The sequence below is a fragment of the Aquabacterium sp. genome, from assembly GCF_050725395.1.
GTDB lineage: Bacteria > Pseudomonadota > Gammaproteobacteria > Burkholderiales > Burkholderiaceae_C > Aquabacterium.
The window spans coordinates 57,672-102,965 of record NZ_JBOHHL010000015.1 but is presented as its reverse complement, the minus strand read 5'-3'; the positions used below and the strand labels follow the sequence as shown (position 1 = coordinate 102,965).

Here is a 45,294-nt window from a genome sequence, read left to right as displayed (position 1 = left end):
GCCGGCTTGACGGGCCCGCCGCGAAGAAGGCTTCAGCCGGCCTGGCGCTCAGTACCGGTCATCACGTCGACCATGTAGACCTCGGGCGCGCCGTCCAGCAGCGACAGGCCGGTCATGCCCAGCGCAGATGGGCCTGGAACATGTCATCGATCCAACTGGCCGGCAGGGTCGTGTCCAACGCTAGGTGCGCCATCACCGCACCGGGGGCTTGCTGTTCGAACCTCTCACCGACTTTTTGCCAGGGGTCGTCTCAGAAAACGGAAAATAAAGCGCGGCAGCTTGTTGTTGTCGGGTTTCACTGGGAACGATCATGACCACACCACATGCCGGATTTGATCTGGAGCGCTTTGTCCGAGCACAAGTGCCCATTTACGTTACCGCGCTCGCCGAACTCAAGCGTGGAAGGAAGCAGTCTCACTGGATGTGGTTCATCCTGCCGCAACTGCGGGGACTCGGGCAAAGTGAGATGGCGCGGACATACGGGTTGCAAGGCTTGGCGGAAGCCCAGGCCTACCAAGCCCATGCCCTGCTGGCCCCTCGACTGAACGAATGCGTCGAGGCCATGCTTGCCCACGCCGGCACACCGGCCCACGCCATTTTGGGTGGGGTCGACGCTCTCAAGTTCCGCTCGTGCCTGACCTTGTTCGACAAGGCCGCGCCCGATGTGCCGATCTTCTCTGAAGCCCTGGCTGTGTTCTTCGAGGGGCAGCCAGACCTCGAAACGCTGCGCCTGTTGCAAGAGAACGAAGCAGGCCACAGGAGCGAATCATCATGACACCCCAACCCCTGATCGTTGTACATGACGTGCCCGCCACCAGCCGCTGGTACCAGGCCACACTGGGTCTGCAAAGCGGCCATGGCGGCCTTGAATACGAAATGCTGATGGACGGTGAACGCATGGTGATGCAGCTTCACCATTGGGACGCACACCACCACCCGCACTTGGGCCAGCCAGCGCAACAGCCTTACGGCAATGGCGTGCTGCTGTGGTTCAAGACCGACCACTTCGACGAAGCGCTGGCCCGCATTGGGCAGAGCGGCGCCACTGTGCTCGAGGGGCCGCTCGTCAATCAAAACGCGCAACACCGCGAGGTGTGGCTGCAAGATCCCAACGGCTACAAGGTAGTGGTGGCCGGCGCCCACGGTGATCTCGGGGGCTGAACTCAAGAAGCTCGCGACATGAGTGACAGCTACGAAGCGATTGCGGTCTAACAGCTGTCAGTCCGCAAGGGGCTGCTGTCGCTGCACACCTGCCGTCCGGCGGTGCAATGTCAACAAAAGGCTGCGCCTCAGTCCATCTCTACGGCCGAAATAACTGCAATCCGCCGCATCACACTCTTGTGTGAACTGGATCCGTGCACCGAAACGGATGAGGCAACCACTTAAAGAGCGCAACTGAGAGGGTGGCTGAAGAGCGCGAAGGACACTTCACGAGCGCAAGTCTGAGCGTTTTTGAGGCATCGAGAGGCCGCTAGTCAGCAAGCTATGATGAACAATATTGGAGTAGCAAATGAAGACCCTCGCCAATAGGCTCCGCCCTACTAGATAGGGCGTAATTTCAGGGCTTGGGTAGGGATGGTCATGCTTAACAAAATTATCACGCTGGACAATCTGGGTGTGTTTCGCCACGGCACACCTAAGGCTGCCGAGTTCGGCCGTGTGACCTTGCTATACGCCGAGAACGGCCGAGGCAAGTCTACGATTTCCGCCGCCTTGGCCTCGTTGAGTTCCGGCGACGTTGGCCCGTTGGCTGCGCGTCGCACCTTTGGTGGCGGAGCCCAAAAAATTGCGGTGAGGTGTACCGTCAGCGGTACCTCTGTCAATGCTCAGTTCGACGGTGCGAAGTGGTCAGTTGCTGTGCCCGACATCGTCGTGTTCGACCAGCACTTTATCGAGCGGAACGTCTACGCTGGATCAGAGGTACAGACAGCCCATCACGAAGCGCTGCTGGAGTTTGCTCTGGGCACAGCAGCTGTGAAGAAAAAGCAGGAGGTGGATACGGCAGGCGAGGACCAGACTGCGGCCACCAAGCGTCGGACCACCGCTGAAGACCAGCTCAAGGGATACATGGGGACGACGCTGTTTGCCGTGTTCCATAAGCTTGTCCAAGACGGAAAGGTCGACGAAACCATCGCGAACCTGGAGAACCGCATTGCGGCTGCGAAGGATGCCGGCGCTATTGCTGCTAGGGCTTCCTTGTCGTCTCTGGCAGTTCCGAGCTTCGACTTCAGCAAGTTTAAAGCCATCTTGTCACGGTCGCTGCAAGATGTGCATGCTGAGGCGGAGCGGGCGGTAAAGGCGCATGTTGCCCATCTTGAGAGCGTCCCAGAAACCGAACCAGAAGGTTGGTTGGCTACGGGCCTTCGATTGATGTCCGATCGCAACTGCCCGTTCTGTAGTCAGCCCGCGGAAGGCGTCCCGTTGATTGCGGCGTATCAGACCTACTTCAACCAAGCATACGTTGAGTTGACGGCGGAGGTTCGAGACCTGGCGCTGACGGCGAGTGCGGCCGTATCCCTGGCTGGCCTGACCTCATACGAAGGGGTCGACGCTACTAATCGCGAGCGCATCAACGGTTGGGGCGGCCAGCTGAAGCTACTGTTGACGGCATTGGATATTGAGCGGGCCCGCCAGACTGTGGCCTCTGCCATGAAGAAGGTTGATGCTCTGGTCCAGCAGAAGAAGCAGGCCCCGTTGCAGGCGGCTGACTCTGCCATCTTGATCGATGCGGAAGCAGAGCTGAATGCTGCTTTTCAAGTTGTCACAGCCTACAACGCCGAAGTGGTCACGGCCAACGACACAATCGCAGCCTACAAGGCTGGCTTAGCCGCAGAAAAGTTGGACTTGCTGCAATCACAGCTCGCATCCGCAAAGTTGAACAAGACTCGGTTTACTCCCGAGGTCGTGGCGCTAGTCGACGAAAGACAGCAGGCAGACGCCGACAGACGCAAAGCTGAAGCAACCAAGAAGACCGCTCGCGAAGAGTTGGACGCGCTCATGGCGAGCGTGCTCGACAAATTTCAGAAAAGCATCAACAACTGGCTAGCGAAGTTCGGCGCTGACTTCACTGTCGTCAAGTTGAAGCCCACCTACGTTGGCAGTACCGGAACGCCTCGTACGGAGTATGGGCTGTCGGTTCGCGGACAGACGATTCCGGCTGGGAAGAAGGCGAACATCCCTTGCTTTCAGACCGCGTTGAGCGATGGCGACAAGAGAACCTTGGCATTGGCCTTCTTCTTGGCCAAGCTGTTCGACGACCCAGACCATGGAAACAAAGTCATTGTGGTCGACGACCTGTTCACAAGCCTTGACAAGCATCGCCGCGCACAAACGGTTGACGCGATAACGCAATTGGCTCGCAGCGTTGAACAGCTGATTGTTCTGGCACACGATGCTTTCTTTCTGCGGGACGTGTTCCGGCGGCTCACGGGGAAGGTCATCTGCACCCCTGTCCTGCTTGAGGCTGTGCGCGCTGTCGATGGCTACTCAGAGCTGAAGAATGGGTTCGACATGGACGAGGCATGCGCAACCGATTTCTACAAGCACTACCGTGCGCTAGATGACTTCCTTATTGCGAAGCCTTCGGAGAAGCCGCTGGCAGTCGCCCAAGGGCTGCGGCCTCTTTTGGAGGGGCACCTGCACCGACGCTTTCCCGGTCGTATTGCTGAGGGGGTTACCGTGGGCAGCGTTCTACAGGTCATCAAAGATGCGCCGGCCGATAGCCCTCTGGCGTTGCTCCAGGGAAGCCTTGCCGGGCTTCACGAGCTGAATGACTTCGCAGGTGCTTTCCATCACGACACAAGTGGCGCAGTACCCCGAACTGAGGTAACTGATGCCGAACTGAAAGCCTACGGAGACCGGACGATGCAGCTTTTGCACACTGGGTATCTGTAGCTAGGGCGGTGCGATATCGACGAAAATGGAGAGCGCAATGAGCGACTGGGATTTTTTGCATGAGATGCACGATCGAGGCTGCAGCGCCGACGACATCGCTTGCAGCTGGCGTCGGCTATGCGCCATGGGAAGAGGCTTACCTCAGTAGGCAGTGGGTTGACGAAGAACTGAAAGGCCAGTCGCCGGACCCCGCCAAATCGCTGAAGCTGCGGGAGCCGTTCAAGAGCCGGGATGGCTTCCCGTTCTCGGTCGTCGAACAGGCCGAAATCTTCGAGGTTCTGGTCGACTGCGCTGAGCGTCACTTCACGAACACGGGTAGGTACCTGCAAGTGTGGGGCGAACTCGGTGAGATTTACGCGGAGATCAAGTTTGGCTTGCGCCGCCATGGATCCCACCAGGCCGGATCCGACGGCACCATCGACGGTAAGCTCGTCGAGGTGAAGACCATCTCTCCCGAGAAAACCGGTGACCAGGTGATCGTCAAGAGTCAAGGCGACTTCGAGCAATTGCTGATCGTTCGTATCGACCAGAACTTCGAGTTCACCGGCAAGCTCATCGATCGGAGTGACTTGGCGGATAGGCGGGGAAGGTTTCTCAAAGCGCGCATGCAAGATGCTGATGACTCTCGATAAGTCTACAGGATCAAATCAAAAGGACCAGGGGAGGCGATCCTCCTTGTCCGATGCCAGGCTGGCGGCTTACTCCGTTGCGCTGAGAAGCCCCCTCGCAGCGATAGCCGTCCTTCAGCTAGAGCGACGCGAATGACAGCAGGTCGGCGTGCACCGGGCTCAATAATCGATCCGATCATAAAGAACCTTACGTCGATACGAAGGGAGGTAAGTTGAACCATATCGTTCAATCGCCTCAATTTCCAGTGGAAGCACCCTATTGCGCAGTGAATCTTTAATCCGATCCAAATGGTCGAAGTTGCTGCGAGTCGCTTCATCGTCTCCAACTCGCTCTGGATCAATGGTCCGAGCGCCAAGCACTGCATCCCGCAGTCTTACCAACCTGTCGCGAGCCGGGGTGTGTGTGCTCGGGCGTACGGGAGGAGCTATGAAATCCCTCACCGTCTGCCAAAGTTCGAGTCCGAAGAAAAAATACGAGACTGCACCAAGTCTAATGGCTAGCTGACCGTCTGAAAGATCCGGATCGAGAAGTGCCGCCCGATCCGCCTCGAACTCTTGTTGCTGACTACGCGAATACACCTGCTCGCTTGATCCAAGCTTTCCTGGAAAAACTTCATGCGCCAAAGTCACATGCTGTCGTGCACCCATATGCCCCAAGGTATGGTGCGCGTACTCGTGTCCGATGACGAACTGAAGTTGCTCGCGCACCATCGCCCTACAGTGCGAGTTCAAAGGCTCTGGAGGATCCCCCCGAGGATCCAAGTCAAAGTCAGGAGACTCTGTACTCATCATTGTCCTGATAGCGATAAAGAGTGCGGCAGAAGTGTCTTCAGGTGGAATGGATTGGCCCTGCGTCATGAGGAACAGATTCATGAAGAAGAGATATTCGCCCAACGTCTCCGAGACTACGATGATGTCGCCATGAGGTGATCGAATACATGCTGCGTTTGGATCTAGCAAGAATGCGAAGCCGGCTTCCACTCGCTTGCATTGCGCTCTCAGAGCGTCCGGGAGACTGAAGAGGTACTCTTCAAACGAGTGCGTATCGAAGTGCGATGTCAACGACCAGGCAGCTCCAACTTTTTCTCGCCGCCGCAGGAACAAGCGATTTAGCCGAGTGCTCTCCGAAATTTCCTCTGCTCGTATTTTCAGTAGGTGATGTGCGGCACTTGTTGGCCTTTCGATGCTAGCAATTTCTTCGAGTGTGCAAATGGGATAGTAGAAGGCGGAATGTGCACTCAACCCCGCAACTTCACTGCGAGGGTAGGCAGTTTCCAGGAAGACTGCTAAGTTTGGTCCAAAGAACGTGCGCTTGCGAATCGATGTTTCATCAATCCGCCCCTGTAAACTCGCCTCAAATTCAGCCCGGAGCTGGTCATACACTTCTGGGTCGTTGGAGCGATACAGGACTTCGGTCCCTATGACCATGTCCACGGGATCGAGTTCGAACACTTCTCTTATCACGCGATTGATCTCGTCGGTCTGCGGCAAGGTAAAGATGTTGGTCATCGGATAGTTGTTTTCTGCAGTTCTGAGTCGTGACGTTTAAGAAGGCATTCAGCTTCTCGAGGCGACCGATACCACACTGGCCACCTCGAGGTTAAGCGTCCTCACCATACGACTGTTCGGCCACCAGGGGGAAGTTAGGACGGCTGCCCTGGTGGTGCCGACAAGGCCGCAACTATCGGGCATGAGTCGGCATCGTGCCCGCGCTCGGTTCCTTTAAACCTTCAGTTGCCAGTCGAAGCCTGGCGCTCCCTGGATCGATTCCGACAGCCCGATCCAGTTAAAGACGATCTCGTGCGGATCGGACAAAAGCTTCCCCTTCTCCTCGTCGTAGCGGAAGGTTGCCCGTCCGTTAACTCTGCTGTGCATTTTTGACAGCTGAGGTGCCGACCATTAAATGACCGTAGTTCATGAAAGCTGTCGTTCGGACGCCGGCGCTGGAATGACTCAAATCGGCCTGATGCTGAAGTCCGCCGGGGTTCGGCCGCTCATACCTTGGCGAGGAAGGCCGCCGCATCACCCGCTTCACACTTCCAGTCTGCGAAGACCCCGACGAGATTGCATTCCACGCAGTGGCAAGCGATGTAGTACCAGCGCACGTCATGTGTGCCCTCGTACACGGAGACGCCGGACATCAGCTCGAACACCTCGTTCTCGCACACACACTCGTGCGCCTCGGGCACGGCTTCTTCGACGTAGTCCGCGCTGTCGCCCATCAGGTGTTCCTGCCCACAATCGGTGCAGGTGCGGATTGCCACGCCGGCTTCTTCATCGGTTTGCAGCGCGAAGGTCCGGCACCCGCAATCGCATTTGGACGCGGCAAACCGGACGGCTTCATGGCGATTCGCAGCGCTGTAGCTGCGCAACTCGGCTTGGGTGTCGCCAGACGTCGTCCCGTACCAGAACTCCCCCTTCTTCGTCAGTGCCATTGATGCTGCTCCATTCTTCAAGGTGGGCTTTCCGGCATGCCTGACGCCAAGCTCGCCCCTATCATCTGTATTTTGCCTGGAGGCCCGGCGAATCGTCGTAAAGGGCCCGGATCAGGGTGGTCGCCGACAAGGGCTGCAGACATCCTTAAATGCCGAGTCTTGGAGATTGCAACCATCCGGCGGCCTCTGATTCGAATGGCTCACATTAGCCTGGAGCCGAGACGCATTGGAGACAGGCAGGTGTGCAGCGGAAGCGGACCATTTCGCCGCAGAACTTGGCGACCGAGACATGCCAGAAGCAGACATACTCCATGAGATGGAGCTTCCCGAGTCCACGGCCGCAATCTTGTCCGGGTATCAGCGCGATGCAGTCGCACTGATCGCGCGCTACGAGGCGGTTTCCCCCGCCGACAAGTACCGGGCCGTCGCCGACCTCATTCCCAGGTGGCAGTGCAATGTCGTCGACATCGGCGCGGGCTCTGGCGTCGACGCGGCTTGGCTCGCTGCGAAGGGGCACCGAGTCCTTGCGATCGAACCTGTCGAGCCACTGCGGCGCGCGGGTGAGCGACTGCATCCGTCCGACCGCATCGAATGGCTGAACGACATCCTGCCCTCGCTGGCACGGGCAAGAGCGAAGGCAAGGCAGTTCGACTTGGTCCTTCTATCGGCCGTATGGCAGCACTTGCGCGACGACTTGCACGAAGAAGCGTTGTCGAACATCTCCCGGATGTTGAAGCCCAGTGCCAGGGTGATCATTTCCGTCCGGAACGGCCCAGGTGACCCGAGTCGACCAACCTTTGCGGTATCAGTGGAACGCACGATAGCGATAGCTGCGCTACTTGGCTTACACACTATTCGTCACGCGAGAGCCGAATCATTGCAGCAGCGCAACCGCGACGCGGGCGTGTCCTGGGACTGGCTCGCCATGGAATTCACTGGCAATCCGCGCGGCGACCGCTGATTGGCTGCTTCGGGTCGAGAGCAGCTCGCAGACGGGGGCAGCTTGAACGGCCGCTCACAGCCTTAACCTGACATCGCTCGCAATCGCGCGAAGAGTTTTGACCGGTACAGCCGATCATTCTTCCAGCTCGGCCAACAATTGTTCAAGAAAGTTGCCCCTTATGTTCTTGGCAGCTGCATCCATTGCGCCATAAGGGATCCTGAATACCGAATCCAAGCGCCAGCGATGTCGGCTTCATTTACACGTCGCCCTATGTTTAGCATCCTGGCTATCCCTTGGGAAATTCACCGGAGGAATGCATCGGTGACCCTGACTGCATCTCGCGTTGACCAAGTCGAAGCTTCGCCCAGGCGCCATCCCGCTTCGCCTCCTCTCGAAGACTGTCGACTTCACAGGACGTAAGCTGCTTGACCTGGCCCGCTGGTGGTCCACGTTTCTCGGGGGTTTCCTTTTTCGGTAGCGTCATGCTTGATACCCGTCAGAACCGGTCCTGAGGAGCATTAAGGACTTAGCTGATCATCAATGAACTTAACGGTTTTGGGGAGAGCTTGTTTGAACGTCTCATCTTCATGCGGCGCAAGCTCGATGGTGCCATCCGCAAGGGCCTTACTGACATTCGCTTTGTAGAACCTTACAAAGGCATCCCGAGCGGCAATGGAGGAACCATCTCGCAGAGAAAATATCTCCTGCAATACTCCTCTCATGGCATTCATACACACGACCGCACGGTTGTGCTGCCACATACCCTCGCGCGTTCGTCCAGTCATCCGCTGAAGATCTTGCTCGCAGTGGGCTAGCCGAGCTTTGAGCGCCGCCATCGACTCTGCCTGGTGCTTGACGAGCTGGCGAAGGTGAGCGTTTTCCTGTGCCACCGTTTGGCTCGTCAAGAACTGTTCTCGGAGCAGGCGATTGCCTTCTGCTGCAGCTCGTCCCCAGCCTTCGCTGAAACCGGCCTGGTAGCCTTCATCCTGCCCAAGCGCCCGACCTTCGGCAATGCCTTCCGCAAGACCCTGGTTACGACCAACGTGCAAGTTGGCCAGGGCATGGTCGAGCGACCCCATGTAGCCACCATCCAAGCTCATGATGGTGGCCCCGCTCGTCCGTTAGCTACATGGCTCGCGAGATTTCCGACAGCGAGCTGCATGTCGGCAATAGACGCCTCAAGTTGCTTGATGCGGGCGCCCTGCCAAACGACCTCCTGCCGCTCCTTGGTCAGCAGCGCCCGAATGTGTTCTTTTTCTTGGATGTGCTGTCGTGTGCGGGCCACTTGCTCCTCAATGCGCAAGTTGGAGAGCTCAACAGCTCGATTCCAGCCGACCACCTGCCCCTCATCGAAGCCTTGGCGGTAGCTCTCTGCGATGCATTCCGAGAGTTCCACTCGCCCTGCTTCCTGGCCGGCGTTTACTTTCGCAAGTGATTCGATGCTACCCGCGCCCAAAATCGTGCCTCCAGCGTCACTAACCTCTATGGGTGACAATCTTACAGTCGGCCGGCTGCATTTGTCACTCATAGAGAGTGAACTTATATAGCGTGCACTTATAAAGCGTAGCCTGTTAGGACGTGTACTCCTAGGATCGCAACCCTTTTAGAGGGGCGCGATGTCACTGGATCCACGTAAGCAATTTGGAATGCGCCTGAGCGAGTTGCGCAAAGCCAAGGGCTGGTCCCAGGAACGACTTGCGCTGGAAAGCGGGGTCGCTCGAAGCTACCTCGGCGGTGTTGAGAGAGGGCAACGCAACATCGCCCTTCTGAACATAGTCAGGCTAGCTGAAACGCTTGGAGTGGCACCGTCAGCACTATTGGAGAAACCTTCCGCCACAGGGTCAGCGGGTGCTGACGATCTGACGCAAGTAGCTTAGACAACGGGCAAATAATGGGCGCTGAGCTCTTTGCCATCTGGCCGAATTTTTCAGTAGCCAGCACCCGCACGCAATTGACCATCTAGCACCGCCGGTTCGTCCATGAAAGCATTGAGCGCGCGATGGGCCTGAGGCGCATTGAGCGATGCAAGCCGTTGATCAAAGCGCTCGGTCAACTCAGTCAGGTGCTGGGATTCGCAGACTTCCTTGGAGAGGTCGGCAATCACGCCAGTTTGCTTGACGGGGTCGCGGGGGGTCGAATCATTAGCGGACATCCTGGAACTCCTTGAGGACCAATCTTCTAGCTTGGCTGCCGACTGAACTTGGCGCACTCATTGTAGAAAAGTCGAGGCTTTCGGGCAATGGATCGCCTTGGCCAGCTAGACACCTGCGAGCTTCACATTGAACTCCAAGGTCACTGACTCGCGGCATGAGGTTTTGACCAACCTCGCCAGTGACGCATCGTTCAGCGCTCCCAACGTTTGACTCAACATGCCGTCTCGCGGTGTATTGGACGACAACATCCTGCGATTGGCTGAAGCGCTGGGCGTCAATCCGAGCGAGTCGCTCGAAAGGCCTCCAGCGGCCTGGCACCAGCGTCCGATGCTGGACTGATCCGGTAGCTGGTCACGGTGTAGCGGCCCTAAATAACCCTCTGTTTTTTCGGGCATTGTTTTTGGGCCTGTCAAAACCGGTTGTTAGAAAAGTGATTCTGGCCATCCCCTCTGCGGCCCCAACTATCGGCCCTGCCTGCGTTAACTCCCATTTCACAGAGATTTCCTGCGATGGGTCGGGCAACGGCTTGAGTGCAGCGGCACGCCCAAGGTTAATTGCTTGCCTTGTTAGCTCAGATGGTTTGCTTAACAATACCAAAGAAGCATTGCTCACAGCCATCCCTTCAAACCCATGACCGCCCCCTCAGCTTCGACCGAACCAAAACGAGACTGCGCCGCATTTGCTCAAGAGCTGCGCAGACTGCGCAATGTGAGAGGCGTCGCTCAATCTGATCTGGCAAGGCGGTTAAACATAAAGCCTCCGTACTTGAGCGCTGTCGAGCGTATGCATAGACCTGCGCCTGGTCAAAGCTTCGTTGAACGGGTATGCATCGCGTTAAAACTCGATACCCAGGAAGCGCTTACCTTGGTGGCCATGGCGGAACGCGCGAGAAGCAGTTGGAAGCAGTGGCTGCGACTTCGGAGAAATGAAGCAAATGCACGGCCAAATTACGCGGTTAACTCTACGGGTGTGGAAATCACGATCAACGGCTTTTGCATCGTGATCTCCCGGCTGCTGGACAAACAACCCGATGGGATTCAAATTGTTATGAACGCAAATCCATATGACAAAGGAGTTCCTCACATGACCTAGCCAACGAATCTTGAGGCTGGGAAAGCGAAACGGCCCGCAGTAAGAGCTGCGGGCCGTTTCTTGTCGAACATGAAGTGGCTACTTCGGTTCGCATTTTGCATTTCCCACACACAGTCGTCAAGACCGCGCCATCCGATGTTGATCGGTGCGGCGACTGTTGCCGCCCATTCACTCCTCTTGCAGCGCACGTGATGTGCCGCTGCACACATGGAGTCTTCCTCGGTTGACGGCCTCGTCGATCGGCTCGCGGACACGATCAGGAGAAAGCAATGCGAAAGTTCAACGCAACTCGTTCTGAATAGAACGCCCCCTAGCTAATCAATGCATCCGACGGTCGCAGCATCGCTGTGACGAGCGGCTGCGTCATCCCAAAACGTATCCAACAGCACCTAACGCTGCCGGAGGACTAGCCATGCCAGTTGATCAACTTGACCGTCCACGAGCAAACTCTGCCGTGGTGGAAAGCGGTTATAGCGCTCCATACCTCTATCTGCTGGAAGACGACCAAACGTCATCCGCAAAACTCCAACCGACTGCGTACACCAAATGCAAACTCAGCGCTGTTGAACGCGCCATCCGCTCGGGGTACGGCCAAGGCCGTGGGGAGGCATTTCGTCCGTGGCTTCGCATCCGCAGGAACTTCTCTTCACCGACCAGCCATCAAGTTTTTGACAGCGTCGGCATTCACGCGCGCAATCACCACTTCCTAAGCAAACTTGAATTCCACACAGCATTACTGGTGAGCTACGCCGGCGCATCAGAGCTTAGAGAGTGCCTCCCACTTTGGCCGTTCGATCATGCGCACCCTGACTGTGGAATAGAAGGCGAATCGGAAGCGCATCCAACCGAAGCTATGGGTCTAATAGACATTGCCCGACGGGCCGGCATAGAACATGGCTGCTTTGTTGGCACCACCGTCCCCTATGTCGCATCAATCGATTTAATGTTCAGAGTCCGTCGTGCGCTACGCTGGAAACTGGTTGGCGTGAGCTGCAAGCCCAAGCAAATCACGGAACAAAGCGAGCGGGCGCAGGAACGCATTGAACTGGACCGCTTGTACTGCGCATCAGTTGGAGCAATGCATATCCACGAGTGCGGCACCAACTTTGATGCCGAACTAATCAAGCAACTGCTATGGATACGTCCTCTCGAAAGCGAACTTCGCTCGCATCAGCAAACAGCCAGACTAGCGGACTTTGCTGCCTACTTTGATGAGTACTCAGATCACCGCTGTGTCTCGGAGTCTTCAATCGCCGCAGGCCGCCAAATCGGGCTCAGTCGCGATTGTTCCCACCTCTTCTTTCGTATGAGCGCGTGGCTGCATCTGATCGACATCGACCTAACCCGACGTATTCAGATGCGCTCCCGGATCAAACGCGGCGGCATGCGCGTTATCCATTCATTGAAGGCGCAGTACCTAGGAGTAGTTCATGAATGACATCTTCATCGGGTGCGCTCTACGCGAACATCGGACTTCGAAAGAGCCCGGACTGTACGGACGCGTCATCCATCTTGACATCCGAGCGGACCTGGTTGTGGTCTCGCGGGTGCCAGGCAAGAACAAGCTTGGACATCAAAAAAACTATGTTCAAAGGCCCGTGCACAGCAATCTTTCAAACCTACAAAGCCAAGTTCAAGCAGGTAAATTCAGCGTTGTGGAGTTTGATACGCCTTCGCATTGGCTGTTGACATCGGAACAGCTAAAGCAGAACTTGACATGCGGTCTACAGCGAACCTCCAGGCGCGCCCTCAGGAAATGGGTTCTGAGAAGAGCCAAGGCCTACCAACTGATCAGGCCGTTCGTCCATGAGCGATCCATTGAACAGATTCTCATGGACCCAATACTTCCGGGCTGGCCGGCTAAGCGATCGAAGGAACTCAACCTGAAGGGCTGCTCTCAAGTGCAAAGGGCGCTCAATGCGTACTTGCTGGCACTGGGCCTTCGCAATGGCCTACTGCCTGGGTATGCAAACTGTGGGAACCCCAACAAGCAGAAATTTAGCAAGACCAAGACAGGGCGCCCTACAGAGTTTGGAACTGAACGACCTGATCTCAGCGGCTTGAACTGTAATAAGCAAGACCGGCAGATCTTCGAGAAAGGTTGGAAAAAATTCAAGAAGCCGGGTGTGTCTGTTCGAACAGCTTTTCAAAAGACACTTGAAGAGTGGTTCTGCAAGTCAGTTAGATGGAACGGTGTGACAGCAGTTGTCACCCTGGAGCCTCGCGCTGAGAAGTTCACTGCCAAGCAATTCGAATATTGGGGAACACGCGCGCCCGACGCTTTGTCGGCCAATGCAATAGAGAAGGGAGAGACTGCGGCCAAGCGCGAATTCATGCGAAGACAAGGAAAGACCAAAGACAGGTACCTGACCGCAAATGGGGAAGCGTTCCTTGATAGCACCAGTTGTGACCAGACCATGGTCTCATGTGCATCGCGACTTAAGGTTCTAAGTTCACCATGGCGTACTGACGTCATGGGGGCCGCCACTGATTACATCTTTGGCCACCACGTAGGCTTCGAAAACCCAAGCGCCATGACGGCGCTGATGGCCCTCCTCCACGCGGCTGAAGACAAGGTCGAGTACTGCGCAAGGCACGGAATCACGATCAAATCCCGAGACTGGTTGTCCATGACATTCCGACAAATTCTTATGGATAACGGGGAGGGAAAAGGACAGCTGGTAATGCGCACTCTGGAGTCCATGCAGAGTGGTGCCAGCTACGGATCTGCCTATGACTCCATCAATAAAGCGCCGCAAGAATCTAAGCACCGAAGCACGCAAAGAAACATTGATCACCTGATGCCAGGATCAACGATGGGGAGACGCGCCCGGAGAGGCGAGCCTGATAGGGCGTCATTGGCTCGCCTCAATTTTTTCGAGTACATGCCCCAACTCATCAAGCATGTCCTCCATCACAACAATGTTGAGCGTATTGCACTACCGACCATCGAGATGCGCCAGGACGAGGTTGAGCCCACGCGACGCGGTGTCGTTGAGTGGATGACGGCCAACGGATACATGACGTCGGCCCCTACCGACCTGGCTGCACTGCGAATTCAATGCTTGCCGCTCCTGAAAGGGTGCTTAGGCTCTGGTGGACTAAAGCTGTACGACCCGACATCCAGCGGCAAACGCATCATTCCCATGCTGATATTCAGCAGCGATTGGTTGCAACGATCCGGAATGCTTGATCGGGCACATAGCAAGGTGTGGCAACTGGAAGCCCACCTGAACCCGTCCGATCTGTCCAAGGTTTGGGTCAATTTGGGTGGACTGAAATGCCTGCACCTTAAAACACAAGATCCTGACATGTTCAAAATGACGCTGCTGGACTGGATTGCGGTAAGTCGGGATGACCGTCTGCATGGATATCTTGGCCTTGTTGAAAAGACGCGAGAGAGCGTGGACCGGATTGCTTCCATCAAACATGCGACTAAAGAAGCTAATCGGGAGCGCACTGCGGAGATCAAGGCCCAAGGTGTAAAGCCAACCAAGACTGAACAAAGGCGCGATAAGCGAGACAACACCGCTGTCGAAAGATCCGCAATGACTGGGCTTCCACGGCCGCCAAAGCGCACGTCGCCCCCTCAGGCGAACAAGGCGCCTGCCGAGACTTCTTTCACTCAACCCATTGCGCAATCACAGCCAATGGCATTGGGCTATCAAGACGTCATCCGCGCCTTGCGTGAACTCTAAACCAATACCAACCGCCAGAATTCGATGAACGATCACCCCACAAATCCTTTGCAGCTGTCTCTGGCCCGCATTACAACCAATCCGCTAATAGCTGCCCTGCCACCAAAGATGTCGTTGGCGCAACTTGCAAAGTCCTTGCGGTATCGGCCCATTACACCGGAGAACGTGAAGGCCATCGCGTCATCCCAGCGTCGATGGTTGATTGATGAATACAGGAAGATATTCATTCCGACGACCAAGACTCTTGCCATCGCCGAGTCTCTCCAACGGATGGTCCACGATGGATTGGCCCAACGCGATCCGCGTCAGGCCACGGCGCGAGCCAACATCTACAAAACAGGGCAGCTTAAAGGAAGTGAGCTGCGTGAGCTCGAATGGTGGCCCTCATTTGCGTCGGGAATGGTAATCGAAGGCATTACGGGGACGGGCAAGTCTCAGGTGGTGGATCGCTCTTTAAGCTTGCTTCCACAAGTCATAGAGCATGGTCTGAATCCAGAATGCGGCTGGACTCACCTGAAGCAATTGGTCTGGCTGAAAATCCATATGCCCTCGGATGGCTCGCGCGGTGGGCTGCTTCAAAATGCCTTGTTCGAGTTGGACAGAATTCTGAACACCGACTACGTGAAGCAGTATTCATCTCCGAGATGGACTATTGAAAAGCTGCTCGTGGTGTTCCTGCACCTCCTGTCAGTTCATCGCTGCGGACTCTTGATCATCGAAGAGGCACAAGAGAGGAACCTGAGCCAGTCTGCATTCAGCCGAGATTTCATTGCCTTTTTTTTGAGACTTTTGAACTGGGGCATTCCCACCGTCTTGATTGGCAATCCGCTTGCTTTTGAGAAGCTGGCTGCGTTCTCTCAAGATGTGGATCGGTTCTCGGAAGGCGGATGGTTCCATCTTGACCCTCTGATGGATCCTGCCTCAGAAGCGTGGACCGAAGATTGGTTGCCGAACCTTTGGCATCCCACATTGCTTGATCAAGCAGATGCCGAGTACATGCCTGTATCAGATGAGCCATTGGATCAAACTCTTTCAGGCTTCATCTGGCGAAGGACAGCAGGAGTACCTCGCTACCTCTGTCGCCTACGACGTGAAGTTCAAGATTTTGCACTTCGCACGGGCGCCACTCAGATCACCGCACCGATGGTCGACCATGTGTATCAAACCAGCGAAAAGATGATCGCGTTGAAACCCCGGATCGAAGCGTTTTGCACCAGGGACTGGCGAGCACTTCAACGTTTTGACGACATCCCATGGGACTACTTTCGACGGTTGTGGAGCCCAGCATTGCTTCACGACGAAGACTCTGCCCCTGAGGCATCAAGCGCAGCGACGAAGAAACCTTTGCAAAGGAAAGTGGGGCAAAAAGCTGCACCCAGAAAGCCAAGAGCAACCAAACAGAACCCTTCACCCGCCGATAGGCTCTCGCCCGCTGAGTTAAAAGCCAGGCAATTTCAAGACGGAATGGTGCGGAGCCTTGCGAGCGCAGCAGGCTTGGATCCCGTTTGATCGAGAAGTTCATGGCGACTTCAATTGGATTTATTCCAAGCTGGCATTTGGATGAGACGCTCTACTCGTGGGCAGCAAGGTTTCATGCTATCCATGGCAACGGCTCTGCACGTGAAACCGGCGCCCTTCTTTTCGATGCAGAGCACGCATGTCGAGAACGAGATGCGCCGCGAAATCTTCATCACTTCGTGAACGTCACAGGAGGCACGCTGGGAAATGTGCATGATTTGCTTCGCGAGAGAACGGCCATTGGTCTGTATCTTCCGTTCCTGTCCCCCAGCATGCTGGCTGCGGTTAAGGAGAAAATCAACTGCGGCAAAGGAATCGGCTGGCGCGCGCAGTTCGGTATGGCAGCAAGTAGCCTGGATTCAGCCAGTCAGCTGCGCTACTGCACCACATGCATTGACGAAGATCGATCAAATTTGGGGCTGTCCCGATGGCGGGTTTCACACCAGTGGCTTGGAAGCTGGGTGTGCGCGGAACACGGCAGGCCACTTTGTAAAGTGAGTCCGAAGAGATCAGCATGGGAACTCCCAACATTGTGCTCGCAGTCGATGCCGCCGCCATCGGTGAGTGAAGCCGAGCTCATGGCCTTGATCCATCTGTCCAAACTAGCCGAGCACGTCGCGAGGAGTGAGGCTTTGGACATGGACTCAGTCCGCCAACTTGCGCTCAATGGTTTCCGTGAACAGGGCGTGACCTCATGGAGTCACCCCGTTGATCGAATGCAATTGGCGCGCTGGTTCAAGAGCATGCCGATCGTCACATGGCTCGCTCGCAGCCAAGGACCTGAAAACAAGCTCGCTGGTGGTGAATGGATCCACGATCTTCTTCGTGATCGGCGTGTAGACCATCCACTCAAATGGCTGGTCCTTTGGCACGCATTGTTCTCGCACGAAGATCAGCTCTCCACTGTCCGCAGGCTGCAAACTCCGGTGAGTCAACCTCACTGGGATGCAAGCGGACAAGGTCGAATATGGGGCACAGCGCTGGACAAATTACCCGCCGACGTCAACGAACTATTGACGGGTGTCACGACCGTAGTACAAGCGGCGGAACAACTAGGCACCACACTACTCAGTCTTCGCAAGAGGCTCAAACAATCTGGAACTACCCTCAAGCTGCTCCGCTCAGAACAGTCACTGGACGAACGGTTCAATCGTTCCAAAGTGAGCATTCAGATCTATATGGACGAAAATCCGCTATGCACCCGCACTGATGTCTTCTTGCATTGCAAGACGCCCTATGAATGGTTGCGCAAACACCGACCGAAGGAACTGCTTTTACTGATGGCAAAAGTCCCTCACAGGCGAAGCAGGCAGATCGCATTGTTCATTTAAGCCTTGTTTCTTAGGAGACCAAAGACGGGGATCGATCAGACTATTACGGCCCTTTTGGCGCGGCATACTGCTGGGAAGCGGTCGAACCGCTACAAACAAGTAATGCGGGGCTTAGTGGTAGATCCTCAAGAAAACATCACCATTGGCAACTTCCTCTACGCGTTGGGGCTTGGCGTAGGCGCCCGCGCTGGCAGTGCAGCGCCAGTTGGGGCCGTGAACCTCCTCCAGCAAACCTCTTATGACGGGTTGCTAGGGGATGTGATGCTGACGTTTCCTGGCGTGACACGCTTGCTTGAGTTCAAGCGGAAGGGCAATCACAAGAAGGAAACCACGAAGCTGGATCTTCTGCGCGAAGCGATCAAGGCATCTCCCCACTGGCCTACAACGTCGAGGCAAGTCCATTGGTACGTGGAAACGGCGCCTGCATCGGCCGAATTCAAGTTCGAGGCCAAGCCCTACCTCGACATGTTCGATAGAGATGCGGCCTCACTGCCTCTGAAAAGCTTCGTAGACAGCCTTGTAGATGAGGCCCTTGGCAGCAAGCCCGCGGTGAGTGACCAGTTGGTTAATGAGTACATCCAGGATGTGATGTTGACCTGGCGGGCCAACGGGGACCACCGATCAGCGACAGGCCTGCTCGTCACTGTGGGAGGTGATGGTGGACTGATGTACGCCGTGCTCGACGACTTGGCCGATCTGGGCAAGACACGAATGCAATGCTTGCAGCTGCAACAACAGCGTGAGCTGGTAGTCGCCCAGATACTCAAGGATGCAGCACGTCAGCGACACATGGCACAGCGACAGGACCGGGGTTTGCCAACAGCAGAAAAAAGTCTAGAGCACAAGCTGGTTCGTTCCAAAGGCATGGGACGGTGAAACTCAAATACATCAAACAGACAGAGGACAGCGATGGACGAAGACACAGAACTGAAGCGTCAGCAAGACCGGATAAGAAATCTGGCAGCTTCCCTTGCCGACGCCCTTGAATACCTGAAAGAGACGGAGGGGCGGACCTCCAAGGCGCTCGATGAACTCGAAACTGCGGCGTCGCGCATGCAGACACTCAAGGACTCATACCGCAAAGATGTCGACCGGCTGTTGTCAACTGTACACGGCAGGCTCGATGCCGTTGCGCCTCAGGTTGCTGCGGCAATCAGCGGACTTGTGGCGCGGGAAGCAAAGACAGTGGTCGATGCGGCAGGCACAAAAATCACCGAGGCCACACAGGCCGCTCACGTCGCGGTAGGCAGGTTACGAACGCTTCTAGATCGTGAGCGGAACCGTCTCTTCCTTTACTCGGCGCTTGGAGGCGCTGCTGGCAGCGCTGTGGTGGCTCTTGCCGCCTATGGCATATCGTTGGCGTTTAGCCCGAATGGCTAAGTTTGCAAACTAACGAGCAGCGGGCTGTTTGCAAATTTGCCTGCGGTACCTAGTATCGGCAGGCCATAGGCCGGTGCAGAAGAACACCTTGCGGACAGCATTTCCTGACCGTGCGAAACCTTGCTGCCTTCCCTAGGTCAGTGACCCTGAAATTAAGTAACAATCGGTACTAGATAAAAGCCCTATCACAAGGGAAGGGAGCACGGATGGAAGAGTCCAACGAAGGACTGGAACAGCTGGAAGCTGACTTGGTTTCTCTGAAAGACAAGGTCGAGCTTTCAAAGTACGCGGCCGTGGCAGTTTCGTCTCAGGATCCATCGCTACCTACAACGACGCTGATGCATGTTCGCCTACGAGAGGACTTGGCGAACGTGCAAAGCCTCGCGCGCTACTTGTGGGGTCGGGCTGCTAACTACGCACTTTCTCGCAAGCGACGTCTTGAGTTCGATGAGCAGATCGCCGAATTGGAGCCTGGCGATCTAAGCGTGTCGCTCCTGGTCGCAGAAGCGACCCGAGATGCCTTTATTGAGTTCACCGCGAAATATCCACAGCGAGCCAGCGAGATTGGCGAGCTGCTTGCCTACTGCATTGCCATCGAACAGCTTGGCGCGGCGCAGCTTGCCGCAAAAATGTCCCTGAAGACCAACAACAATATGCCGGTGCATGGTCTTGATGGAATTCACGCGGTGGTTGAGGATGGTTGGCTGACGGTCTACTTTCTTGAGTCCAAACTTAACCAAACGGCAAATGGTGGCGCTGCTGACTTCGCCGAGTCCGTTGCAGATTTTGCCTCGAACAAGAAGCAATATAAGCTTGAATACTCCATTGTCAGAGACCTAGGTAACTTCGACACTCTGAATGCGAAGAGCCGAGAGGTCGCCTTACGTCACTTCGACATCATGGCTTCGCCGGATGAGGTGCCGAAAAGGGAGCGCTACGTTGGCGTCGTACTATATTCAGACGACAAGCTTTTTAAGAGCCTGCCGCCAGTCAGTAAGGGGCAAAAGCCCGGATTCCATGAACGGGAACTTGCCGCTGCTTATGCCAAGCAACTTGACCATCATCAGCAATCTGCATTGAAGCACCTTACCAAGCAGGGAGCCGACCCAAACAAGTGCCTCGTCTATTTCATAGTTACCCCAGACATCGACGAATTGCGCAAGCTCTTTTATGACGTCATGGGCTATGTTCCCAAGGTGGTCAAGGCATGAGCTCATTTGCACTTGAGCTATCGAAGCGCTTCACAGACAACGAGAACTATTGGGCAATGCTTGCCTCCCTCCAAGTTGCGGGTGTCGCCAAAACCTTGGTCAAGGCGCCGGAGACAGAGCGCGTTAGCGACGACGATTTGGCCAAGTTGCTTTACTGTGCAGAGGTCTTCGTTCAAACAGACGACGAAGGCCTGCACCGCCAGGCGCAAGAGATTGCCATCCAGTCTCTGCTTGTGTGCGGCGACGGGCAGGTGCGCGAACGCGCTTTTGGCCTGCTCGGTGAGCTTGGCAACTTCCCCAGTCTCAGGTTCGCAGAATTTCACATCGGCAAAGGCGACGACACCCTGCTGGGGCTCATCAACCGCAAAATTTCCGAACGCATGAGCAGCGTGAAGATCGGCAACGAGACCATCGCTCTCACCGCCTACCAGCGCCACGTCTGGAAAAATCTGCCAGCAAAGGCCTCGCAGGTCATCACCGCCCCAACATCTGCGGGCAAGTCGTTCCTGGTTCTTGAACACATTTGCCGCTTGGCTGACGCCACCCCAGCATTTGGAGCTGTTTACGTAACTCCAACCCGCGCACTGCTTTCAGAGGTCCAGGCCAAGTTACAGGCCCGCTTCAAGGGACGTACAGACATCCGCATTTCTGCGGTCCCCTCACTTGATCAACTTGAGCGACCCAAGCAGATCTTCGTTCTGACACAGGAGCGGCTCAGCGCTCTGCTCGCCGTGGCATCGGACAGCTTGTCGTTCGATGTCGTAGTAGTAGATGAGGCCCAGAACATTGCGGACGACGCACGCGGCATGATTCTTCAAGACTGTCTGGAACGCCTGGCCCTGGCCTCATCGAAGACCAAGGTCATTCTGCTGGCTCCTGGTGCGGAGGGCATGCCGGCCGTGGCTAGGTCATTCGGAGTGACCGATTTGATTCCGCTGTCCACAAAGCTCTCGCCCGTTCAGCAAAACCGCATCGTCTTGAGCAAGATGCATGGAAAGCCCTTTCAGCTAGAGATGGCTCTGATGGGACGCAATGGCGTGCGCAAGCCTCTAGGAGCAGTGCGCGTTGAACGCTCTCTTTCGAGCAAGGGCACCCGCCTGGCCACTGTAGCGGTAGAACTAGGCGGCAACGACGGATCTCTACTCTATGAGACGGGCGCTCGCGAGGCTGAAAAGACCGCTGCGCTGCTGGAAGGCATGCTCAAGGCAAAACAAGGTGAACTTCGAGACGCGTCCCTTGAAGAATTAGCCAAGTTCATAGAAGATCATGTCCATCCTGAGTACCAACTAGTGTCGATGGTCCGCCAAGGAGTCGCGTATCACTACGGGCGCATGCCCAGCCTGCTGCGTGAAGCCATCGAGACCTCGTTTAAGCAAGATGAAGGGGGCATCAAGTACCTTGTCTGCACGACGACGCTTGCACAGGGCGTAAATCTGCCGGCCCGAAACGTTTTCATTGACACGCCTACGCGAGGCTCCGGCAAGCCGCTGGAGCCAGCGCTGCTTTGGAACTTCGCAGGCCGAGCCGGTCGCCTCAACCACGACATTGTGGGCAACGTATTCCTCTTGAACTATGAAGAGTGGGATACCAAGCCCATGGACGAGTTCGTACCGTTTCACGTCAAGCCTGCTTTGGCTGAGACTCTCAAGAGGAACGGCGCGCAGGTCACGCAGGCGCTGCTTGATGGTGTGCTTCCTCCCGAAGAAGTCAGCAAGCCTGAGACATTCCGCATTCGGGCGTGCGCAGGGCTTCTGGTTGCTCACGTGGCCCGAAAGGACGTCAAGCCTTATCTCGCGCGCGTTATGCCAGCATCAGAGCCAACCGTTGTGGACGCGCTGGTGGCAGCTGCCGAGACGGCCTACGCCAAAATCGACCTGCCTGACCACATCCTTGCGGAGAACTGGACAATTGACCCGTTTGGGCTTCGTCGACTTTACGACTACCTTGTTGTCAAGATCAATGAAGGCGCAATTGAATCGCTCATCCCAGTCAAGCCATCAGCGGCCCCCAAAGAGCACTACGAAAAATTGTTCGGGCGCATTGTGGAACAGGTCAACGGCCAGTCTATGAAGTTTGGCATGCTCGCGGCTCCATTGGCGGTCTGGTGGATGAAGGGCATGCCTTACCCCGTGATGTTGAAGCTCTGGGCGGACCGGCGGAGAAAAACAGAAGAAAGGAAGGCCAAAGTAGCGAGCGCCGAGGGCAAGGAACCGCCGAAACCGAAGACGGTCAACCAGCACATTTATGAGGCGTTCACACTTATCGAAGACGTCGTTCGCTTCCAGTTTGTGCAGTTGGGTAAGGCCTATCGCGACATCCTTCTTCTGGCTCTACGTGAGACAGGAAACGAGGATAGGGTGAAGGATGTCTTCCCTTTCGCCTTGGCCCTGGAGCTAGGGGTGTCGACAGAAGCTGGAACCGCTTACGTCGAGCTGGGGCTGTCGCGGATTGCGGCCGCGGCTCTAGAGGCCCTTGCCAATCCTGGCGAAGTGCTGAGCGCTGAGGGTGCGCGCAACCTCCTGAAAGAGTTGGACCCGGCTAAAGCTCCGCTGAGTCCCATCATTCTCGAAGAGCTGCGGCGGCTGGGCCTCGTTGACGCGGCGAAGTTTGGTGAGATTGGAAGTGCTATATGACGATCTGTTGGAACGGCGGGAAAATCATTGCGGACGGGCGTTTCTCGGGAATATCTGGTGAGCCTGTTGCGGATGGCTATAGATTTAAGCTAAGCATCGCGTTCAACACTGTTGGATGGACCCACGATGCGACCCCCCCTATTGTTCGGCTGTCACTTGCCTTCGTTTCCGCCAAAATCGAGAACGAAGAGCTCCATCTCGCCCATGCATTTCCAGAGTTGACCATCCCGTTCAAGGTCTATGCATACGGTGCTGAAAGTTGGATGTACTACACGCTGACGTTAAGCGGCAGCGCCATGGAGAAGATTGAGCTGCTAAGGACAGGCCGGGGCGTCACACTTAGACTTCGGTTGCAAGGCGAGATCTGGAAAGAGCAAGACGTAACACCTTTACAAGAGACCGTTGATTGTCGGATCAGTCAATCAGATTGGATTGACGCTCTTAAGCAATGTGGCTATGGCCATGCATTGCTGTTCGAGGTCCCTCTTCCAGCATCAGAAGACGCATCGGCGCTTGCTTCTGCTCGCTATTTGCAGCAGGCGAATGAGCACCTCATTCGGGGACATTACGACGAAGCAGTTGCTGTATGTCGCAAAGCACTTGAGGCGATTCAAGCCTCCGGCAACGATCTTGTGGGGGCGATGAAGGCCTTCAAAAACGGAAAAGACAAGGAGCTAAGCCTCAGTCACCGGGAACTTGTTATACGTCAGGCGCTCATGAACTATACGCACCCAGCCCATCATCATGACGCCAAGGAAAACATCATTCGATACGACAGATCATCTGCTGCAATGGTTATGGGGTTGACCGCCTCTGTGCTAAGCAGGGTTCAAGCATCTACCCCACAGACATCGCCGCTGAGTCAATTGCCCCCTTGAATCTTGTCGATCCAGCGAGGAGCCCATGATCTCTACACTGGAGCAGTCAATTATTTCTTTGACCTCGACCTTGACCTCGACATCCGGTATCCAATTGGCGCTGGCTTGAACTGTGGATTTTTAACCTTGCGGCGCTGCTCCATTCGAAGCTGCTCGTAGTCGATTTCGCCGACTACGTAATAGTCGCTAACGCCTCCCTTTACCTGTACGACATCTCTCGCGTAGTCTTGCCTTGCGGGAGCTCGGATCCGACTGTCACCATACTTTCTGTTGTTTGCCTGTATGACAAAGACATGTAAGTCATTAGCGGTCGACTCAACCAATGATGCAAAGGTCTTCGTGTCAGGATTCCACTCCAGCGCGAAAAGCGCGTCAACTTCACCTCTAAGCTCATGGCGGTGAGAAATGTTTGTCAGATCACTACAGATGAGCGTGGAGAAGAAGAAGCCTCTATGACCATATAGCGTTGGCTTCGCCTTCATTCCAGTTGGCTTGAAGAGCTCTCCTTTTTTACCAAGCAGCTTCGTAAGTGCCAAGCGTTCGCCATGCGCTGCTTCAAACTTCGGCTGTAGAAGGACTACGCTACTTGCATAGCCTGGCCACCATGTGGTTAATGAGACAAGGCAATCGTTGCGCAGCTTTTGGGTAGTTCGATCACGGTGGTATTCAACTCCCGCTAGTAGTGAGACCCCATTGGTCGCAAGCTTGCGCGCAGCTCGTAACGCCCATCGCAACGGAATGCTCAACTCTGGCATGACTATGTAGTCGGGTGGTTTGGGGTCCTTCAGGACGCGATTGATCAGGCCATTAAACGCGACGTAACGGCTAGCTGACCGATCTTGCCTGCCATGTGCGGCTGCTTCCCATTGCGCCTCAGTTGTTTCCAAGCTTGTCACGGCAATGCGAATCCGCTTCCTTGGGTTGCCCGAGACAATGAAATGCGCAGGGGACAATCTGGAATCATTCACAGCAAATCCCAGCGTCCCCTTAGAGACCACCTCAGCACCGCGAAGGAACTTGATCACGCTCCGAAACAGAAAGGGATCAGACAAGACGGCAGGAGCTACTAAACCAATTTCATCAACACGAAGAGCCCGTGTGGGGAAGGCAAGTGCTGGCCAATGGGGAATCTTCAAATCCGCGGCTTCTCGGCGAAAACGACGTATGGCGCCCAACCTCAGCTGCCGCCGGACTTCCATCTCTCTGGGCACTTTGGGACCAAGCTCATTGCTTCGTTGAGCTTGAAACCAATAGTCCTTGTAGGCTCGCCGCCCCCAATCGGCCAGCAGCACTTGCTTCACCAAAATTTCAAGCGCAGCAATGGTCGATGGGACTCGAATTCCATGACCAAGTTTTTTCACCTTTCGCAGTGCGCCCAAGTATCCAGGGCTCAACTCCACAGACCGAAGCGTCGCTGCTTGCACCCCAGCTTGCAACAATGCCAAGCCGTATTGCTGAAGACAAAGTTGAAAAGCTTCTTTGTTGCTGGCGTCCCCCAGCGTCGTAGTTTTTTGAAGGAGTTCCGAGATCGCCAAAAGCGCAGCAACCAATTGTTTTGCTTCTCGCGTGTCCCCACAACTCAACATCAGGCCGAATACGCGGGGTATATAGCCAATGAACTCAAAGAAGCCGACAGGTGTCACCACATGGCGGTTGACCAAACCGTAAAACTCATCTCGAATCGATTGCCATGAGCGTGGGCTAAGGTCCGCCGCGTAGGTCTCAATATCACTCAGCAAAAGAGAGAAGCCCAGTCTACGTACTGAAACGACGTCAGCTTTTCGCAGCGCATCAGCCTGCAAAGCTGCGTTGGGCGTGGCTAAGAGCGCCCGGGATGCCATCGCTATTCCGGTTTCAGGGACCGCTGGCAACAGTCTGTATTCGCTAGACTGCTGTCGTATCTGATCTCGGATGTGATGCACGAGATCCGAGCCATGTGCAGAGGAGAGCGCAAAAATCTTTTGTTTTGGCCCCGCAAATACAAGCTCAGAGTCCTTGGCGTATGGCAAGTGAAGAGTGAGTGAGTCAGGACCAGCATTGCTTTTCTTCACCTTGATCAGTGGGTTCAGACTAGAGGCTATTCGTCCTGTAACGCGTTGGGCGCCGTACTCCTCACCTTCCGCTTTCAACACCAAAAATATGTCGTCTACATATCTGCCGTAGTAAATGGGCTGCAGCTTCGCGACAACTGCCCGATCGAAATCAGCCAAAATGACATTTGCTATGATTTTTGAGGCCGATAGTCCAACTGGGATTGCCCCTTCAGGCCGGATTTTAAAATCTGGAGTGCTTCTATACCAAACATCCATGGCAGCGAGCAGTTGTTCGGTAAATCGCCTTTCTACTGAAGACAGCTTGAGGTGCATCGACTTCAGGAATGCAGGCCTCAACAGGAATTTCGGTGAGACCCGGTGATAGAACTTTTCGATGTCCATCGTGATCGCCAAGATGCTTTCACCATCCTCAAGCGATTTGTCCATCGACGACAGTCCGCCCTCTCTCCATTCACGATAGGCCGAGAAATAGGGTGCGAACAAGCCAAGGGTTGAGAGGTTGACCCCGGGTGAACCGATTCTTTCGTCACTAGGCGCGCTATAGGCTCGCCGAAGTCGGTTGCCAAACGTGGTTTTGCGATCAAGCGATGCATCGAAGAGTTGCCCAACGAAGATAATCCACAACGCTGAAACAACTTGAAAATCCACTGTAGGTCTTATCACTAACCGAAGGGTTGCGCGGGCGCGCTTCCCAGACTCAGTAAATCTGTGCTGCCAATCCTGCCGAGGATCCAGTGCTCGAAAGTGCCCATCGCTATTGGTCTCCCATGCACTGCAGTCGACCGACTTAGGTAGGTACGCGTGATCGCCAAGAAAATCCAGGTCGGCCTGCCAATCCGGTTTGCGAGCTATTAATCGATCTCGAAGCCTTCGAAGGTTTTGGTCTAGCGTCTGCTCATACTTAGTAAATGCAAGGGCGTGAAAGTGGGTGTTCTCATAGAACGCTTCCGCCTTGGCCTTCCGGTAGGCAACGTACATGTTGCCCAGACCAAACATCTCTGCCTTCGTTACTGACATATGCCTCCCGTTTTGCTGCCGATAAGGCAGAACTTTTGCCTCTTTTACCACCTAACGTTGCAGGTGCTCGCGGCATAGAAGACCGGTTGATGCTCATTGACCTACAAATAGTGGGCCGCCTGACTGCGCGCTCCTCACAAGTAGTGAGTGAGGCGCTGTCTTAGGCGAGTCCCCTCAGCGAGATCTATGCATGCAGACTTCAGCGCCCCTCTTCTACCAGGCGTTCGATTGCATCCCCCCTCAAGTGCGGCAAGGGCGGTGATGTAAAGTGATGCTTGACACTCACGCCCCTTGAAACAACCCTCTCCTATGAGAAGCAGCGAGCTCCTACACCCCGGAATCCATGTCAAGCGTGACTGTCTTGATCGGTATGAACTTAGCGTGACAGATGCGGCCTTCGCCTTGGGAGTAAGCCGCCAAGCGCTGTCAAATTTATTGAGCGGCAAGGCAGGCATTTCACCAGAAATGGCGATTCGGCTTGATCTTGTGTTCGGTGGTGGCGCAGAGATATGGCTACAGCGCCAGCTTTCATATGGACTTGCCTCCGCTCGCCGCCATACGGGAAAGATCATCGTGCACGCACTGCGCGACAAGCTCCCCCGCTCACAGGCCGATGCCCGCTGACCGCTATGACGTTAAATCTTTCACGACACGAGACGCTCTCCTCCAGCAACACCTCGAACTCGCGCGGTTCGGAGAAGCTTCCGCTGAGCAGCGTTGAAGAACGCGGAGCCATCTTTACTAAGAAGGAGGTCGTTAACTTCATCCTCGACCTCACTGGCTACACCAGTGACCTACCTTTGCATGAGTTAACAGTCTTGGAGCCCTCTTTTGGAGAGGGCGACTTCTTGTTTCCAATGATTGATCGGCTCCTAGAGGCTTGGCGCTCATCTGGGAGCAGCAATGCGCTGGAAGCTCTTGGAGATAGCGTCCGCGCGGTGGAGCTGCACAGAGATAGCTTCGAAAGGGTGCAAGAAGCCGTCATCACTCGCTTACGGGGGGCCGGGGTAGCTACTCGACTGGCGACTGCGATCTCAAAGCGCTGGTTGATCCATGGTGACTTCCTTTTGGCGGAACTACCCCAACACTTTCACATGGTCGTGGGCAACCCTCCTTATGTGCGTCAGGAACTTATTCCAGACGACTTGCTAGCTGAGTATCGTCGTCGTTACAGCACTGTGTACGACCGAGCAGATTTGTACGTTCCCTTCATAGAGCGCTCACTAAGGAGCTTGATCAAAGGGGGGTCTTTAGGTTTCATCTGTGCCGATCGATGGATGAAGAACCGCTATGGCGGCCCCCTACGCGAACTAGTTGCGGGGGACTTTCATCTGAAGATCCACGTTGATATGACCAACACGCAAGCTTTCCATTCGGATGTAATTGCCTATCCTGCCATTACGATCATCACGAAGGAGAAGTCTTCCGTAACTCGCCTTGCGCGGCGGCCGGACATAAACGATCACGCTCTAAAAAAGCTATCAACTCAGTTGTTGGCTAAGAAGCTTCAGGGAGAGGACGATCCTGTAAGAGAGCTAAGTGGCATAGCCGCCGGCTCAGAGCCTTGGATCTTTGAGCGTCCGGACCAACTTCTATTGGTTCGACGTCTTGAAAAAATGTTTCCAACAATCGAAGAGGCGGGCTGCAAGGTAGGCATTGGTGTCGCTACAGGAGCGGACAAGGCCTTCATCGGGAAGCTTACGGAGCTTGATGTAGAAGATGATCGCAAGTTGCCGCTAGTAATGACGCGGGACATCCTTGACGGATCAGTTCAGTGGAGAGGGTTCGGCGTGATCAATCCATTCCTCGATACCGGAAAGCTGGCTGATCTCGCAGACTTCCCCCGCCTCAAGAGTTACCTTGAGGCACGCAAAGAGCAGATCGCAGGGCGGCATTGCGCGAAAAAGACTCCAAGCTACTGGTACCGCACCATAGATCGCATCACACCCACTCTCGCTCGGCAGCCCAAATTACTTGTCCCGGACATCAAAGGGGACGCCCACATAGTTTATGAGGAAGACGGGCTTTACCCCCATCACAACTTGTACTACATAACGGCGGAGGAATGGGATCTACGCGCTCTTCAGGCCGTTCTGCTATCAGGCATCGCCCGCCTATTTGTTGCAGCCTACTCAACCCGCATGGCAGGAGGCTTCTTACGTTTTCAGGCGCAGTATCTACGTCGTATCCGCATTCCTCACTGGAAAAATGTTCCTACCGACTTAAGAAGAGATTTGAAAAAAGCGGCGCAGCAACAAGATCGCGAAGCGTGCAATCGCTTGGTCGCTCGGCTCTACGAATTGACGCAAGCAGACATGCAAATTTTAAGAACAACGGTGGCGAAGAATGGCTCTTGATTTAGTTGACTATGAACGCAAAACCAAAGAAGCCGTAATGGCATTTTGGGGCAATAGAGCAAAGGCAAAGCAGAAGCAAATAGAAGCCGGCAGAAGAGACCAAGGCGAACGAGCCGGAGTCACCGGTGGCAAGAACATGGATGGGTTCGTGGCCTTGATCATTGACATTGTCAAAGCCAACGGATTGGCACATGCACAAATTCATCAGGATAGGGCAGTACTTACCCTCCCGGGTTACTTCCGCCCAACAAAGCTTTGGGATCTGCTGGTGATGGACAAAGGCGAACTCATAGCGGCAATTGAACTCAAGAGTCAGGTTGGACCATCTTTTGGGAACAACTTCAACAATCGGACAGAAGAAGCCATCGGTACGGCCCATGACTTCTGGACGGCCTATAGAGAGGATGCCTTTGGCAAGCAGCCTAAGCCTTTTGTTGGCTGGATGATGTTGGTAGAAGATGCTCCAGGTTCAAAGAGCGCCGTCCGTGATCAGGCTCCGCACTTCAAGGTGTTTAAAGAATTCCAGGGCGCGTCCTATCAACAGCGCTATGACATCCTGTGTCAACGCCTAGCCAAAGAGCAGCTTTACACAACTGCCGCATTGATGACTACTCCACACGCCGCCGTCGATACCGGCGAATACTCGTCACTGTCAGACATGACGAGCTTTAAAACATTCGTCACTTCGTTTGCTGGACATGTCGCGGCACAGGCCGCTCGACTGGAATAGCTAGGCTAGGCTTGTCCCCACCAACCCCTGCGCCGTGCTGAACTGGAACGCACAGTGGGCGTTCTGCCGCAAACTGGATCAAGGGGTCGCAGTGCAGTGCATGGTTGAGAGGTTCAAAAAGCCGTTTCACTTCAACGCGTTTTGAGACTATGTTCTGACACCAAGAACGAGCGTCGCGCATGCTTTTGAAACTATGTTTTGATTTTTGAGACTTTGTTATCCGCTTCATTCCAGACAAGATGTTCCACCGCCTCACCATCCCCGTCACTGCCTTTGAACAGAACTGCTCCCTGGTGTGGTGCGATGAAACCAACGACGCCGCCTTGATCGACCCCGGCGGCGACATCCCCAAGCTCATGGCCCCCATCAGGGCCCGCGGCCTGAACCTCAAGGCCCTGTGGCTCACCCACGCGCACATCGACCACGCGGGCGCCACCGGCACCCTGGCGCGCGAACACCAGCTGCCCATCGAGGGCCCTCATCCCGGTGACCAGTTCTGGATCGACGCCCTGCCCCAGCAATCAGACATGTTCGGCTTTCCGCAGGCCGAGCACTTCGCGCCCACGCGCTGGCTCGCCGATGGCGACACGGTTCAAATCGGCCATTGCACTTTGCAGTCGCTGCACTGCCCCGGCCACACGCCAGGGCACGTCGTGCTGTTCGAACCCACCACGCGCCACGTCTTCGTGGGCGATGTGCTGTTCGCAGGCGGCATTGGCCGCACCGACTTTCCGGGCGGCAACCATGCGCACCTGATCCACGCCATCAAGCACAAGCTGCTGCCACTGGGCGATGACGTCACTTTCACGCCTGGCCACGGCCCGGAAAGCACCCTGGGCGAAGAGCGCCGCTACAACCCTTACCTGGTCTGATCGAAGCGCTGCGCGGGCTTTTCGGCCCGCTGGTACAGCGGCATCACCTTGGGCAGGCTGGCCTGGATGTCCTGGATGCGGGTGCTGCTGGCCGGGTGGGTGGACAAGAACTGCGGCGGCGCGCCCTTGCTGGCCTCGGCCATCTTCTTCCACAGGGTCAGGCCGGAGCGCGGATCGTAGCCGGCACGCGCGGCCAGCTCCATGCCGACCAGGTCGCCCTCGGTTTCATCCTTGCGGCCAAAGCTCAAGGTGAGCAGATTGCGGCCCGCGTTCAGCACCATGTCGCCCGTGCGGCCTAGGCCCAGCAGGCTGGACAGCACGCTGGCGCCCAGGCCCGTGGCGGCCGATTTGCCCATCTGCTCGCGCGCATGTTCGCGCAGGGCGTGGGCCATTTCGTGGCCCATGATCATCGCCACCTCGTCGTCGGTCAGCTTCAACTGGTCGAGGATGCCCGTGTAGAAAGCGATCTTGCCGCCCGGCATGCAGAAGGCGTTGATCTCTTTCGACTGCAGCACATTGACTTCCCAACGCCATTGGGCTGCGCGCGGATTCCATTCCAGGGCGTGGGGAATCAAGCGACGGGCAATGGCCCGCACGCGAATCACCTGTGGGTGGTTGTCCGGCAGCAGGGCGTTCTGCGCCTTGGCCTGCGTGGCCAGTTGCACGTACTGCTGGGCCGCCAGTTGCTCCACCTGGTCCGCCGACACCAGGCGAGACAAGCCAGACTGCTTGCTCACCTCCACGCCTTCGCGCGCCTGCGCGGCCACACCACCCATCAGCAAGGACAGCAACACCGCCATCCGCAACACCCGACCAGATTTCATTCGCATTTCCATGGTTGCTCATTCACCTACAAGCTCAACGTTCGTCCGTGCGGTTCAGCATACGGCGCACCGACGGCAGCAGCAAATATGCCGGAAACGACAGCCAGAACGTCAGGAAGAAAAAGGCGGCATAGCCCATTTGCTCCACCCCCAGCCCGCCCGCCCAGCCCGACACCGCGCGCGAGAACGCGAAGATGGACGACAGGATGGCGTATTCGGTGGTGGCACGGTGCTTGTGGGTGATGCCCATCAAAAAAGCCATGAAGGCACCCGTGCCCAAGCCCCCCGTGAAGCTTTCCAGGCCGCTGGCCGCGTACACCACCATCTGGTACTGCGGATCGACCATGCCAGGCAAGGCGTGTGGCACATACCAGGCCGCTGCCGCGTAGCCCAGGTTCGACAAAGCCTGGGCCAATCCCAACACCCACAATCCTTTGAAAATGCCGGCGCGGTCCACGTACCAGCCCCCCACCAGGCCACCGGCGATCGACAGGCCCAGGCCCACGTTGACGCTGACCAGACCGATTTGCGCCGGCGTGAACCCCGCGTCCACCCAGAATGGCTTGACCATGAAGCCCATGGCCGCGTCGCCCAGCTTGAACAGCAGGATGAACAGCAGCACCGACAGCATGCCCGGCCGGGCCAGCAGGGTGACCCAGGCGCCGAACACCGGTCCGTCGGCCAGCACCTCGGCTTGCGGCGTGCGCGCGGCACGCACCATCAGGCCTGCGCCCGCGAACATCAGGCCCACGGGCACGGCGCCCTTGAACCACCAGGTGCCGGACACCGACTGGATCGCCGTCCAGCCCGCCGCCTTGGCGACCGGGCCCAACACGGGCCACAGCAAGCCCAGGATCACCAGGCCCAGCGCCAGCAACCACAGCGGCTGCTCTTTCACGACGGCCCACTCGCTGCCCGAAGCCTCCTTGGGCACGGCCACGCGTGGCGCCTGAGCTGGCGCGGCCAGCACTGCCATGGCATTGAACATCATCAAGGTGGCGCCCAGGGCGTAGGCCACGGGCCAGTTGGGTTGCCCATCCTGGCCAAACATGCCGGCCGCCACCAACAGGCCGCCGGCCGTCAGCATGCCCACCCGGTAAAAGCCGATGCGCAGGCCGTTGGCCACGCCGTACTGCTCTTTCGAGAGCTGCTCGATGGTGTAGCCGTCGGTGGCGATGTCATTCGTGGCCGACAGCACCGTGAAGGCCCCCAGCAGCACCCAAGGCCAGGTGGCGCCCTGGCCCAAGGCGTCCGGGTGAAACGCCAGCGCCACCAGCACCCCCGCCATGCCCAGGTTGGCCACCGACATCCAGACCCGGTGGTGGCGCCAGGCATCCACCAGCGGCGCCCAGAGGATTTTCACGGTCCAGGCCAGCTGCAAAAGGCTCAGCAGGCCGATTTCGGCCGGCCCCACCCCTGCCTGGCGCATGTGCACCGGGAACAGGTCGTAGAACAGCCCCAGCGGCAGCCCTTCCGAAAAATACAGCAGGGCCACCCAGAACATCAAACGGCGGTGGGTCGGCACGGCGGGCCGGTCGGTGGGGACAGAAATACTCATCCGTGGATTCTAGGGAGGGCTGAATGCACAGAATGCACGCACGCACACCCATATTTTCGGCTTTTACCACTTCAGCCTGGGCCGCAAGATGCCGATAGCGTCATGGATCACCCATGAGTTGCCCCTGTTAAGGGGGCATGCCCGGAGCCCACAATGAATTTTCGAACCAAGATCTGGATGTTGCCTTTGAGTGCGGGGGCCGTGTTCGTCGTCGGCGTTGCGCTGAGCTTCTTTGTCGGCGAGCAAACCTCGCGGGGGCTGACCCACCTCGAAGCCATCGACAGCCCGCACAGCGACTACGTGACGGCCGTGGACCGGAGCACCGAGCAAATCCGCCTCACCCTGCAGACGGCCGCCGCCGAAGGCGATCCCGACCGCATCAAGGACACCGACCCCATGGTGGCCAGCGCCCACGCCGCCCTCTCCGCCATGCAGAAGCTGGGTGGCAAGGAAGCCATGGCCAAAGAGCTGACCGCCGCCTACGACGCCTACCAAAACGCCGCCATCGGCGCCACGCGCGCCCTGCTGACCAAGGCCCCCCCAGGTGACCTGGTCGCGCAGATGCAGTCGTCGCAAACCGTGCTGACCAAGTTGCTGGACACGCGCAAGGCCCAGGCCAAGGCCGCCATCCTCACCGCGCAGACCGATGCCAAGAACGGCGTCAACACCGGCCTGTGGGTCTCGGCCATCACGGGTGCCATCGTGCTGACCGTGCTGGGCGTGGCCTCCGCCGCCATCGTCAAGTCCGTCTGGGGCGACCTGGGCGACGAACCCACCGTCCTGCGCAACCTGGTCAGCCGCATCGCCGAAGGCGACCTGGACCTGTCCATCCAGCCCAACCCCGGCGACAGCACTTCGCTGCGCGCTTCGGTCGTCAACATGACCACCCGCCTGCGCGACACCATCACCCTGATCCGCAACGCCACCGATTCGATCGCCACGGCTTCGCAAGAAATCGCCAGCGGCAACCTGGACTTGTCGAACCGCACCGAGAACACCGCCTCGAACCTGGAAAAGACCGCCAGCTCGATGGGCGAGTTGACCGGCACCGTGCGCCAGAGCGCCGACTCGGCCCGCCAGGCCAACCAGTTGGCCTCGGGCGCCGCCACCGCCGCCCAACGCGGCGAGGAGATCGTCTCGCAGGTCGTGTCCAACATGTCCGAGATCAACGTGGCCAGCCGCAAGATCACCGAGATCATCACCGTGATCGACGGCATCGCCTTCCAGACCAACATCCTGGCGCTGAACGCCGCGGTGGAAGCCGCCCGCGCTGGCGAACAAGGCCGCGGCTTCGCCGTGGTGGCTGGCGAAGTGCGTTCGCTGGCCCAGCGCAGCGCGCAGGCCGCCAAGGAAATCAAGACCCTGATCAATGCCTCGTCCGAGAAGGTCGATTCGGGTTCGAAACTGGTGCAGGACGCCGGCAACTCGATGACCGAGATCATGACCAGCGTGAACCGCGTGTCGGACATCATTGGCGAGATCAGCGCGGCTTCGACCGAGCAAAGCACCGGCATCGGCCAGGTCAACCAATCGATCACCGAACTTGACCAGATGACGCAGCAGAACGCCGCGCTGGTGGAAGAATCCGCCGCTGCCGCCGAAAGCCTGAAGGACCAGGCCGGCCGCCTGGCGCAAGCCGTGTCGGCCTTCAAGCTGGGCAGCCACAGTGGGAAGCCACCGTCCTTCGCCGCCCCCGTGAGCGCTCAGGCCGAAGCCAGCACAGTGATCGCCAAGGCCCAGACCACGGCCCGTCACACGCCAACGCCCAAAGCGGCACCCGCGGTGGCCAAGGCACCCGCCGCCCTGCCCAAGCCCGCAGCCACGCCCTTGGCCGCCCCCCCGGTGACCGCCAGCGCCAGCAAGGCCACCTCGGCACCACCGTCCGACAGCGACTGGGAAACCTTCTGAGCTGACAGAGCACTTTCCACCGAACCCTTTCAACGCCCCGCCACCGCTTAGCCGGTGGCGGGGCGTTGTCGTCTAGGTGTTACCTCTAGGCATGCCCCCCCTAGGTTACACATTGACGCAACCTTGGAGATGGGGCAAGAATCCCCCTTCCAATTGCGGACACGCGACAAATTCGAAGTCTTTTGAAAAGTTGCTCCAGCGCTGACTCCAATTCGTAGACACTCATGCTCCTCAGCAGTGAATTCAATAGGTTGACGAGATGAGTGAATCGGGAGACTTCCACCCATCCAGCACCGGCGAGCGCACCATCGTGGACGACTGGTTCGAGCCGCTGGCGGATGCCGAAGCCCCCTGTGGCCCGGATCTGGAATACGACAACAGCTTTCTTGAGCTGGCCCAGGCCGCCCAAGGCAAACCCGAAACCCAGTTCGCCCCCGCCGAGCCGCCCGATTGGCGTTCGGTCCACGACATCAGCCAGGCGCTCTTCGAGCGCACGCGCGACCTGCGCGTGGCCATGCACTGGGGCCGCGCCCACATCCAGATCAACGGTTTCCGCGCGGTGGCCGATGCCCTGCGCCTGCAGCTCGGCCTGCTCGACCGCTTCTGGGACACCCTGCACCCCCAACCCGATCCCGACGATGGCGACGCTTACGCCCGCCTGAACGTGCTGGCCCTGCTGAGCGAAGTTGAAGGCATGGTCGGCGACGTGCGCAATGCGCTGGTCATCCAGAACCGCTCGATTGGCGAGTTGCGCGTGCGCGACATCGAAATCGCACTGGGCAAGTACCCGCCGCGTGAGGGCGAAACGCCCATGACCCGGCACCAGGTCGAGCAGATGCTGGCCGCCGCGACCGCGCAGAATGCCGACCTGCCAGGTCAGGTCACCGATGCCCTGGCCCGCCTCAAATCCCTGAGCACCCTGCTGAACGACCACGTCGGCATCGAACGCGCGCCCGACGTGCGGCCGCTGCACGGCCTGCTGAGCCTCGTGAACCAGGTGATGCCCACCGCCGGTGCGGCCGACGAAGCCGGCGCCGAGGACGGCGCAGAAGAAGAAAGCACCACTGGCACAGGCGGCGGTGCCACGCGGACTGCTGGCGGCAAGGGCCTGAGCGGCGCCGTCGATTCGCGCGCCGACGCGCTCAAGGCGATCGACATGGTCTGCGACTACCTCGAACGCACCGAGCCCACCAACCCGGCCCAGTTGTTGCTGCGCCGTGCCCGCCGCCTGATCAACAAGAACTTCCTGCAGCTGATGCGGGAACTCGCCCCAGACGCCCTCAACGAGGTGGCCCGCATCATGGGCGTCGATCCTGAAAGCATCCAATCCGAAGACGCCGAATGACGGACTTCGGACGATATCAACCCTTCCCCATCCAGACTGACCGGAGGTGACCATGAGCAGCCAGAAATTCATTGCGCGCAACCGCGCGCCGCGCGTCCAGATCGAATACGACGTGGAACTCTACGGAGCCGAGAAGAAGGTGCAACTGCCCTTCGTGATGGGCGTGCTGGCCGACTTGTCGGGCAAGCCCGCGGACCCGCTGGCCCCCGTGGCCGACCGCAAGTTCCTGGAAATCGACGTCGACAACTTCGACTCGCGCATGAAGTCGATGAAGCCCCGCGTGGCTTTCCAGGTGCCCAACAGCCTGACCGGCGAAGGCAACATCAGCGTCGACCTGACGTTCGACAACATGGACGAGTTCTCGCCCGCCGCCGTCGCCAAGAAGGTCGATGCGCTGAGCAAACTGCTCGATGCGCGCCAGCAACTGGCCAACCTGGTCACCTACATGGACGGCAAGACCGGCGCCGAAGAACTGATCGCCAAGGTGCTGGCCGACCCCGCCCTGCTGGCCACCCTGGGCAGCTCGGAAAAGCCCGCCGAATAAACACGCCAGATACGCTACGCGGAGAACCTCATGGCAGAAACCCAACTGAACTCGGCCCTGGCCAGCGCCACGCTGGAAGGCAGCGACCTCGCGTCCCTGCTGCAAAAGGAATTCAAGCCCAAGACCGACGAGGCCAAGAGCGCCGTCGAGACGGCCATCCAGACCCTGGCCCAGCAGGCCTTGTCGCAGACCAAGCTGATCGGCAACGACGTCATCAAGTCCATCGAGGCCATGATCGCCGCGATCGACAAGAAGCTGTCGGACCAGATCAACCTGATCATGCACCACGAAGACTTCCAGAAGCTGGAAGGCGCCTGGCGCGGCCTGCACTACATGGTGAACAACACCGAGACCGACGAGCAGCTCAAGATCCGCGTGATGAACATCTCGAAGGCGGACCTGGGCAAGACGCTCAAGCGCTTCAAGGGCACCGCGTGGGACCAAAGCCCCATCTTCAAGCGCGTGTACGAAGAAGAGTACGGCCAGTTCGGTGGCGAGCCCTTCGGCTGCATGGTCGGCGACTACCACTTCGACCACAGCCCGCCCGATGTGGAACTGCTGGCCGAGATGGCCAAGGTCTGCGCCGCGTCGCACATGCCTTTCATCTCCGGCGCCTCGCCCACGACCATGCAGATGGAATCGTGGCAAGAGCTGGCCAACCCGCGTGACCTGACCAAGATCTTCTCGACGCCCGAGTACGCCGCCTGGCGTTCGCTGCGCGAGTCGGACGATGCCAAGTACATCGGCCTGGCCATGCCCCGCTTCCTGTCGCGCCTGCCTTACGGCTCGCGCACCAACCCGGTCGAAGAGTTCGACTTCGAGGAAGACACCGGCGCCGCCGACCACAACAAGTACACCTGGGCCAACGCCGCCTACGCGATGGCGACCAACATCAACCGCTCCTTCAAGGAGTTCGGCTGGTGTTCGCGCATCCGCGGCATCGAATCGGGTGGCGCGGTGCAGAACCTGCCCTCGCACACCTTCCCGACCGACGACGGCGGCGTGGACATGAAGTGCCCCACCGAAATCGCCATCGCCGACCGCCGCGAAGCGGAACTGGCCAAGGCCGGCTTCATGCCCCTGGTGCACAAGAAGAACAGCGACTTCGCCGCCTTCATCGGCGCGCAATCGCTGCAAAAGCCCGCCGAATACGACGACCCCGACGCTTCCGCCAACGCCAACCTGGCCGCGCGCCTGCCTTACCTGTTCGCCACCTGCCGCTTCGCCCATTACCTGAAGTGCATCGTGCGCGACAAGGTCGGCTCGTTCAAGGAACGCGACGACATGCAGCGTTGGCTGCAAGACTGGATCTTGCAGTACGTGGACGGGGACCCTGCGCACTCGTCCGAGTCGACCAAGGCCACCAAGCCACTGGCCGCCGCCGAAGTGATCGTCGAGGAAGTCGAAGGCAACCCCGGCTACTACACCTCCAAGTTCTTCCTGCGTCCGCACTATCAGCTCGAAGGGCTGACGGTTTCCCTGCGCCTGGTCTCGAAGCTGCCCTCCGCCAAGGCGGGCTGATCGGGTCGCGGGCCATTTTCCAGACGTTCATCCATTCAACACCACTTGCAATTTAGGAGCACACCATGGCTGTAGACATGTTCATCAAGATCGGCGACGTCAAAGGCGAGTCGCGCGACAAGACCCACGCGGGCCTCATCGACGTCCTGGCCTGGAGCTGGGGCCTGAGCAATTCCGGTTCGGCCCACACGGGCGGCGGCGCCGGTTCGGGCAAGGTCAACGTGCAGGACCTGTCCTTCACCAAGTACATCGACAAGTCGTCGACCAACCTGATCCTGGCCTGCTGCAAGGGCACCCACTACCCTGAAGCCACCCTGATCGTGCGCAAGGCCGGCGACAAGCCCCTTGAGTACCTCAAGATCACCCTGACCGAAGTGCTGATCACCTCGGTGAGCACGGGCGGCAGCGGCGGCGAAGACCGCCTGACGGAAAACGTCACGCTGAACTTCGCCAAGTTCAAGGTGGCCTACCAGCCCCAGGACAAGACCGGCGCCAAGGAAGGCGGCGAAGTGCTGGCCGTCTACAACATCGCCGAAAACAACGACGCCTGATCCCCGGGTCAAGCGCCGTTTTCTTGAAGGGCAAGGGGCTGGCCCCTTGCCCTTCAATGGTTTGAATCCATCGCACGCCATTGGCAGAGGTTCCTTATGTCCCTGGGTGACATGTTTTTCAAGGTCGATGGCAGCCGCTCCGGCGCGGTCAAGGGCGAAGCCAACGACACCGCCCATGCTGGCGAGATCGACATCCTCGACTGGTCCTGGGGCATGCGTTCACCCTCGGCCATGGGTGGTGGCGGCGCGGCCGGCAAGACAGCGCTCGATGCGCTGAACATCACCAAGCGCGTGGACAGTGCCTCGACGGCCCTCATGTCCGTCATGCGCAACAACGAACTCATCAAGAAAGGCGTGCTCACCGTTCGCAAGTCCGGCAGCAAGCCCGTCGAGTATTTCATCGTGACGATCGAGAACGCGCGCATCACGTCCTACGACGTGGCCACCGTGGCCGGCGTGCCGCATCAACTGGCCGAGAAGCTCAGCTTCAGCTTCCAGAAGATCTCGGTCGACTACTACCCTCAGGACGGCTCGGGCTCACGCAAGGGCGGCTCCAACTTCTCCACTGACGTGGGCACTAACACCTGACCGGGTTCGACATGAACGCAACCTCTTCCGCACTTTCGGCCCCCGAAGACAGCCTGCGCGCTGGTGACCCGCAGCAGGCGCTCAAACAACTGCAGGACCTGATCCGCGGCAAGCCGGGCGACGCCAAGCTGCGCGTCTTCCTGTTCCAGTTGCTGTGCGTGCTGGGCCAGTGGGAACGCGCGCTCAACCAGCTGAACGTGGCCACCGAACTGGATGCCTCGACGCTGGCCATGGCACAGACCTACCGCGAAGCCATCAAGTGCGAGCTCTTGCGTGCCGAAGTGTTCAAGGGCGCCAAAGTGCCCATGATCTTTGGCCAGCCCGAACCCTGGCTGGCCCTGCTGATCGAGGCCCTGCTGCGCGAAGGCAAGGGCGAAGCCGGCGCGGCCAAGACCTTGCGCGACCAGGCCTTCGAACAGGCGCCTGCCGTCAGCGGCGCCGTGGGTGAGGGTGATGACGCCCAGGCTTTCGAATGGATCGCCGATGCCGACATGCGACTGGGCCCGGTCATCGAGGCCGTCATCAACGGCAAGTACTACTGGGTGCCTTTCGCGCGCCTGAGCGTGCTCACCATCGACCCGCCCGAAGACCTGCGCGACGCCGTGTGGATGCCCGCGCACTTCGTCTTCGAGAACGGCGGCGAATCGGTGGGCCTGATCCCCACGCGCTACGCCGGCTCCGAAAGCAGCGCCGATGGGCTCATCGCCCTGTCGCGCAAGACCGACTGGGTCGAGCCCGTGCCGGGTTTCTACACCGGCCTGGGCCAACGCCTGTTCACGACGGAAGGCGGCGATCTGCCCTTGATGGACCTGCGCACCATCACCTTCAACGCCCCGCCCGCAGAGTGACGCCCACATGGCCGAGCTGACCCCTCAGGAACGCCTGCAGCCGGCCTTGCTGGACCGGTTGATGGACGACAACCCGGACGTGCAGGTCGAGTCGCGCGAGATGCGCGTCATGTCGCGCAACCGCATGCGCGAGGCCGTGCTCCGCGACCTGGCCTGGCTGTTCAACAGCACCCAGCTGTCGGGCGACCACAACTGGGCCGCGCACCCCCATGTGCAGCGCTCGGTCGTCAACTTCGGCCTGCCGACCCTGTCGGGCGAAACCGCGTCCACGCTGGACGTCATCGACCTGGAGGCCCAGGTGCGCCAGGCCTTGCTGAGTTTCGAGCCACGCATCATGGCCTCCACCCTGAAGGTCAGCGCCCTGATGGACGAGATGACGATGGACCACCACAACGTCATCAGCTTCCGCATCACCTGCAACCTGTGGGCGCAGCCGGTGCCTTTCGAGCTGATGCTGCGCACCGAGGTCGACCTCGAATCCGGTCAGGTCGAGATCAAAGAATTGGCAAGGTAAGAGACAAGTCATGGACCCGCGACTGCTGCGCTATTACAACCAGGAACTGCAGCATCTGCGCGAGATGGGGGCCGAGTTCGCCCAACAGTTTCCCAAGATCGCCGGCCGCCTGGGCATCGATGGCATCGAGGTCAACGACCCCTATGTCGAGCGCCTGCTGGAAGGCTTCGCCTTTTTGACGTCGCGCGTGCAGCTCAAGCTGGACGCCGAGTTCCCAAGGTTCACGCAGCGCCTGCTGGAGATCGTGCACCCGCACTTCCTGGCGCCGACGCCGGCCATGCTGATCGCGCAACTGCAACCCGACCTGGGCGACAGCAACCTGGCGCGCGGCGTGGTGGTGCCACGTGGCAGCCCGATGCGTGGCAGCCAGGTCGCCAAGGACGAGACCCCCTGCCAGTTCCGCACCGCACACGACGTCACCCTGTGGCCGCTGGAGATCACCGCCGTCGAATACTTCAGCTACGCCGCCGACCTGCCCCTGTCCACCTTGTCGGTCGGCCGTAAAGTGAAGGGCGGTCTGCGCCTGAAGCTGCGCACCACGGCCGGCGTCAATTTCAGCCAGTTGGCCTTGAACGACCTGCGCCTGCACTTCAGTGGCAGCGACGACATCGCCTACAAGCTGCACGAGCGCGTGCTGGGCAGCACCATCGGCGCCTTGGTCATGCCCGGCGGCAAGGGCAGCACGTCGCACACCTTCTTGCCGGCCAGCGCCGTGCAGCCCGTGGGCTTCGAGGACGAACACGCGCTGCTGCCCTTGAGCCTGCGCGGCTTCTCGGGCTACCGCCTGCTGCAAGAGTACTTCGCCTTCCCGCAGCGCTTTCTGTTCTTCGACCTGAAGGGCATGGGCGATGCTCTCCGCGCGCAGGGCGGGACCGACGCCGAGATCGTGCTGCTGTTCGACCGCGCCGATGCCTCGCTCGAGAGCGTGGTCGATGCCAGCAACCTGGCCCTGAACTGCACCCCGGCCATCAACCTCTTCGAACGCCGCTGCGACCGCATCCACGTCACGCCCACGCAGAACGACTACCACGTGCTGGTCGACCGCACCCGGCCGATGGATTTCGAGGTCTACGACCTGCAAGAGGTGAACGGCTATGGCGTGGGCGTGGACAGCGAGCGCCGCTTCCTGCCCTTCTACGCGGCCTTCCACACCGAAGACCGCCAGCACAACGCCTACTACTCGATCCAACGCGAGCCCCGGCTGCTCTCGACCACGCAAAAGCGCCATGGTGCACGCTCATCCTACGTGGGGACCGAGCTCTACATCTCGCTGGTCGACCCACGCGAAGCGCCCTACCCCGGCGACCTGCGCCAACTGGGCTTGAGCGCCTTGTGCACCAACCGCGACCTGCCCTTGCTGATGCCGGTGGGCCTGGGCCAGAGCGACCTGACCCTGGACGACTCGGCGCCCGTCAAGGCCATCCGGGTCCTCAAGGGCCCGTCCAAGCCGCTGTCGGCCTTGCGTGAAGGCGGCATCGCCTGGAAGTTCGTCAACCAGCTGTCGCTGAACTACCTGTCGCTGCTGGACACCGACGCGCACCAGGGTGCCGCCGCCCTGCGTGAGCTGCTCACCCTGTACGCCGACAACGGCGATGGCGGCATGCTCAAGCAGATCGAAGGCCTGCGCTCGGTCAGCACCCACGCCATCGTGCGGCGCCTGCCCATGCCCGGTCCCATCACCTTCGGGCGCGGCCTGGCCATCGACCTCGAGGTGGACGAGATGGCCTTCCAGGGCCTGAGCGCCTTCCTGTTCGGCTCGGTGCTGGAGAACTTCTTCGCGCGCCATGTGTCGATCAACGCCTTCACCGAAACCACGCTGCGCTCGCAATCGCGCGGCGACATCAAGCGATGGGTGCCACGGGTCGGCACCAGGGCGACGATCTGATGACACAGACCACGCCCTCCGGTGATCCCTTCGCGGCCCTGGCCGCGGAGCCCTACCGCTACGACTTCTTCCAGGCCTTGCGCTGGATCGAGGCCGCGCACCCCGACAAACCTCGCCTGGGCACGGCCCGCAAGCCTGCCGACGAGCCCTTGCGCCTGGGCCAGACCGCCGACCTGAGCTTTGCGCCCAGCACCCTCTCCGCCTTCAAGTACGGCGTGAACGGTGCCGTGCCACGCCTGGAGGTGCGTTTCTTCGGCCTGTTCGGCCCCAACGGCCCCTTGCCGCTGCACCTGACCGAGCACGCCCGCGAACGCATCCTGCACCACGGCGACCACACCTTCTCGCGCTTCGCCGACCTGTTCCACCACCGCCTGCTGCTGCTGTTCTACCGCGCCTGGGCACAGGCCCAACCCACCGTCAGCCTGGACCGGCCGGACAAGGACCGCTTCGCCGACTACGTGGGCTCGCTGATCGGCACCGGCAGCCCGGCCTGGCGCCAGCGCGACGCGGCGCCCGACCACATCAAGCTGTTCTTCGCCGGCCACCTGTCGCGGCAGGTGCGCAACGCCGAAGGGCTCGAATCGCTGCTCAGCGGCTACCTGCGCCAACCCGTGCGCATCGAAACCTTCGTCGGCCACTGGATGTCGCTGCCCGTCAGCGAACGCACGCGCATGGAGCGCGGCGGCAGCATCAGCTCGCAACTCGGCTTGGGCGCGGTGCTGGGCGGCAAGGTCTGGGACCGGCAGCACAAATTCCGCATCCACATCGGGCCCTTGAGCCTCGACCAATACGAAGCCTTCCTGCCCGACGGCCCGGCCATGGCCGGTGTCACGGCCCTGGTCCGCCAGTACTTCAACATGGAGCTGGACTGGGAAGTGCGCCTGCACCTGCGCCGCGACAACGTGCCTGCCGCCCGCCCCGGCGTCTACGGCCGGCTGGGCTGGACCAGCTGGGCCGGCAAGCGTGCCCGCGCCGGCCACGCCGACTCGCTCACCCTGCACCCCGAATCCTGGCGACGCCCCTCCAAGGGCGCTCGCGCCACCCCCGTTTAACCGCTCAAACACACAGACTGAAAGGATCCCACCATGGGAGAAATCAACCGCGTCACCTTGTTCGGCAAGCTCAACAGCACCGGCTACAAGGCCGTCGAAGGCGCCACCGTGTTCTGCAAGCTGCGGGGCAATCCTTATGTCGAGCTGGAGCACTGGGTCGCGCAGATCGTGCAGAACCCCGACAGCGACTGGCACCGCATCATCAAGCATTACGGCCTGGACACCTCGGTGCTGGCCAAGGACATCACCACGGCACTGGACCGCCTGCCGCGCGGCGCCACCGCCATCTCCGACCTGTCGGACAACATCAGCCAGGCCGTCGAGCGCGGCTGGGTGTATGGCTCGCTGATGTTCGGCGACAGCGCCGTGCGCACGGGCTACCTGCTGCTGGGCATGCTCAAGACCAGCTTCTTGCGCAACGCGCTGTTCGCCATCTCGCGCCAGTTCGAAAAGGTCAAGCCCGATGACCTGAGCGAGAACCTGCAAAAGATCATCGAAGGTTCGCCCGAAGACGGCCTGGGCGCCAGCGATGGCTCCGGCATTGGCGGCGCGCCGGGTGAAGCCAGCGGCGCCCTGGCCCCCGCGCAAATGGGCAAGCAAGAGGCCCTGAAGAAGTTCACGGTGGACCTGACCGAGCAAGCGCGCAGCGGCAAGATGGACCCCATCGTGGGCCGCGACGACGAGATCCGCCAAGTGGTCGACATCCTGATGCGCCGCCGCCAGAACAACCCCATCCTGGTGGGCGAGGCCGGGGTCGGCAAGACCGCCGTGGTCGAAGGCTTCGCACAACGCATCGCGCGCGGCGACGTGCCGCCTTCGCTGAAGGACGTGGAACTGCGTTCGCTCGATGTGGGCCTGCTGCAAGCCGGCGCCAGCATGAAGGGCGAGTTCGAGCAACGCCTGCGCGCCGTGATCGACGAAGTGCAGGCCAGCCCCAAGCCCATCATCCTGTTCGTGGATGAAACCCACACCCTGGTCGGTGCCGGCGGTGCCGCTGGCACGGGCGATGCCGCCAACCTGCTGAAACCCGCCCTGGCGCGCGGCACCTTGCGCACCATCGGCGCGACCACGTTTGCCGAGTACAAGAAGCACATCGAGAAGGACCCCGCGCTGACCCGCCGCTTCCAGACCGTGACGGTCGACGAGCCCACGGAAGAGCGCGCGATTTTGATGATGCGCGGCGTGGCCTCGACCATGGAAAAGCACCACAAGGTGCAGATCCTGGACGAAGCACTGGAAGCCGCCGTCAAGCTCTCGCACCGCTACATCCCCGCGCGCCAGTTGCCCGACAAATCCGTCAGCCTGCTGGACACCGCCTGCGCCCGCGTGGC

The 45,294-nt window shown here is 58.7% G+C and carries 41 protein-coding genes (1 of these 41 cut by a window edge); 33 read left to right on the top strand and 8 right to left on the bottom strand.

Translation table 11 applies throughout. The features are described 5' to 3' along the window. From ACREB4_RS11555 to ACREB4_RS11535, 5 genes are all read left to right on the top strand, one after another. Positions 1–314, top strand: a 314-nt coding sequence (locus ACREB4_RS11555) for a hypothetical protein (RefSeq protein WP_431588367.1), incomplete at its 5' end; no start/stop codon positions are given. Further along, positions 311–775 (top strand): DUF1810 domain-containing protein, encoded by a 465-nt coding sequence (locus ACREB4_RS11550; RefSeq protein WP_431588366.1) that lies wholly within the window; start codon positions 311–313, stop codon positions 773–775. The genes ACREB4_RS11555 and ACREB4_RS11550, both read left to right, overlap by 4 nt. After that, positions 772–1,161, top strand: a complete 390-nt coding sequence (locus tag ACREB4_RS11545; RefSeq protein WP_431588365.1) for a VOC family protein — start codon at positions 772–774, stop codon at positions 1,159–1,161. Before ACREB4_RS11550 ends, ACREB4_RS11545 begins: the two co-directional genes overlap by 4 nt. 414 nt (positions 1,162–1,575) lie before the next feature. Further along, the gene (locus ACREB4_RS11540) at positions 1,576–3,894 is read left to right on the top strand and encodes an AAA family ATPase (protein ID WP_431588364.1); all 2,319 of its coding nucleotides are present in this window, start codon (positions 1,576–1,578) and stop codon (positions 3,892–3,894) included. 59 nt (positions 3,895–3,953) lie between these two features. Continuing rightward, entirely contained in the window at positions 3,954–4,526 is a 573-nt protein-coding gene (locus ACREB4_RS11535) for a DUF6998 domain-containing protein (RefSeq protein ID WP_431588363.1), read from the top strand. A gap of 156 nt (positions 4,527–4,682) precedes the next feature. Here the strand turns inward: ACREB4_RS11535 and ACREB4_RS11530 are convergent, their stop codons facing one another. Continuing rightward, positions 4,683–6,032, bottom strand: a complete 1,350-nt coding sequence (locus ACREB4_RS11530; protein WP_431588362.1) for a hypothetical protein — start codon at positions 6,030–6,032, stop codon at positions 4,683–4,685. Between the two features lie 485 nt (positions 6,033–6,517). After that, positions 6,518–6,958 carry a hypothetical protein gene (locus ACREB4_RS11525; RefSeq protein ID WP_230178021.1) on the bottom strand — a complete coding sequence of 147 codons (441 nt, stop codon included), beginning with the start codon at positions 6,956–6,958 and terminating at the stop codon, positions 6,518–6,520. 289 nt (positions 6,959–7,247) lie between these two features. Here ACREB4_RS11525 and ACREB4_RS11520 point away from each other — a divergent pair, with 289 nt between their 5' ends. Then, positions 7,248–7,919 carry a class I SAM-dependent methyltransferase gene (locus ACREB4_RS11520; RefSeq protein ID WP_431588361.1) on the top strand — a complete coding sequence of 224 codons (672 nt, stop codon included), beginning with the start codon at positions 7,248–7,250 and terminating at the stop codon, positions 7,917–7,919. 500 nt (positions 7,920–8,419) lie between these two features. Here ACREB4_RS11520 and ACREB4_RS11515 read toward each other — a convergent pair whose 3' ends face one another. Beyond that, on the bottom strand, positions 8,420–9,001 hold the full coding sequence (locus ACREB4_RS11515) for a hypothetical protein (protein WP_431588360.1): 582 nt from the start codon (positions 8,999–9,001) through the stop codon (positions 8,420–8,422). Beyond that, positions 8,998–9,297: a hypothetical protein gene (locus ACREB4_RS11510; protein ID WP_431588359.1), complete on the bottom strand. Its 300-nt coding sequence runs from the start codon at positions 9,295–9,297 to the stop codon at positions 8,998–9,000. The genes ACREB4_RS11515 and ACREB4_RS11510 overlap by 4 nt, the downstream gene beginning before the upstream one ends. Before the next feature lie 220 nt (positions 9,298–9,517). Here ACREB4_RS11510 and ACREB4_RS11505 point away from each other — a divergent pair, with 220 nt between their 5' ends. Beyond that, positions 9,518–9,778, top strand: coding sequence for a helix-turn-helix domain-containing protein (locus tag ACREB4_RS11505; RefSeq protein WP_431588358.1), 261 nt, complete (start codon positions 9,518–9,520; stop codon positions 9,776–9,778). 50 nt (positions 9,779–9,828) lie between these two features. On the opposite strand, the gene ACREB4_RS11500 is transcribed toward ACREB4_RS11505, so the two are convergent. Beyond that, positions 9,829–10,053, bottom strand: coding sequence for a hypothetical protein (locus ACREB4_RS11500; RefSeq protein ID WP_431588357.1), 225 nt, complete (start codon positions 10,051–10,053; stop codon positions 9,829–9,831). A gap of 217 nt (positions 10,054–10,270) precedes the next feature. On the opposite strand from ACREB4_RS11500, the gene ACREB4_RS11495 reads away from it, so the two are divergent. The 11 genes from ACREB4_RS11495 to ACREB4_RS11445 all read left to right on the top strand — a co-directional run bounded on the left by ACREB4_RS11495 (position 10,271) and on the right by ACREB4_RS11445 (position 23,795). Further along, positions 10,271–10,393 carry a hypothetical protein gene (locus tag ACREB4_RS11495; RefSeq protein ID WP_431588356.1) on the top strand — a complete coding sequence of 41 codons (123 nt, stop codon included), beginning with the start codon at positions 10,271–10,273 and terminating at the stop codon, positions 10,391–10,393. 291 nt (positions 10,394–10,684) lie between these two features. Then, complete coding sequence (locus ACREB4_RS11490) at positions 10,685–11,146, top strand: helix-turn-helix domain-containing protein (RefSeq protein ID WP_431588355.1); 462 nt, start codon at positions 10,685–10,687, stop codon at positions 11,144–11,146. A gap of 412 nt (positions 11,147–11,558) precedes the next feature. Beyond that, on the top strand, positions 11,559–12,584 hold the full coding sequence (locus ACREB4_RS11485; RefSeq protein ID WP_431588354.1) for a hypothetical protein: 1,026 nt from the start codon (positions 11,559–11,561) through the stop codon (positions 12,582–12,584). Beyond that, positions 12,577–14,844: a hypothetical protein gene (locus ACREB4_RS11480; RefSeq protein ID WP_431588353.1), complete on the top strand. Its 2,268-nt coding sequence runs from the start codon at positions 12,577–12,579 to the stop codon at positions 14,842–14,844. Before ACREB4_RS11485 ends, ACREB4_RS11480 begins: the two co-directional genes overlap by 8 nt. Before the next feature lie 24 nt (positions 14,845–14,868). Next, positions 14,869–16,353 carry an ATP-binding protein gene (locus tag ACREB4_RS11475; RefSeq protein WP_431588352.1) on the top strand — a complete coding sequence of 495 codons (1,485 nt, stop codon included), beginning with the start codon at positions 14,869–14,871 and terminating at the stop codon, positions 16,351–16,353. A gap of 11 nt (positions 16,354–16,364) precedes the next feature. Next, entirely contained in the window at positions 16,365–17,693 is a 1,329-nt protein-coding gene (locus tag ACREB4_RS11470) for a TniQ family protein (protein WP_431588351.1), read from the top strand. Positions 17,694–17,906: 213 nt separating this feature from the next. After that, the gene (locus ACREB4_RS11465; RefSeq protein ID WP_431588350.1) at positions 17,907–18,569 is read left to right on the top strand and encodes a hypothetical protein; all 663 of its coding nucleotides are present in this window, start codon (positions 17,907–17,909) and stop codon (positions 18,567–18,569) included. Between the two features lie 33 nt (positions 18,570–18,602). Then, on the top strand, positions 18,603–19,073 hold the full coding sequence (locus tag ACREB4_RS11460) for a hypothetical protein (protein ID WP_431588349.1): 471 nt from the start codon (positions 18,603–18,605) through the stop codon (positions 19,071–19,073). Between the two features lie 206 nt (positions 19,074–19,279). After that, positions 19,280–20,284, top strand: a complete 1,005-nt coding sequence (locus ACREB4_RS11455) for a HamA C-terminal domain-containing protein (RefSeq protein ID WP_431588348.1) — start codon at positions 19,280–19,282, stop codon at positions 20,282–20,284. Continuing rightward, positions 20,281–22,917, top strand: coding sequence for a DEAD/DEAH box helicase (locus tag ACREB4_RS11450; RefSeq protein ID WP_431588347.1), 2,637 nt, complete (start codon positions 20,281–20,283; stop codon positions 22,915–22,917). Before ACREB4_RS11455 ends, ACREB4_RS11450 begins: the two co-directional genes overlap by 4 nt. Then, positions 22,914–23,795 (top strand): hypothetical protein, encoded by an 882-nt coding sequence (locus ACREB4_RS11445; RefSeq protein ID WP_431588346.1) that lies wholly within the window; start codon positions 22,914–22,916, stop codon positions 23,793–23,795. The genes ACREB4_RS11450 and ACREB4_RS11445 overlap by 4 nt, the downstream gene beginning before the upstream one ends. 50 nt (positions 23,796–23,845) lie before the next feature. Here ACREB4_RS11445 and ACREB4_RS11440 read toward each other — a convergent pair whose 3' ends face one another. Then, complete coding sequence (locus ACREB4_RS11440; protein WP_431588345.1) at positions 23,846–26,845, bottom strand: RNA-directed DNA polymerase; 3,000 nt, start codon at positions 26,843–26,845, stop codon at positions 23,846–23,848. 330 nt (positions 26,846–27,175) lie between these two features. Here ACREB4_RS11440 and ACREB4_RS11435 point away from each other — a divergent pair, with 330 nt between their 5' ends. The 4 genes from ACREB4_RS11435 to ACREB4_RS11420 all read left to right on the top strand — a co-directional run bounded on the left by ACREB4_RS11435 (position 27,176) and on the right by ACREB4_RS11420 (position 30,825). Further along, positions 27,176–27,490, top strand: a complete 315-nt coding sequence (locus tag ACREB4_RS11435; protein ID WP_431588368.1) for a HigA family addiction module antitoxin — start codon at positions 27,176–27,178, stop codon at positions 27,488–27,490. A gap of 5 nt (positions 27,491–27,495) precedes the next feature. Next, positions 27,496–29,223 (top strand): Eco57I restriction-modification methylase domain-containing protein, encoded by a 1,728-nt coding sequence (locus tag ACREB4_RS11430; RefSeq protein ID WP_431588344.1) that lies wholly within the window; start codon positions 27,496–27,498, stop codon positions 29,221–29,223. Beyond that, positions 29,213–29,953: a PaeR7I family type II restriction endonuclease gene (locus ACREB4_RS11425; protein ID WP_431588343.1), complete on the top strand. Its 741-nt coding sequence runs from the start codon at positions 29,213–29,215 to the stop codon at positions 29,951–29,953. Before ACREB4_RS11430 ends, ACREB4_RS11425 begins: the two co-directional genes overlap by 11 nt. A gap of 239 nt (positions 29,954–30,192) precedes the next feature. Further along, positions 30,193–30,825 carry an MBL fold metallo-hydrolase gene (locus ACREB4_RS11420; protein WP_431588342.1) on the top strand — a complete coding sequence of 211 codons (633 nt, stop codon included), beginning with the start codon at positions 30,193–30,195 and terminating at the stop codon, positions 30,823–30,825. Here ACREB4_RS11420 and ACREB4_RS11415 read toward each other — a convergent pair. Beyond that, positions 30,813–31,649 carry a M48 family metallopeptidase gene (locus tag ACREB4_RS11415; RefSeq protein WP_431588341.1) on the bottom strand — a complete coding sequence of 279 codons (837 nt, stop codon included), beginning with the start codon at positions 31,647–31,649 and terminating at the stop codon, positions 30,813–30,815. The two genes, ACREB4_RS11420 and ACREB4_RS11415, sit on opposite strands and share 13 nt — an antisense overlap. A gap of 34 nt (positions 31,650–31,683) precedes the next feature. After that, entirely contained in the window at positions 31,684–33,207 is a 1,524-nt protein-coding gene (locus ACREB4_RS11410) for an MFS transporter (protein ID WP_431588340.1), read from the bottom strand. A gap of 153 nt (positions 33,208–33,360) precedes the next feature. On the opposite strand from ACREB4_RS11410, the gene ACREB4_RS11405 reads away from it, so the two are divergent. From ACREB4_RS11405 to tssH, 11 genes are all read left to right on the top strand, one after another. Beyond that, the gene (locus tag ACREB4_RS11405) at positions 33,361–35,115 is read left to right on the top strand and encodes a methyl-accepting chemotaxis protein (RefSeq protein ID WP_431588339.1); all 1,755 of its coding nucleotides are present in this window, start codon (positions 33,361–33,363) and stop codon (positions 35,113–35,115) included. 259 nt (positions 35,116–35,374) lie between these two features. Next, the gene (tssA, locus tag ACREB4_RS11400) at positions 35,375–36,460 is read left to right on the top strand and encodes a type VI secretion system protein TssA (RefSeq protein ID WP_431588338.1); all 1,086 of its coding nucleotides are present in this window, start codon (positions 35,375–35,377) and stop codon (positions 36,458–36,460) included. 52 nt (positions 36,461–36,512) lie between these two features. Next, complete coding sequence (gene tssB, locus ACREB4_RS11395) at positions 36,513–37,004, top strand: type VI secretion system contractile sheath small subunit (RefSeq protein ID WP_431588337.1); 492 nt, start codon at positions 36,513–36,515, stop codon at positions 37,002–37,004. Positions 37,005–37,034: 30 nt separating this feature from the next. Beyond that, complete coding sequence (tssC, locus tag ACREB4_RS11390) at positions 37,035–38,525, top strand: type VI secretion system contractile sheath large subunit (RefSeq protein WP_431588336.1); 1,491 nt, start codon at positions 37,035–37,037, stop codon at positions 38,523–38,525. A gap of 65 nt (positions 38,526–38,590) precedes the next feature. Then, entirely contained in the window at positions 38,591–39,076 is a 486-nt protein-coding gene (locus ACREB4_RS11385; RefSeq protein WP_431588335.1) for an Hcp family type VI secretion system effector, read from the top strand. 96 nt (positions 39,077–39,172) lie between these two features. Beyond that, positions 39,173–39,664, top strand: coding sequence for an Hcp family type VI secretion system effector (locus ACREB4_RS11380; RefSeq protein WP_431588334.1), 492 nt, complete (start codon positions 39,173–39,175; stop codon positions 39,662–39,664). An 11-nt stretch (positions 39,665–39,675) separates the two neighbouring features. After that, the gene (locus ACREB4_RS11375) at positions 39,676–40,512 is read left to right on the top strand and encodes a type VI secretion system accessory protein TagJ (RefSeq protein WP_431588333.1); all 837 of its coding nucleotides are present in this window, start codon (positions 39,676–39,678) and stop codon (positions 40,510–40,512) included. A gap of 7 nt (positions 40,513–40,519) precedes the next feature. Further along, positions 40,520–41,026 carry a type VI secretion system baseplate subunit TssE gene (gene tssE, locus ACREB4_RS11370; RefSeq protein WP_431588332.1) on the top strand — a complete coding sequence of 169 codons (507 nt, stop codon included), beginning with the start codon at positions 40,520–40,522 and terminating at the stop codon, positions 41,024–41,026. Positions 41,027–41,036: 10 nt separating this feature from the next. After that, on the top strand, positions 41,037–42,911 hold the full coding sequence (gene tssF, locus ACREB4_RS11365; protein WP_431588331.1) for a type VI secretion system baseplate subunit TssF: 1,875 nt from the start codon (positions 41,037–41,039) through the stop codon (positions 42,909–42,911). After that, positions 42,911–43,963 carry a type VI secretion system baseplate subunit TssG gene (gene tssG, locus ACREB4_RS11360; protein WP_431588330.1) on the top strand — a complete coding sequence of 351 codons (1,053 nt, stop codon included), beginning with the start codon at positions 42,911–42,913 and terminating at the stop codon, positions 43,961–43,963. Before tssF ends, tssG begins: the two co-directional genes overlap by 1 nt. A gap of 33 nt (positions 43,964–43,996) precedes the next feature. After that, a protein-coding gene (gene tssH / locus ACREB4_RS11355) for a type VI secretion system ATPase TssH (RefSeq protein ID WP_431588329.1) crosses the window boundary here: on the top strand, positions 43,997–45,294 show its 5' portion. The gene runs 1,438 nt beyond the window's last position; the window shows 1,298 of its 2,736 coding nt (coding positions 1–1,298); the start codon lies at positions 43,997–43,999; its stop codon lies beyond the right edge, outside the window.

Coding starts and splice junctions, on each gene's coding strand:
- ACREB4_RS11505 (WP_431588358.1), top strand. CDS start 9,518: ATGTCACTGGATCCACGTAAGCAATTTGGAATGCGCCTGAGCGAGTTG.
- ACREB4_RS11520 (WP_431588361.1), top strand. CDS start 7,248: ATGCCAGAAGCAGACATACTCCATGAGATGGAGCTTCCCGAGTCCACG.
- ACREB4_RS11480 (WP_431588353.1), top strand. CDS start 12,577: ATGAATGACATCTTCATCGGGTGCGCTCTACGCGAACATCGGACTTCG.
- ACREB4_RS11435 (WP_431588368.1), top strand. CDS start 27,176: ATGAGAAGCAGCGAGCTCCTACACCCCGGAATCCATGTCAAGCGTGAC.
- tssA (WP_431588338.1), top strand. CDS start 35,375: ATGAGTGAATCGGGAGACTTCCACCCATCCAGCACCGGCGAGCGCACC.
- ACREB4_RS11385 (WP_431588335.1), top strand. CDS start 38,591: ATGGCTGTAGACATGTTCATCAAGATCGGCGACGTCAAAGGCGAGTCG.
- tssG (WP_431588330.1), top strand. CDS start 42,911: ATGACACAGACCACGCCCTCCGGTGATCCCTTCGCGGCCCTGGCCGCG.
- ACREB4_RS11425 (WP_431588343.1), top strand. CDS start 29,213: ATGGCTCTTGATTTAGTTGACTATGAACGCAAAACCAAAGAAGCCGTA.
- ACREB4_RS11450 (WP_431588347.1), top strand. CDS start 20,281: ATGAGCTCATTTGCACTTGAGCTATCGAAGCGCTTCACAGACAACGAG.
- ACREB4_RS11405 (WP_431588339.1), top strand. CDS start 33,361: ATGAATTTTCGAACCAAGATCTGGATGTTGCCTTTGAGTGCGGGGGCC.
- ACREB4_RS11430 (WP_431588344.1), top strand. CDS start 27,496: ATGACGTTAAATCTTTCACGACACGAGACGCTCTCCTCCAGCAACACC.
- ACREB4_RS11540 (WP_431588364.1), top strand. CDS start 1,576: ATGGTCATGCTTAACAAAATTATCACGCTGGACAATCTGGGTGTGTTT.
- tssF (WP_431588331.1), top strand. CDS start 41,037: ATGGACCCGCGACTGCTGCGCTATTACAACCAGGAACTGCAGCATCTG.
- ACREB4_RS11545 (WP_431588365.1), top strand. CDS start 772: ATGACACCCCAACCCCTGATCGTTGTACATGACGTGCCCGCCACCAGC.
- tssB (WP_431588337.1), top strand. CDS start 36,513: ATGAGCAGCCAGAAATTCATTGCGCGCAACCGCGCGCCGCGCGTCCAG.
- ACREB4_RS11535 (WP_431588363.1), top strand. CDS start 3,954: ATGAGATGCACGATCGAGGCTGCAGCGCCGACGACATCGCTTGCAGCT.
- ACREB4_RS11500 (WP_431588357.1), bottom strand. CDS start 10,053: ATGTCCGCTAATGATTCGACCCCCCGCGACCCCGTCAAGCAAACTGGC.
- ACREB4_RS11525 (WP_230178021.1), bottom strand. CDS start 6,958: ATGGCACTGACGAAGAAGGGGGAGTTCTGGTACGGGACGACGTCTGGC.
- ACREB4_RS11415 (WP_431588341.1), bottom strand. CDS start 31,649: ATGAAATCTGGTCGGGTGTTGCGGATGGCGGTGTTGCTGTCCTTGCTG.
- ACREB4_RS11485 (WP_431588354.1), top strand. CDS start 11,559: ATGCCAGTTGATCAACTTGACCGTCCACGAGCAAACTCTGCCGTGGTG.
- ACREB4_RS11410 (WP_431588340.1), bottom strand. CDS start 33,207: ATGAGTATTTCTGTCCCCACCGACCGGCCCGCCGTGCCGACCCACCGC.
- tssC (WP_431588336.1), top strand. CDS start 37,035: ATGGCAGAAACCCAACTGAACTCGGCCCTGGCCAGCGCCACGCTGGAA.
- ACREB4_RS11490 (WP_431588355.1), top strand. CDS start 10,685: ATGACCGCCCCCTCAGCTTCGACCGAACCAAAACGAGACTGCGCCGCA.
- ACREB4_RS11550 (WP_431588366.1), top strand. CDS start 311: ATGACCACACCACATGCCGGATTTGATCTGGAGCGCTTTGTCCGAGCA.
- ACREB4_RS11475 (WP_431588352.1), top strand. CDS start 14,869: ATGAACGATCACCCCACAAATCCTTTGCAGCTGTCTCTGGCCCGCATT.
- ACREB4_RS11445 (WP_431588346.1), top strand. CDS start 22,914: ATGACGATCTGTTGGAACGGCGGGAAAATCATTGCGGACGGGCGTTTC.
- ACREB4_RS11515 (WP_431588360.1), bottom strand. CDS start 9,001: ATGAGCTTGGATGGTGGCTACATGGGGTCGCTCGACCATGCCCTGGCC.
- ACREB4_RS11460 (WP_431588349.1), top strand. CDS start 18,603: ATGGACGAAGACACAGAACTGAAGCGTCAGCAAGACCGGATAAGAAAT.
- ACREB4_RS11455 (WP_431588348.1), top strand. CDS start 19,280: ATGGAAGAGTCCAACGAAGGACTGGAACAGCTGGAAGCTGACTTGGTT.
- ACREB4_RS11495 (WP_431588356.1), top strand. CDS start 10,271: ATGCCGTCTCGCGGTGTATTGGACGACAACATCCTGCGATTGGCTGAA.
- ACREB4_RS11530 (WP_431588362.1), bottom strand. CDS start 6,032: ATGACCAACATCTTTACCTTGCCGCAGACCGACGAGATCAATCGCGTG.
- ACREB4_RS11375 (WP_431588333.1), top strand. CDS start 39,676: ATGAACGCAACCTCTTCCGCACTTTCGGCCCCCGAAGACAGCCTGCGC.
- ACREB4_RS11440 (WP_431588345.1), bottom strand. CDS start 26,845: ATGTTTGGTCTGGGCAACATGTACGTTGCCTACCGGAAGGCCAAGGCG.
- ACREB4_RS11470 (WP_431588351.1), top strand. CDS start 16,365: ATGGCGACTTCAATTGGATTTATTCCAAGCTGGCATTTGGATGAGACG.
- ACREB4_RS11380 (WP_431588334.1), top strand. CDS start 39,173: ATGTCCCTGGGTGACATGTTTTTCAAGGTCGATGGCAGCCGCTCCGGC.
- tssE (WP_431588332.1), top strand. CDS start 40,520: ATGGCCGAGCTGACCCCTCAGGAACGCCTGCAGCCGGCCTTGCTGGAC.
- ACREB4_RS11420 (WP_431588342.1), top strand. CDS start 30,193: ATGTTCCACCGCCTCACCATCCCCGTCACTGCCTTTGAACAGAACTGC.